This is a genomic window from Aminobacter sp. SR38 (genome assembly GCF_014843375.1).
Classification (GTDB): Bacteria; Pseudomonadota; Alphaproteobacteria; order Rhizobiales; family Rhizobiaceae; genus Aminobacter; species Aminobacter ciceronei.
The window spans coordinates 5,550,019-5,602,824 of sequence record NZ_CP062112.1; the positions used below are offsets into that span (position 1 = coordinate 5,550,019).

The 52,806-nt window shown below is 61.5% G+C and carries 66 protein-coding genes, 2 tRNA genes and 1 pseudogene (2 of these 69 cut by a window edge); 34 read left to right on the plus strand and 35 right to left on the minus strand.

Features of this window, described 5'->3' with window-relative positions; translation table 11 throughout:
- Window positions 1-29, plus strand: partial view of a DUF3126 family protein gene (locus IG197_RS27195; RefSeq protein ID WP_067961526.1) — the 3' end only. 175 nt of this gene lie to the left of the window's left edge; only the last 29 of its 204 coding nucleotides appear in the window; its start codon lies beyond the left edge, outside the window; the stop codon is at window positions 27-29.
- 45 nt (window positions 30-74) lie between these two features.
- On the opposite strand, the gene IG197_RS27200 is transcribed toward IG197_RS27195, so the two are convergent.
- Window positions 75-800, minus strand: a complete 726-nt coding sequence (locus IG197_RS27200) for a hypothetical protein (RefSeq protein ID WP_067961527.1) — start codon at window positions 798-800, stop codon at window positions 75-77.
- 208 nt (window positions 801-1,008) lie between these two features.
- Between IG197_RS27200 and IG197_RS27205 the strand changes: the two genes are divergently transcribed.
- Complete coding sequence (locus tag IG197_RS27205) at window positions 1,009-1,542, plus strand: gamma carbonic anhydrase family protein (RefSeq protein WP_067961529.1); 534 nt, start codon at window positions 1,009-1,011, stop codon at window positions 1,540-1,542.
- A gap of 376 nt (window positions 1,543-1,918) precedes the next feature.
- Here the strand turns inward: IG197_RS27205 and IG197_RS27210 are convergent, their stop codons facing one another.
- The 3 genes from IG197_RS27210 to IG197_RS27220 form a co-directional block, all read right to left on the minus strand.
- Window positions 1,919-2,524, minus strand: a complete 606-nt coding sequence (locus IG197_RS27210) for a transglutaminase-like cysteine peptidase (protein ID WP_192316022.1) — start codon at window positions 2,522-2,524, stop codon at window positions 1,919-1,921.
- Between the two features lie 694 nt (window positions 2,525-3,218).
- Window positions 3,219-3,836, minus strand: a complete 618-nt coding sequence (locus tag IG197_RS27215; protein ID WP_067961533.1) for a PilZ domain-containing protein — start codon at window positions 3,834-3,836, stop codon at window positions 3,219-3,221.
- A gap of 117 nt (window positions 3,837-3,953) precedes the next feature.
- The gene (locus IG197_RS27220; protein WP_192316024.1) at window positions 3,954-4,592 is read right to left on the minus strand and encodes a PAS domain-containing protein; all 639 of its coding nucleotides are present in this window, start codon (window positions 4,590-4,592) and stop codon (window positions 3,954-3,956) included.
- A 380-nt stretch (window positions 4,593-4,972) separates the two neighbouring features.
- Between IG197_RS27220 and IG197_RS27225 the strand changes: the two genes are divergently transcribed.
- A complete protein-coding gene (locus IG197_RS27225; protein ID WP_192316025.1) occupies window positions 4,973-5,704 on the plus strand; it encodes a rhomboid family intramembrane serine protease in 732 nt (243 codons plus the stop codon).
- A 102-nt stretch (window positions 5,705-5,806) separates the two neighbouring features.
- Window positions 5,807-6,238 (plus strand): CBS domain-containing protein, encoded by a 432-nt coding sequence (locus IG197_RS27230; protein WP_067961538.1) that lies wholly within the window; start codon window positions 5,807-5,809, stop codon window positions 6,236-6,238.
- A gap of 60 nt (window positions 6,239-6,298) precedes the next feature.
- Here the strand turns inward: IG197_RS27230 and IG197_RS27235 are convergent, their stop codons facing one another.
- A complete protein-coding gene (locus IG197_RS27235; RefSeq protein WP_067961539.1) occupies window positions 6,299-6,556 on the minus strand; it encodes a YjhX family toxin in 258 nt (85 codons plus the stop codon).
- 505 nt (window positions 6,557-7,061) lie between these two features.
- On the opposite strand from IG197_RS27235, the pseudogene IG197_RS27240 reads away from it, so the two are divergent.
- The 3 genes and pseudogenes from IG197_RS27240 to IG197_RS27250 all read left to right on the plus strand — a co-directional run.
- Window positions 7,062-7,373: pseudogene (locus tag IG197_RS27240) on the plus strand (sensor histidine kinase); the annotation flags it as partial.
- Between the two features lie 144 nt (window positions 7,374-7,517).
- Window positions 7,518-9,020 (plus strand): Asp-tRNA(Asn)/Glu-tRNA(Gln) amidotransferase subunit GatB, encoded by a 1,503-nt coding sequence (gatB, locus tag IG197_RS27245; protein ID WP_067966460.1) that lies wholly within the window; start codon window positions 7,518-7,520, stop codon window positions 9,018-9,020.
- A gap of 2 nt (window positions 9,021-9,022) precedes the next feature.
- Window positions 9,023-9,514: a GNAT family N-acetyltransferase gene (locus tag IG197_RS27250; protein ID WP_067961543.1), complete on the plus strand. Its 492-nt coding sequence runs from the start codon at window positions 9,023-9,025 to the stop codon at window positions 9,512-9,514.
- Between the two features lie 12 nt (window positions 9,515-9,526).
- Here IG197_RS27250 and panC read toward each other — a convergent pair whose 3' ends face one another.
- From panC to IG197_RS27265, 3 genes are all read right to left on the minus strand, one after another.
- Window positions 9,527-10,372, minus strand: coding sequence for a pantoate--beta-alanine ligase (gene panC, locus IG197_RS27255; RefSeq protein WP_192316027.1), 846 nt, complete (start codon window positions 10,370-10,372; stop codon window positions 9,527-9,529).
- On the minus strand, window positions 10,369-11,205 hold the full coding sequence (gene panB / locus IG197_RS27260) for a 3-methyl-2-oxobutanoate hydroxymethyltransferase (RefSeq protein ID WP_192316028.1): 837 nt from the start codon (window positions 11,203-11,205) through the stop codon (window positions 10,369-10,371). The genes panC and panB overlap by 4 nt, the downstream gene beginning before the upstream one ends.
- A 134-nt stretch (window positions 11,206-11,339) precedes the next feature.
- A complete protein-coding gene (locus tag IG197_RS27265) occupies window positions 11,340-11,822 on the minus strand; it encodes a hypothetical protein (protein WP_192316030.1) in 483 nt (160 codons plus the stop codon).
- A 157-nt stretch (window positions 11,823-11,979) separates the two neighbouring features.
- Between IG197_RS27265 and IG197_RS27270 the strand changes: the two genes are divergently transcribed.
- From IG197_RS27270 to IG197_RS27280, 3 genes are all read left to right on the plus strand, one after another.
- Window positions 11,980-12,378 (plus strand): NADH:ubiquinone oxidoreductase subunit NDUFA12, encoded by a 399-nt coding sequence (locus IG197_RS27270; RefSeq protein WP_067961550.1) that lies wholly within the window; start codon window positions 11,980-11,982, stop codon window positions 12,376-12,378.
- A 292-nt stretch (window positions 12,379-12,670) separates the two neighbouring features.
- Window positions 12,671-13,105: a DUF2155 domain-containing protein gene (locus IG197_RS27275; RefSeq protein WP_192320012.1), complete on the plus strand. Its 435-nt coding sequence runs from the start codon at window positions 12,671-12,673 to the stop codon at window positions 13,103-13,105.
- Window positions 13,106-13,174: 69 nt separating this feature from the next.
- A complete protein-coding gene (locus tag IG197_RS27280; protein WP_192316032.1) occupies window positions 13,175-13,549 on the plus strand; it encodes a hypothetical protein in 375 nt (124 codons plus the stop codon).
- Between the two features lie 7 nt (window positions 13,550-13,556).
- On the opposite strand, the gene aat is transcribed toward IG197_RS27280, so the two are convergent.
- The 6 genes from aat to IG197_RS27310 form a co-directional block, all read right to left on the minus strand.
- A complete protein-coding gene (gene aat, locus IG197_RS27285) occupies window positions 13,557-14,174 on the minus strand; it encodes a leucyl/phenylalanyl-tRNA--protein transferase (protein ID WP_067961555.1) in 618 nt (205 codons plus the stop codon).
- Between the two features lie 12 nt (window positions 14,175-14,186).
- Window positions 14,187-15,530 carry an acetyl-CoA carboxylase biotin carboxylase subunit gene (gene accC, locus IG197_RS27290; RefSeq protein WP_067961557.1) on the minus strand — a complete coding sequence of 448 codons (1,344 nt, stop codon included), beginning with the start codon at window positions 15,528-15,530 and terminating at the stop codon, window positions 14,187-14,189.
- Window positions 15,531-15,548: 18 nt separating this feature from the next.
- Window positions 15,549-16,016, minus strand: coding sequence for an acetyl-CoA carboxylase biotin carboxyl carrier protein (gene accB, locus IG197_RS27295; protein ID WP_192316034.1), 468 nt, complete (start codon window positions 16,014-16,016; stop codon window positions 15,549-15,551).
- A 29-nt stretch (window positions 16,017-16,045) separates the two neighbouring features.
- Complete coding sequence (aroQ, locus tag IG197_RS27300) at window positions 16,046-16,480, minus strand: type II 3-dehydroquinate dehydratase (RefSeq protein WP_182574102.1); 435 nt, start codon at window positions 16,478-16,480, stop codon at window positions 16,046-16,048.
- A gap of 131 nt (window positions 16,481-16,611) precedes the next feature.
- Window positions 16,612-17,406, minus strand: a complete 795-nt coding sequence (locus IG197_RS27305) for a DsbA family protein (protein WP_192316035.1) — start codon at window positions 17,404-17,406, stop codon at window positions 16,612-16,614.
- A gap of 156 nt (window positions 17,407-17,562) precedes the next feature.
- Entirely contained in the window at window positions 17,563-18,963 is a 1,401-nt protein-coding gene (locus tag IG197_RS27310; RefSeq protein WP_067961565.1) for a M48 family metalloprotease, read from the minus strand.
- 136 nt (window positions 18,964-19,099) lie between these two features.
- Between IG197_RS27310 and IG197_RS27315 the strand changes: the two genes are divergently transcribed.
- Window positions 19,100-20,248 carry a pyridoxal phosphate-dependent aminotransferase gene (locus IG197_RS27315; protein WP_192316037.1) on the plus strand — a complete coding sequence of 383 codons (1,149 nt, stop codon included), beginning with the start codon at window positions 19,100-19,102 and terminating at the stop codon, window positions 20,246-20,248.
- Between the two features lie 128 nt (window positions 20,249-20,376).
- Here the strand turns inward: IG197_RS27315 and IG197_RS27320 are convergent, their stop codons facing one another.
- From IG197_RS27320 to IG197_RS27335, 4 genes are all read right to left on the minus strand, one after another.
- A complete protein-coding gene (locus IG197_RS27320; RefSeq protein ID WP_192316039.1) occupies window positions 20,377-22,053 on the minus strand; it encodes a S8 family serine peptidase in 1,677 nt (558 codons plus the stop codon).
- 9 nt (window positions 22,054-22,062) lie between these two features.
- Window positions 22,063-23,028 (minus strand): phospholipid phosphatase, encoded by a 966-nt coding sequence (locus IG197_RS27325; RefSeq protein WP_246765262.1) that lies wholly within the window; start codon window positions 23,026-23,028, stop codon window positions 22,063-22,065.
- A 48-nt stretch (window positions 23,029-23,076) separates the two neighbouring features.
- Window positions 23,077-24,864, minus strand: coding sequence for an SARP family transcriptional regulator (locus tag IG197_RS27330; protein WP_210346888.1), 1,788 nt, complete (start codon window positions 24,862-24,864; stop codon window positions 23,077-23,079).
- Between the two features lie 386 nt (window positions 24,865-25,250).
- Window positions 25,251-25,445 (minus strand): hypothetical protein, encoded by a 195-nt coding sequence (locus tag IG197_RS27335; RefSeq protein WP_067961573.1) that lies wholly within the window; start codon window positions 25,443-25,445, stop codon window positions 25,251-25,253.
- Window positions 25,446-25,703: 258 nt separating this feature from the next.
- Here IG197_RS27335 and IG197_RS27340 point away from each other — a divergent pair, with 258 nt between their 5' ends.
- Complete coding sequence (locus IG197_RS27340) at window positions 25,704-26,636, plus strand: glutaminase (RefSeq protein WP_182574098.1); 933 nt, start codon at window positions 25,704-25,706, stop codon at window positions 26,634-26,636.
- Between the two features lie 39 nt (window positions 26,637-26,675).
- Here the strand turns inward: IG197_RS27340 and IG197_RS36105 are convergent, their stop codons facing one another.
- The 3 genes from IG197_RS36105 to IG197_RS27355 all read right to left on the minus strand — a co-directional run bounded on the left by IG197_RS36105 (window position 26,676) and on the right by IG197_RS27355 (window position 29,394).
- On the minus strand, window positions 26,676-27,350 hold the full coding sequence (locus tag IG197_RS36105; RefSeq protein WP_210346889.1) for a hypothetical protein: 675 nt from the start codon (window positions 27,348-27,350) through the stop codon (window positions 26,676-26,678).
- A gap of 248 nt (window positions 27,351-27,598) precedes the next feature.
- The gene (locus tag IG197_RS27350; RefSeq protein WP_210346890.1) at window positions 27,599-28,351 is read right to left on the minus strand and encodes a hypothetical protein; all 753 of its coding nucleotides are present in this window, start codon (window positions 28,349-28,351) and stop codon (window positions 27,599-27,601) included.
- 5 nt (window positions 28,352-28,356) lie between these two features.
- The gene (locus IG197_RS27355) at window positions 28,357-29,394 is read right to left on the minus strand and encodes a hypothetical protein (protein WP_192316045.1); all 1,038 of its coding nucleotides are present in this window, start codon (window positions 29,392-29,394) and stop codon (window positions 28,357-28,359) included.
- Between the two features lie 499 nt (window positions 29,395-29,893).
- Between IG197_RS27355 and IG197_RS27360 the strand changes: the two genes are divergently transcribed.
- From IG197_RS27360 to IG197_RS27405, 10 genes are all read left to right on the plus strand, one after another.
- Window positions 29,894-31,171: a site-specific integrase gene (locus IG197_RS27360; protein ID WP_192316047.1), complete on the plus strand. Its 1,278-nt coding sequence runs from the start codon at window positions 29,894-29,896 to the stop codon at window positions 31,169-31,171.
- Between the two features lie 197 nt (window positions 31,172-31,368).
- Window positions 31,369-31,551 (plus strand): AlpA family transcriptional regulator, encoded by a 183-nt coding sequence (locus IG197_RS27365; RefSeq protein WP_192316049.1) that lies wholly within the window; start codon window positions 31,369-31,371, stop codon window positions 31,549-31,551.
- Between the two features lie 2 nt (window positions 31,552-31,553).
- Complete coding sequence (locus tag IG197_RS27370) at window positions 31,554-31,739, plus strand: hypothetical protein (RefSeq protein WP_192316050.1); 186 nt, start codon at window positions 31,554-31,556, stop codon at window positions 31,737-31,739.
- Between the two features lie 130 nt (window positions 31,740-31,869).
- Window positions 31,870-32,223, plus strand: a complete 354-nt coding sequence (locus IG197_RS27375; RefSeq protein ID WP_192316052.1) for a hypothetical protein — start codon at window positions 31,870-31,872, stop codon at window positions 32,221-32,223.
- Window positions 32,220-34,391: a VapE domain-containing protein gene (locus IG197_RS27380; protein WP_192316054.1), complete on the plus strand. Its 2,172-nt coding sequence runs from the start codon at window positions 32,220-32,222 to the stop codon at window positions 34,389-34,391. The genes IG197_RS27375 and IG197_RS27380 overlap by 4 nt, the downstream gene beginning before the upstream one ends.
- A 593-nt stretch (window positions 34,392-34,984) precedes the next feature.
- Window positions 34,985-35,299 carry a hypothetical protein gene (locus tag IG197_RS27385; RefSeq protein WP_246765263.1) on the plus strand — a complete coding sequence of 105 codons (315 nt, stop codon included), beginning with the start codon at window positions 34,985-34,987 and terminating at the stop codon, window positions 35,297-35,299.
- Window positions 35,296-35,472, plus strand: coding sequence for a hypothetical protein (locus IG197_RS27390; RefSeq protein WP_192316056.1), 177 nt, complete (start codon window positions 35,296-35,298; stop codon window positions 35,470-35,472). Before IG197_RS27385 ends, IG197_RS27390 begins: the two co-directional genes overlap by 4 nt.
- Window positions 35,462-36,913, plus strand: coding sequence for a hypothetical protein (locus IG197_RS27395; RefSeq protein WP_192316058.1), 1,452 nt, complete (start codon window positions 35,462-35,464; stop codon window positions 36,911-36,913). Before IG197_RS27390 ends, IG197_RS27395 begins: the two co-directional genes overlap by 11 nt.
- Window positions 36,900-37,412 (plus strand): hypothetical protein, encoded by a 513-nt coding sequence (locus IG197_RS27400; RefSeq protein ID WP_192316059.1) that lies wholly within the window; start codon window positions 36,900-36,902, stop codon window positions 37,410-37,412. Before IG197_RS27395 ends, IG197_RS27400 begins: the two co-directional genes overlap by 14 nt.
- On the plus strand, window positions 37,409-37,957 hold the full coding sequence (locus IG197_RS27405; RefSeq protein ID WP_192316061.1) for a hypothetical protein: 549 nt from the start codon (window positions 37,409-37,411) through the stop codon (window positions 37,955-37,957). The genes IG197_RS27400 and IG197_RS27405 overlap by 4 nt, the downstream gene beginning before the upstream one ends.
- A 248-nt stretch (window positions 37,958-38,205) precedes the next feature.
- Here the strand turns inward: IG197_RS27405 and IG197_RS27410 are convergent, their stop codons facing one another.
- The 3 genes from IG197_RS27410 to IG197_RS27420 all read right to left on the minus strand — a co-directional run bounded on the left by IG197_RS27410 (window position 38,206) and on the right by IG197_RS27420 (window position 40,248).
- Window positions 38,206-39,009 carry a hypothetical protein gene (locus IG197_RS27410; RefSeq protein ID WP_192316063.1) on the minus strand — a complete coding sequence of 268 codons (804 nt, stop codon included), beginning with the start codon at window positions 39,007-39,009 and terminating at the stop codon, window positions 38,206-38,208.
- Between the two features lie 530 nt (window positions 39,010-39,539).
- Window positions 39,540-40,046 (minus strand): hypothetical protein, encoded by a 507-nt coding sequence (locus IG197_RS27415; protein ID WP_192316064.1) that lies wholly within the window; start codon window positions 40,044-40,046, stop codon window positions 39,540-39,542.
- A gap of 127 nt (window positions 40,047-40,173) precedes the next feature.
- Window positions 40,174-40,248, minus strand: a tRNA-Asn gene (locus tag IG197_RS27420).
- Between the two features lie 202 nt (window positions 40,249-40,450).
- Here IG197_RS27420 and IG197_RS27425 point away from each other — a divergent pair.
- Window positions 40,451-40,714: a hypothetical protein gene (locus IG197_RS27425; RefSeq protein WP_067961585.1), complete on the plus strand. Its 264-nt coding sequence runs from the start codon at window positions 40,451-40,453 to the stop codon at window positions 40,712-40,714.
- A 264-nt stretch (window positions 40,715-40,978) separates the two neighbouring features.
- Window positions 40,979-41,052, plus strand: a tRNA-Cys gene (locus tag IG197_RS27430).
- 32 nt (window positions 41,053-41,084) lie between these two features.
- Here the strand turns inward: IG197_RS27430 and IG197_RS27435 are convergent.
- Genes IG197_RS27435 through IG197_RS27460 form a run of 6 tightly spaced genes read right to left on the minus strand, consistent with a single transcriptional unit; the run spans window position 41,085 to window position 44,889 of the window.
- On the minus strand, window positions 41,085-42,275 hold the full coding sequence (locus tag IG197_RS27435) for a tyrosine-type recombinase/integrase (protein WP_192316066.1): 1,191 nt from the start codon (window positions 42,273-42,275) through the stop codon (window positions 41,085-41,087).
- Complete coding sequence (locus tag IG197_RS27440; RefSeq protein ID WP_192316068.1) at window positions 42,272-42,532, minus strand: AlpA family transcriptional regulator; 261 nt, start codon at window positions 42,530-42,532, stop codon at window positions 42,272-42,274. Before IG197_RS27440 ends, IG197_RS27435 begins: the two co-directional genes overlap by 4 nt.
- Window positions 42,529-43,206, minus strand: a complete 678-nt coding sequence (locus IG197_RS27445) for a hypothetical protein (RefSeq protein WP_192316070.1) — start codon at window positions 43,204-43,206, stop codon at window positions 42,529-42,531. Before IG197_RS27445 ends, IG197_RS27440 begins: the two co-directional genes overlap by 4 nt.
- Window positions 43,203-43,478 (minus strand): hypothetical protein, encoded by a 276-nt coding sequence (locus IG197_RS27450; protein ID WP_192316072.1) that lies wholly within the window; start codon window positions 43,476-43,478, stop codon window positions 43,203-43,205. Before IG197_RS27450 ends, IG197_RS27445 begins: the two co-directional genes overlap by 4 nt.
- A complete protein-coding gene (locus IG197_RS27455) occupies window positions 43,475-44,632 on the minus strand; it encodes a DUF5131 family protein (RefSeq protein ID WP_192316073.1) in 1,158 nt (385 codons plus the stop codon). The genes IG197_RS27450 and IG197_RS27455 overlap by 4 nt, the downstream gene beginning before the upstream one ends.
- 2 nt (window positions 44,633-44,634) lie before the next feature.
- A complete protein-coding gene (locus tag IG197_RS27460; RefSeq protein ID WP_192316075.1) occupies window positions 44,635-44,889 on the minus strand; it encodes a hypothetical protein in 255 nt (84 codons plus the stop codon).
- 50 nt (window positions 44,890-44,939) lie between these two features.
- Between IG197_RS27460 and IG197_RS27465 the strand changes: the two genes are divergently transcribed.
- The 3 genes from IG197_RS27465 to IG197_RS27475 are packed head-to-tail and all read left to right on the plus strand — an operon-like array spanning window position 44,940 to window position 47,385.
- Window positions 44,940-45,344, plus strand: coding sequence for a transposase (locus tag IG197_RS27465; RefSeq protein ID WP_192316076.1), 405 nt, complete (start codon window positions 44,940-44,942; stop codon window positions 45,342-45,344).
- Entirely contained in the window at window positions 45,341-45,685 is a 345-nt protein-coding gene (gene tnpB, locus IG197_RS27470) for an IS66 family insertion sequence element accessory protein TnpB (protein WP_192316078.1), read from the plus strand. The genes IG197_RS27465 and tnpB overlap by 4 nt, the downstream gene beginning before the upstream one ends.
- A gap of 47 nt (window positions 45,686-45,732) precedes the next feature.
- A complete protein-coding gene (locus IG197_RS27475) occupies window positions 45,733-47,385 on the plus strand; it encodes an IS66 family transposase (RefSeq protein WP_192316080.1) in 1,653 nt (550 codons plus the stop codon).
- On the opposite strand, the gene IG197_RS27480 is transcribed toward IG197_RS27475, so the two are convergent.
- Genes IG197_RS27480 through IG197_RS27495 form a run of 4 tightly spaced genes read right to left on the minus strand, consistent with a single transcriptional unit; the run spans window position 47,370 to window position 48,360 of the window.
- Window positions 47,370-47,603 carry a hypothetical protein gene (locus IG197_RS27480; RefSeq protein ID WP_192316082.1) on the minus strand — a complete coding sequence of 78 codons (234 nt, stop codon included), beginning with the start codon at window positions 47,601-47,603 and terminating at the stop codon, window positions 47,370-47,372. The genes IG197_RS27475 and IG197_RS27480 overlap by 16 nt on opposite strands.
- Window positions 47,596-47,877, minus strand: a complete 282-nt coding sequence (locus IG197_RS27485; protein ID WP_192316084.1) for a hypothetical protein — start codon at window positions 47,875-47,877, stop codon at window positions 47,596-47,598. The genes IG197_RS27480 and IG197_RS27485 overlap by 8 nt, the downstream gene beginning before the upstream one ends.
- A complete protein-coding gene (locus IG197_RS27490; protein ID WP_192316086.1) occupies window positions 47,874-48,122 on the minus strand; it encodes a hypothetical protein in 249 nt (82 codons plus the stop codon). Before IG197_RS27490 ends, IG197_RS27485 begins: the two co-directional genes overlap by 4 nt.
- A gap of 4 nt (window positions 48,123-48,126) precedes the next feature.
- A complete protein-coding gene (locus tag IG197_RS27495) occupies window positions 48,127-48,360 on the minus strand; it encodes a hypothetical protein (RefSeq protein WP_192316087.1) in 234 nt (77 codons plus the stop codon).
- A 199-nt stretch (window positions 48,361-48,559) separates the two neighbouring features.
- Here IG197_RS27495 and IG197_RS27500 point away from each other — a divergent pair, with 199 nt between their 5' ends.
- The gene (locus IG197_RS27500) at window positions 48,560-48,808 is read left to right on the plus strand and encodes a hypothetical protein (RefSeq protein WP_246765264.1); all 249 of its coding nucleotides are present in this window, start codon (window positions 48,560-48,562) and stop codon (window positions 48,806-48,808) included.
- Here the strand turns inward: IG197_RS27500 and IG197_RS27505 are convergent.
- Window positions 48,805-49,494, minus strand: coding sequence for a helix-turn-helix domain-containing protein (locus IG197_RS27505; RefSeq protein ID WP_246765265.1), 690 nt, complete (start codon window positions 49,492-49,494; stop codon window positions 48,805-48,807). The two genes, IG197_RS27500 and IG197_RS27505, sit on opposite strands and share 4 nt — an antisense overlap.
- A gap of 326 nt (window positions 49,495-49,820) precedes the next feature.
- Here IG197_RS27505 and IG197_RS27510 point away from each other — a divergent pair, with 326 nt between their 5' ends.
- The 6 genes in view from IG197_RS27510 to IG197_RS36345 are tightly spaced (at most 39 nt apart) and all read left to right on the plus strand, a layout consistent with a single transcriptional unit that may run on beyond the window.
- Entirely contained in the window at window positions 49,821-50,222 is a 402-nt protein-coding gene (locus IG197_RS27510) for a hypothetical protein (protein ID WP_192316091.1), read from the plus strand.
- Window positions 50,219-50,689 carry a hypothetical protein gene (locus tag IG197_RS27515; RefSeq protein ID WP_192316093.1) on the plus strand — a complete coding sequence of 157 codons (471 nt, stop codon included), beginning with the start codon at window positions 50,219-50,221 and terminating at the stop codon, window positions 50,687-50,689. The genes IG197_RS27510 and IG197_RS27515 overlap by 4 nt, the downstream gene beginning before the upstream one ends.
- A complete protein-coding gene (locus IG197_RS27520) occupies window positions 50,686-50,967 on the plus strand; it encodes a GcrA family cell cycle regulator (protein WP_192316095.1) in 282 nt (93 codons plus the stop codon). Before IG197_RS27515 ends, IG197_RS27520 begins: the two co-directional genes overlap by 4 nt.
- Window positions 50,964-51,317, plus strand: coding sequence for a hypothetical protein (locus IG197_RS27525; protein ID WP_192316097.1), 354 nt, complete (start codon window positions 50,964-50,966; stop codon window positions 51,315-51,317). The genes IG197_RS27520 and IG197_RS27525 overlap by 4 nt, the downstream gene beginning before the upstream one ends.
- Window positions 51,318-51,356: 39 nt before the next feature.
- Window positions 51,357-52,274 (plus strand): DUF2303 family protein, encoded by a 918-nt coding sequence (locus tag IG197_RS27530; protein WP_192316098.1) that lies wholly within the window; start codon window positions 51,357-51,359, stop codon window positions 52,272-52,274.
- On the plus strand, window positions 52,274-52,806 hold the 5' end (the start) of the coding sequence (locus IG197_RS36345) for an S-adenosylmethionine-binding domain-containing protein (protein ID WP_246765266.1). It continues 673 nt past the right edge of the window; the window shows 533 of its 1,206 coding nt (coding positions 1-533); its start codon is at window positions 52,274-52,276; the stop codon falls past the right edge of the window. The genes IG197_RS27530 and IG197_RS36345 overlap by 1 nt, the downstream gene beginning before the upstream one ends.

A 52,806-nucleotide genomic window follows, 5' to 3' on the forward strand; every position in this document is an offset into this window, starting at 1 on the left:
TGGCGATCCTCGACGTCGATCTGGGCTGACCAATCGCTCGGCCCCTGCGCCGCGCGGCGACGTTCGCGCGGCAGCTACTTCACGTGCAGCATGGCATTCGCCTTGGCGATCACCGCCCGGTCCAGCGCACGCCACTCTCCCAGAAGCTCCCTCGGAAATCTGTAGGTCAGGCTCAGATCCTTGCCGACGAAGACGTCGCGCTCGCAAGGCGCGAGCGATTCCTCAGCCTCCGTGCCGCTGAGGCAGCGAGCGACGAAGGGTGGTTCGCCGTTGCGCGCGGCAACCGCAAGCACCTCGTTGAGATAGCCTGAGTTCTCGGTGAAGCCGAACAGCGTCATGCCTTCGGGGCCCGGTACGCCTGGCTTGACGGTCAGTTCGCTGTAGATTGGCGCAAGACGGCCGCTCATGTCGCGGGTCATCATGCGCGGTTCTAGGCTGAGAAAGACGATGCGCTTGTGGCCGTCGAGATTGTTGAATGCCGGCCGTGCCGCCTCGCTGTAGCCGTCCATTTCGGGCCAGCGCAGATAGAGATCGAGGCGCCCGGCAATGCCGTCGCGGCGGGCCTTCTCGAAGCGGATCATGTTGGCGGGGGCTGAAATGACGTCGTTGCCGATGACGATTTCGCGCGGTGCGACCTCATCTGTGTAGCCGGCCATGGCGATGGTCTGGCCGAACCAGCGGCCGCCCAGACTGATCGCCACCGAAAGTATGGCGAGCACGGCAAAGCCGTAGAAGACCTTCATCATCAGCGCCGAATCGACGACGTCGAAACCGGAATTGTCGGCCGTCTCTTGCTTCATCTGATGTCTCCAGAGCGGCCACGGCTGGCATTTGCCTTCGCGTCATGCGCCTTGCCGGGCCGGTAACCCCAGCTCCCGTCCGTTCGGGAGCCCCATATCTGTTCGACATTGCGTGCGCATGGTTAATGGCGCGTTAAGGCCGTGTTGCGCGCTTGCCTTGTGGCCATGCGCTCCATAGGTTGCGCGCGCCAAAGAAAAGGAATTGACGATGCCGCTTTACGCAATCGACGGGGTTGAGCCGCAGTTCGAGGACCGCGCCACCAGCTGGATCGCGCCCGATGCGGCAGTGGTTGGCGATGTCAGGATCGGGCGCGACGTCGGCATCTGGTTCGGCACAGCCATCCGCGGCGACCGCGAGCCGATCACCATCGGCGCCCGCAGCAATGTCCAGGAACATACAGTAATGCACACCGATCCGGGCTTTCCGCTCACAATCGGCGAGGGCTGCACCATCGGCCACAGGGCTATCCTGCATGGCTGCACGGTCGGCGACAATTCGCTGATCGGCATGGGCGCGATCGTGCTCAATGGCGCCAGGATCGGCAGGAACTGCCTTGTCGGTGCCGGTGCACTGGTGACAGAAGGCAAGGAATTTCCCGACAACTCGCTGATTGTCGGCTCCCCCGCCAAGGTGATCCGCACACTCGATGACGCAGCCGCCGACCGGCTGCGCAAGTCCGCGGACGATTACGTCGCCAACCAGCGCCGGTTTTCCGGCGGGCTGAAGAAGCGCGAGGACTAGGCGAGACGGCCGACTCGCGAAGGCTGCGCCGCGCGGCGCAGCGACGCCAGGCTTCTGAACACAGCCGCTGCGTTTCGGCACTTTCGCAGCCAGGGAAACTCATCCCCGCGACCGCGGGCTTATCTTGAGCCTGACCACCTTGCCCGGCGGCATTTCGTTTGCACCCTGGCTTGCCTGAAAAGGCGGAGCCGGCCCGGGGATGGGCCGGCTCCTAGACCCGGTCGTTGGGGACGGGGAGGGTGGGGACGCGACCGGGTTTTCTCACCAGCGCATGCCCCCGAAAACCGGGGCCGATTTTCGGAAGGCCATGCACCGATTCAAAGGGCTGCGGCTGCCTTGGCGCGCCTCTCATGGGGTGCGCCCGGGGCTGCAGCGCTTAGCGAACCGACGCCACCGCGTCGGCGCGGCCGTCGTTGATCGCAATCCAGACGCCCGAGTTCCGCTCCGACTGGCGCTTGAGATACGTGTATTCGGTCTCGTCCCAAGCCAGGACCCTCGTGTCGAGGTTGTCGAGGATGTATTCGCCGAGGCTGGTTCGCACCGTCAGGACTGCATGGCCGTCGCCATTGGGCTGGCGCACGACGGTGATCAGCAGATTGCCGGCGGGGACGCCCAGCTCCATCAGCTTGCGGCGCTTTTCCAGAACATAGTCCTCGCAGTCGCCGGCGCCGTTGTCGGGATAGGACCAGACTTCTTCCTGGCCCCACATTTCCATGTCGGTGCGCGGCGCGACGTCGGTGTTGACCTTGTCGTTGATGGCAATCATCGCCTTCCACAGGCCGCGGGTCAGCTCGACCGGCTTGCTGTTTGCGGTCTTTTCATTGCACTCGATCGGCGAGCGCTTGCACAGCTCATAGTGGCCGACCGGCTGCGTGGTGCGGCCGTTGGTCTGCATGACTGCCGGTGTCGCCATGGCGGCGCTGACGGCGCCTGCCTGAATTGTCGTGGCCAGAAGCAGAAGCCATCCCCGACGCATGTTCATTTTGTTGTCTCCCCGTTTGAGGTGACAATGACAGGTCCGGATTTATTTGACGCAAAACTGCGAAGTAGATGTTGAGTAAAAACAAAGGAGAAATTGCGGAAACAAAGAATAGAATAATAATAAAACTTTCGGCAAATTTGATTACATTTTTATCGAATTTGGCATGACGAAGCTGCGTGCCGCCGGGATCGGGCAATCAGTTCCGAGTGGCGCGCCTGTTTCGCGGGCTTGAGTGGTAAGCCCGGTTTGTCCGGAGCTGCCTCTCCGCTTCGTCATCCCAGAGGCTTGCCCCGAGGATCCTTGCCGTCAGGGTGAGGAATGTGGGGCGGGTGGAAGAGCAGGCGTTTTGAACCGTTAGGGTCTCGGCGTCGCTGTGCTCCTGCTCCGCCCTGGGAAAGGGCGAGTGGTCGCGGGGTTGAATGGTGTTCGACTGCAGAGTGCGTCTCCGGTCGTCATCCTGGGAGGCTTGCCTCGAGGATTCATGCCGTGATGGGTGAGGAGCGTGATGCAGGGGAGGTGACGCCGGAGAGGCAGTCGCGGGCTTATCTGTGCTGGAATGAAACAGCAGTCGAGCCGCTGCCGTTGTTCTGGAACGCTACGCTTGTGCGCTTTCGGATGTGCCTGGGTCAAAATGCAAACAGCCTGACATTCGGTGGAAGGTCAGGCTGTGCCTTTTTATGAAAACTGGGCGCAGTCAGGTGCGCGGGCGGTTGAACTCGGTGTCGAGCGATTCCGGGCGCTGGATGACGGCGAATTCGATGGCGACGCCGTCTTCGAAGTGGCGGACGATCTGTCCGCGCATGGTACCGAGCGTGACCTGGACGCCGATCGCCGGCTTGACCTCGATCTCGATGGCAGCACCTGAAAGCGACAGGTCGATGATGCGGCAGGGATATTGCCGGCCATCCATGAGCTGCAGCGCACTGATCGGATTGCGCGGGGCGACGCGCTCGTGGCGGCGGTCTTCCGGCAGGTCGAGTTCGTGCTTGTTGGCAAGCCAGGTCAACTGGGCCGCCAGCTTGTCCTTCTTGCGCTCGGAGGCGATGACGGTCATGGCGAAGCCGTCCGATAGCGTGCGGGTGATGACGCCCTCGACGCGGCCGATATGGTCGATATAGGCAATGACTTTTTCGCCTGCGGCGCCTGAGCGGTCGGTGCGGAAGGCGACGTTGCCGGGCGACATGTCGACGACCTGGCCGGCATGCTCGGTTCGATCCTCGAGCATGAAGCGACCATAGATCTTCACGCGAACGCGCTGGAAGTTGCGTCGTTCCGCCCGTGACGGCGCGTAGTCAATCGCCGCTGGCCTCATGTTACCCTCATATCTGCAAACTCCCGCCGAACCGCATCGGGGAGCTATTGGGCGAAACTAGCGCCAAAGAGGTTAACAAAACGCCTAGCAGCGGGCCTCTGGGGTGGCCCGCTTGCGCTATTCTTCGCGTCCGCCTTCGAGAACGAACAGGTGGCGTATCCGGCGCGCGCCATCGAGCGGGCTCGGCTCGCCGGAAAGGGCGCTATCGCTCGGTGCGAGCGACGGCACGGTGACCGCCGGACGGTTCTTGAGGAACATCGGCTCCAGGTCCGGATCGACGACGCGCACGCTTTCGATGGAGGCGTCGGTGAGCGGATCGGAGCCGAGCCAGAACGGCCGGTCGACGCTCGACAGGACGCCCAGGCTGCGCGGGTTTTCGACGCCGCCATCGAGCGGCAGCAGAAGCATTTCGAAGCTCGTTGCGCGCAGGCTGGAGGTGAAGCCTTCGAAGTTGATCACCACCACGGACTTCTGCTGGAACACGCCATAGGCAAGGCGTGCCATCAGCCTTTGGTCCTTCTGACGCCACAGCGAGGGGAACGAAAAGCCCTTGAGCTCGCGGCCGAAAGTGGCGCACAGCCGGGTGCCGGCGAGGCGGAAGACCGCTTCGCCGCGGGTGTCGCGTTCGAGGATGAAAGTGTCTGCAAGCAGGGCCTTGATCTCGGCCGGCTCGACTTCCGTACGTTTAGGTGCGGGTCGGCCGTCGCGAAGGCGGTTCCAATATTGGAACAGTGCCAGCGATCCTTTCTGTTTCATATTGCTCCGCTCCGAGCGTTTCTGTGCCTGATGTGCCATCTCTGGACAGAATCGCTTCATTCTTGAGGACTACATGAGGCGCGGAGCAGGACGCGTGCCAGTCTTGGTAATAGTTGTTAACGGGTCGGGATCGTTAAGGTTAACAAAGGGTTTACGTTGCTGTGCCCAGGCTTACGTGGCACGTTCCATTCACTCCATGAAGTGGCCGCGCAGGCGCGGTCGGCAGCACTTCAGTCAAGAGTTACTTTTGGGGACGGGCAGGGGGGCTCGACCAGCCGTCCAGGGGCAACCCTGGGCGGCTTCTTTTTTGCGCTTTCGGCCGGCCTGCACTAGATGGAACGAGGCTGGCGCACGCCGGACCACAAACGAATCGGAAGTGCATGAGCGAACCAGCAAGACAGAACGACGCGCCTGAGATCATCGAGGCCGAGCCGCAGCGCCGCGAACCGGTGTTCAACCTGCCAGCCATCGTCATTGCGATCATCGGCGCCTGCGTGGCGATTCATCTGATCCGTGTCTATATCCTCAGCTCCGACCAGGATTTTGCCCTGGTGGTACGGGCGGCTTTCATTCCGATCCGCTATTCGGGCCAATACGATCTCGAGATCTGGGCTTTCACCAGCCCGCTGACCTATGCCTTCCTGCATGGCGGCTTCGCCCACCTGATCATCAACATGGTGTGGTTGGCAGCGTTCGGCTCGCCGCTTGCCAACCGACTCGGGGTCGCTCGGTTCTCGGCGTTCTTCGCCGTCACGACGCTTGCGGCGGTGGCGCTGCACTATGTGCTGCATTCGACTGATGCCTCGCCGCTCGTCGGCGCCTCGGGCGCGATTTCAGGCATGATGGGGGCTGCCGCGCGTTTCAGCTTCCAGGTCGACCGTTCGCAAGGCAAGCCGGCTTTTGCAGGCGCGCCGCTGCCGATCCGCGATGTCTTCCGCTCACGGACGGCAATGACCTTCTTGGGCGTGTGGATGGTCATCAACCTGGTCACCGGGATCGTCGGTTTCACCCCTGGCGTCGACAATCAGATCGCTTGGGAAGCCCATATAGGCGGCTTCCTGGCGGGCTTTCTGGGCATCAGGTTTTTCGACCGCAGGCGCGAGTTTGCCTGAGCGCGTTTTACTTGAAATGCGACCCAATGCAGCGCACGATGCAGTTGGCCCGGTGGGCCGGCATGGAGTGTTTTGACTGATCGACAGCAGCAGGAGGCCACGATGACTGTGAAGGCAATTCTCGAGAAGAAGGGCCACGACGTTTTTACCATTGGGCCCAATGTACAGCTGTCGGAAGCGGTTCGCATTCTTGCCGAACACCGTATCGGTGCCCTGGTCGTGACCAATGGCGACCGCAAGATCGTCGGCATCCTGTCCGAGCGCGACGTCGTCCGTATCATCGGCAAGGAAGGTGGTGCCGCCCTTGAAAAGGCGGTGCGCGACGTGATGACCCCCAAGGTCAAGATCTGCAACGAGAACCACACGGTCAACCAGGTCATGGAGATCATGACGGTCGGCCGATTCCGCCACCTGCCTGTCGAGCGCGACGGTTATCTCTACGGCATCGTGTCGATCGGCGACGTGGTCAAGCGCCGCATCGAGGATGTCGAGCGGGAGGCAGAGGAAATCAAGGCCTACATCGCCACCGCCTGAGCTCAGGAGCACGCAGGGCTTGCGCCGGCCAGGACTGATCCCGGCCGGCGATGCCGCCTTTTACCTGTTGTCGAGTTCGGAGCGGACGAGTTCGAGTCCGCGCCGTGTGATGCGATAGGGGCCGCCATCGGAAGAAGAAACAGCCTTCTTTCGCTTCAGTTTCCTGAAAAGGTCGAGATCGAAGCCCGGATAGCGCCAGCCATCGCGGGTGAGGCAGATGGCTGCCTCGATCTTGCTCTTGTCGTTCTTCTCGATTTCGATACGTCCGCCCTGGGCGAGCAGGTGGAGGATGCGCTGTTCCGTGCGCGAGATGTCCATTTTTGATGTCCTGGAAAACCTGACCGATGGGCCAAAGAAAAATGCCGCCGCCGCGAGAACTCACGGCACGGGGTTTCAGGTTTTCACGCCCCGCCTTCAGGAGAAGGCTGGGGCCTCAGCAGGACTCAGACGAATAGAACATCCACACTCCATAGGGATGGCCAGGATATAGCAACGAAGCAGGCGAAATGCCAGCCCACCGACCCCGCGCGGTCGGGTTGCTGGCTGGCGGATCTGTTGCCGCTGCCGGCATCGCTGCAACAAGACTTGACATTACTTCATACCGGCACGGGTTCCGAACTGGGATGACTGGTCGCGTCGGGTGCAACGCCCGGTGGGGCGGGGCGCCCATCTCAGGCCTTGGAGTGCGCATGTCCGCAAAGATAGATACTGCACCGGTTGCTTTCCGCATGTCGCTGGCGGTCATGGTCATCGGGATTCTCGCCCCGGATACGGCTTGGGCAGCAGATCGCGCCACAGCCAATGACGAACAAATCTCTGCGACAACAGCGTCAAGTTCGCGCCCAATGTCGAGGTGGTGCTGACCGCCACCGACGACGCGGTGCTGATCGAGGTCAGCGACAACGGCCCCGAAATCCCCGAAACGGTGCGGGCGCGTGTATTCGAACCCTTCTACAAGGTCGACGCCTCACGCGGCGCGTACGCCAGGCGCGGCTTCGGCCTGGGCTTGTCGATCGTCGCCGACATCGTGCACGGCCATGGCGGCAGGATAGCGCTCGACGACAACAGGCCGACCGGGCTTGTGGTCAAGGTCGACCTGCCAAGAGGCCTTGTCGCCGCCGAAGCGATGTCCTGAAGCGAGACGAGAACGCAAGCCGCAGCCTTGCCGCGCAGGCAGTGCTTGCCTCCATTGGCTGTTTGCACTAGCGAAGGCGCACACTAAACTATGCGTTTCGTACTTCTCGATCCGCATCTTCTCGATCCAATGACGCAGGCCGCCATGTCCCTCATCGATACCCGCACGCCCGACGCCAAGCGCTTCATTTCCGGTGCCACCGGTGACTGGGAGGTCATCATCGGCCTGGAGGTCCATGCCCAGGTCACTTCGGAAGCCAAGCTGTTCTCCGGTGCGTCGACCGCGTTCGGCGCCGAACCCAACGCCAATGTCAGCCTGGTCGACGCGGCAATGCCCGGCATGCTGCCCGTCATCAACGAGGAATGCGTCAAGCAGGCGATCCGCACCGGCCTCGGCCTCAAGGCCCAGATCAACCTGAAGTCGGTGTTCGACCGCAAGAACTACTTCTATCCCGATCTGCCGCAGGGCTATCAGATCTCACAGTTCAAGCAGCCGATCGTCGGCGAGGGCAAGATCACCATCTCCGTCGGCCCTGACCGCAAGGGCGAGTTCGAGGACATCGAGATTGGCATCGAGCGCCTGCATCTCGAACAGGACGCCGGCAAGTCGATCCACGACCAGCATCCGACAATGTCTTACGTCGACCTCAACCGTTCGGGCGTGGCGCTGATGGAGATCGTCTCCAAGCCGGACATGCGCTCGTCGGACGAGGCAAAGGCCTATGTCACCAAGCTGCGCACCATCGTGCGTTATCTCGGCACCTGCGACGGCAACATGGACGAGGGCTCGATGCGCGCCGACGTCAACGTTTCGGTGCGTCGTCCGGGTGGCGAGTTCGGTACGCGCTGCGAGATCAAGAACGTCAACTCGATCCGTTTCGTCGGCCAGGCTATCGAATATGAGGCACGTCGCCAGATCGCCATTCTCGAGGATGGCGGCAAGATCGACCAGGAAACCCGCCTGTTCGATCCGAACAAGGGCGAGACGCGTTCGATGCGCTCGAAGGAAGAGGCGCACGACTACCGCTATTTCCCCGATCCGGACCTTCTGCCGCTGGAATTCGACCAGGCCTATGTCGACGCGCTCGCCAAGGACCTCGTCGAGCTGCCCGACGACAAGAAGGATCGCCTGGTCACCTCGCTCGGCCTGTCGGTCTATGACGCCTCGATTCTGGTTTCCGAAAAGTCGATCGCCGACTATTTTGAGAAGGTGGCAAGCGGCCGCGACGGCAAGGCGGCCGCCAACTGGGTCATCAACGATCTGCTCGGCGCGCTCAACAAGGCCGGCAAGGATATCGAAAACGCACCTGTTTCTCCGGATCAGCTCGGTGCCATCATTGACCTGATCAAGGAAGGCACGATCTCCGGCAAGATCGCAAAGGACCTGTTCGAGATCGTCTGGAACGAGGGCGGCGACCCCAAGGAGCTGGTTGAGAGCCGCGGCATGAAGCAGGTGACCGACACCGGCGCCATCGAAAAGGCCGTCGACGACGTCATCGCCGCCAACCCCGACAAGGCCGACCAGGCCCGCGCCAAGCCGACAATGGCCGGCTGGTTCGTCGGCCAGGTGATGAAGGCGACCGGCGGCAAGGCCAATCCGCAGGCGGTCAACGACCTGGTCAAGGCCAAGCTCGGCATCGAGGAATAGCGATGTTCGTACGCACGGCGAGCGAGCGCGACCTTGAGACGATCAAGGCGCTGCTCGCCGACACGTGGCACGCGACCTACGACGCCATCTATGGCGTCGAGCGGGTCGATGAAATCACGGCAGAGTGGCATTCGCTGGCGTCGCTCAAGGCGCGGCTGACGCGGCCGAATTCCGAGTTTCTTGTTGCCGACGACGGCAAGACCATCGCCGGCATGGCCTTCGCGGCGGCATCCGGTGACGCCAAGACAGTCATGCTGCACCAACTTTATGTGCTGCCGCGCCACCAGCGGGCCGGCGTCGGTCGGCTGCTGCTCGACGAGATCGAACAGTGCTTTCCCGAGGCGCGCATGTTGCGGCTCGAAGTGGAAGAGGCAAATGCAGGCGCCATTGCCTTCTACGAAGCAAATGGTTTCGCCCATGCCGGTGCGACTGCCAATTGCGGCGCCGACCAGTCCGGCATTCCGGCGCTGATCTTCGAGAAGAAGCTGGGCTGATACAGGCCGGACTTAGCTGGCCGAAATCTCGACATTGTCGATGAGACGCGTCTTGCCGAGGCGGGCCGCAACCAGCACTCGACCGTCCGTGTCGCGTTGCCATGGCGCGAGCGTGTCGCTTTGGCGCGCGGCGACATAGTCGACGGCATCGAATCCGGCTTCCAGCACGTCCTGCCGCGCGGCGGCCATCGTCACGGCCTCGTCGGCACCGCCTTCAAGGGCTGACGCTGCCTTGCGCAGGATCTTGTTCAATTGGCGCGCGATTTCGAGTTCCTGGGCGCTGAGATAGGCGTTGCGTGACGACATGGCGAGGCCTTCGCCGTCGCGGATCGTCGGCGAGCCCACGATCTCCAGCGGCAGGTTCAGGTCCTGCACAAGCTTCTTTACCACGCAGAGCTGCTGGTAGTCCTTCTCGCCGAACACGGCGAGGTCGGGCTCCGACTGGATGAAGAGCTTGCCGACGACGGTGGCGACGCCGTCGAAGAAAGCCGGCCGGAAATCGGTTTCGAGCCCGGCCGACGGGCCACCGACCGAGATCGAGGTGGCAAAGCCTTGCGGGTAGACCTCCTCGACGCCGGGCGTGAAGGCGAGGTGGACGCCCGCCTTTTCCAGCCTGTTTAGGTCGAGCGCCAACTGGCGTGGATATTTGTCGAGGTCTTCGGTCGGCGCGAACTGGCGCGGATTGACGAAGATCGAGACGACGCAACGGTCGGCGCGCTCAAGGGCGGCACGCATCAGCGAGACATGGCCGTCATGCAGCGCGCCCATTGTCGGCACCAGCGCGACCTTCAGTCCTTCGGCACGCCATGCCCGCACCTGGGCGCGGAGGGCGGCGATGGTTTCGACGACAATGGTCATGCCTTGTCCTTGTTCAGCGAAAACAGGTGCTCGGGGCCGGGAAAGGCGCGGCTGCGGACGTCGCGAGCGTAGGACGCGGCGGCGTCAGCGACGACATCGCGCAAATGCGCGTATTCCTTGACGAATTTGGGCACCCGGTCGACGGTCAGGCCGATGGCGTCATCGATGACCAGCACTTGGCCGTCGCAAGCGGGGCTGGCGCCGATGCCGACGGTGGGAATAGTGATGCGCCGGGTGATCTCGGCCGCAACCGGTTCGACAGTGCCCTCGATGACGACCGAAAAGGCGCCCGCCGCCTCGACCGCCCTGGCATCGGCATAAAGCGCCTCGGCATTGGCCTCGGAGCGGCCCTTGATCTTGTAGCCGCCTTCCTTTTCGACCGACTGCGGCAACAGCCCGATATGGCCCATGACGGGAATGCCTGATGCGACGATGGCTGCGATCTGCGCGGCAATTGCCACGCCGCCTTCGAGCTTGACCGCATCGCAGCCGGTTTCGCGCATGATGCGGCCGGCGGAAGTGACAGCGTTTTCGACGCTGTCCTCGTAGCTGCCGGCGGGCATGTCGACGACGACGCAGGCGCGGGACGCGCCGCGCATCACCGCCTGGCCGTGGGAGACCATCATGTCCATCGTCGCGCCCAGCGTGTTGGGATGGCCATGCAGCACCATCGCAACGCTGTCACCGACGAGCAGCAGATCGACATGCGGGTCGAGCAGCCGGGCGATCGGATAGGTGTAAGCGGTGAGACAGACGATGGGCTCCTTGCCCTTGCGGGCCAGCAGAGCGGCGGGCGTGATGCGGCCGGCAGCCGCAGGCGCGTCGGAAGCCATGTCTTTTCCTCCCTCGACGTTTCCGGCCAAGGCCGGTCCGTGAGCCCTGTCAGGGCGAGAGTCCTTTAAGGACCGGCTAATTACTTTGCAAGTGCGAGATGAAAACGTGAGCAACTGCGAAATGGCATCGTCCATCAGGACGAGCGCGGCTCTGCCTCTTCCTGCGCAAGGCGCCTGATGTAGACGGCGAACGCGGGGTCTTCGCCTGGCAGGAGCTGGGGCAGGGCGTTGCGAAAATCCTCGCGCCGGCACCATTCGCGCATGAAATCCTCCCAGGATGCCCAGCGGCGGCGCTTGCGATCGGACATGCCGGGTTCGTAGGCGACGAGATAGGCACGTTCGAACAGGGCGATCAGGATGGCGAACATGGCGAGCAGCCGGTCCTTTTGTTCGGCCGTCAGGTCCTTCGTTGCGGTCTGCGATTGCAGGTAGAGGTCGGAATGGTCGAGCGAGAGCGTCAGGAAGTTCGTGTAGCCATCGGAGAGCATCTGGTAGATCTCCTCCTCCTCGTTGACCCGCGCCTTGCGCTGTTCGAAGACGAAGATGAAGATCGCCAGCGGCAGGCCGAAGATCGTCACCAGCATGCTCAGCATTTCGAGGATCTGCATGAAGGGCATGGATTGCGTCCATTCTGGTGCTCACCGTGAACAGTATGTGTTGATGGATCGTCTGCCAATCGTCGCAGGCACCAGGTTGCGGCGTCTAATCTCTTGCCTTCGCGCCGGCGTGACGCCATAAGCAGGAGACTTTCGACGCGCCTGCCGCGAGGATCCGATGAAGAAATTCCTTGTCCAGTTTTTCACCTGGTGGAACGGCCAGACCCTTGGCACGCGTTTCCACACCTGGCGCAAAGGCACCAAGGTGGGCCAGGACGAGTTCGGCAACGTCTACTATGAAGGCGGCAAGGATTCGGAAGGCCGCACGCGCCGCTGGGTGATCTACAACGGTTATGCCGAAGCCTCGATGATTCCGCCCGGCTGGCACGGCTGGATGCACCATCGTGTCGACGTGGCGCCGCCGAGCGACAACTACATTCCGCGTGACTGGCAGAAGCCGCATCAGCCGAATCTGACCGGCACCGGCGGCGCCTACCGCCCGAAGGGTTCGGTGCTGGGCAATACGCATCGCCCGCAGGTCACCGGCGACTACGACGCCTGGACGCCCGGCGCTTAAGACAGACAGCTTAACGGCGCGGACATTTGTCGCCACAATTGGCGGCTAACTCCTTGCCCATTGGCGTCAGGCGATTAGCCTTGGCGCGTGGGAATCAGCGAGTGGGACACACTCCGGGCGCAACGGCGGTAACGACTGAATGATTTTTCCTGGCCGGATTCCGTCGAGCGGACGATCGAAGGCGAAAACCCTGCTTGTGGCGGCAACGCTGTGCGCAGGGCTTGGCCAGGCAACGGCCCAGGACAGCATCGAGCGGCTGCCGCTCGATCAGCAGGTCGAGCAAGGTGACGATCTGCCTGCCATCGACGTCCCACCCTTGCCGGGTGAGGGGCAGCCTGCTCCTGCAGAGACACAGGCAGCACCCAAGGTCGCGGCCCCGCCGCAGCGGATCAAGAACGCGGTTGCCGAGTTTGCCGGCATCGACAAGATCACCGGCCGCATCATCACCTTCGACGTCTATGTCGACGAGACCGTGCAGTTCGGCGCGCTGCAGGTGACGCCGCGCGTCTGCTATTCCAGGCCCGAGAACGAAGAGCCGAAGACCGATTCCTTCGTCGAGGTCGACGAGATCACCCTCGACCGCAAGATCAGGCGCATCTTCACCGGCTGGATGTTTGCCGAAAGCCCGGGCCTCAACGCCGTCGAGCACGCCGTCTATGACGTCTGGCTGAAGGCCTGCAAGCAGAAGTCGGACGTTCCGGCTCCGGAAGCCGCCAAGACCAACTGAGCCTTTTTCGGAACCGCTTGGGGCCCCTGACGTTTGGCGTCGTGAGCAACGCCAGCGGAGGATCGTGCCGTGACCGTCAACCGTGACGAACTGCTTGAGCTCGAACGGGAATTCTGGACCGGGAACCAGGAGTTTTTTGCCGAAAACGCCGACAGGGAGTGCCTTGTCGCTTTTCCCGAGATGGCGGGCGTGATGAGCAATGCCGAGCTTGCCGCCACCGCGACCAAGCCGCGCCGCTGGCGCAATCTCGAGATGAAGGTGCAAGGAATCGTCGAACCGGGCAGCGACATCGTCATGCTGACATACGAGGCCAAGGCAATCCGTGAAGATGGCGAGCCGTACCAGGCGCTGGTGAGCACGGGCTACGTCCATCGCCTGCAGGGCTGGAAGATGATGTTCCACGCCCAGACGCCGATAGCGCAAGCGGCTCAGACGAAGAGCTAGCTTGCCCTCAGGGCGTGAAGGTGGCTTCGCCGAGGAGCGCCTTGGCGAGCAGCTTCTCGTATTTGTCGCGTGGCACGTCGACCGCACCGAAGCGCTTCAGGTGATCGGTTGTGAACTGCGTATCGAGCAGCAGGAAGCCGCGTTCTCTGAGCCGCTGCACCAGGTGGACGAGGCACACCTTGGACGCATCTGTCTCGCGTGAGAACATGCTTTCGCCGAAGAAGGCGCGGCCCAGGGAGACACCGTAGAGCCCGCCGACCAACTCGCCGTCGCGCCAGGCCTCGACGGAGTGGGCGTTGCCGATCCGGTGAAGGTGGGTGTAGGCCTCGCGGATCGGCGCGTTGATCCATGTCGACAGGCGGCCTGCGCGCCGTTCGGCGCAGGCGTCGATGACGCCTTCGAAGTCGCTGTCGAAGCGGATCTCGAAATGGCCCTGCCGGATCGTCTTGGCGAGGCTGTGCGGCACATGGAAGCCGTCGAAGGGGATGATGCCGCGTGTCTCGGGCCGGACCCAGAACACTTCCGGATCCGACGCGCTTTCTGCCATGGGAAACACGCCCGACGCATAGGCCTTCAGAAGAAGGTCCGTGGGTATGCCGTAGCCGGGCGCATAAGGTCGGGTCATGCGACCCTCATTCTACTCGCCTTTCGCGAGATGTTTTTCCAGCCAGTGGATGTCGTAGTCGCCATTTGCGATGTCGGGGTTACCGACAAGCTCACGGAACAGCGGCAACGTCGTCTTGATACCATCTACCACGAATTCATCGAGCGCGCGCCGGAGACGCATCATGCATTCGACGCGGTTGCGGCCGTGCACGATCAGCTTGCCGATCAGGCTGTCGTAGTATGGCGGGATCCGGTAGCCGGAATAGACGCCTGAATCGACACGGATGCCAAGGCCGCCCGGCGTGTGGAAATGCGTAATCGTGCCGGGCGAGGGCACGAAGGTGCGTGGATCCTCGGCGTTGATGCGGCACTCGATGGCATGGCCGTGGAAGCGGATGTCGTTCTGGGTGACCGACAGGCCGCCGCCCGAGGCGACGCGAATCTGCTCGTGCACGAGGTCGATGCCGGTGATCGCTTCGGTGATCGTGTGCTCGACCTGAAGGCGGGTGTTCATCTCGATGAAGTAGAACTCGCCGTTCTCGTAGAGGAACTCGATCGTACCGGCGCCGGAATAGCCGAGATTGGCCACCGCGTTGGCGCAGATGTCGCCGATGCGCGAGCGCTCTTCGCTGTTGAGGGCGGGCGAATTGGCCTCTTCCCAGACCTTTTGATGGCGGCGCTGCAAAGAACAATCGCGTTCGCCGAGATGGACGCCCTTGCCGGCGCCGTCGCCGAAAATCTGCACTTCGATGTGGCGCGGCTTCTGCAGGTACTTTTCGATGTAGACGGCGTCGTCGCCGAAGGCGGCACCGGCTTCCGAGCGCGCCGTGGCGAGCGCCATCTCGAGGTCGGCTTCGGTCAGCGCCACTTTCATGCCGCGGCCACCGCCGCCGGCGGATGCCTTGATGATGACGGGATAGCCGATCTCGGCGGCGACGCGCTTGGCTTCTTTCTCGTCGCTGACGGCACCTTCCGAGCCGGGCACGACCGGGATGCCGAGGCGCTTTGCGGTGCGCTTGGCTTCGATCTTGTCGCCCATGATGCGGATGTGGTCGCCCGAGGGACCGATGAAGGTGATGTTGTGCGCAGCCAGGATGTCAGCGAACTTGGCGTTCTCCGACAGGAAGCCATAGCCCGGATGCACGGCGTCGGCGCCTGTTATCTCGCAGGCCGCGACGATCTGATGGATGTTGAGATAGCTGTCGCGCGACGGCGGCGGTCCGATGCAGACGCTCTCGTCGGCGAGGCGCACATGCATGGCGTCGGCGTCGGCGGTGGAGTGCACGGCAACCGTCTGGATGCCGAGCTCCTTGGCCGCGCGCAGCACTCTGAGGGCGATTTCGCCGCGATTGGCGATCAGGATTTTCTGAAACATTGCGCGCAGCCTTCCGGCTTACTCGACGACGACGAGCGGCATGCCGTATTCGACAGGCTGCGCGTCTTCGATGAGGATCGCCTTGACCGTGCCGGAGCGCGGCGACGGAATCTGGTTCATCGTCTTCATCGCTTCGATGATCAGCAGCGTCTGGCCTTCCTTGACCACCGAGCCGATCTCGATGAACGGCTTGGCATCCGGCGACGGCGCGAGATAGGCGGTGCCGACCATCGGCGAGGGCACTGCGTTCTTCGAAGCGTCGACGGCAGCAGCGGGGGCAGCGGCGGCTGCGGCAACCGGTGCGGCTGCGACCGGGAGAGGTGCGGGCGCGGCATAGGCCTGGACGGCAGCTGCTGCCTGGCGCGACACGCGCACCTTGAGATCGCCGAGTTCGACTTCGATCTCGGTCAGGTTGGTATCGTTCAGGATCCCTGCGAGGTCGCGGACCAGCTGCTGATCAACACCATCGGTCTTCTTCGTCGCCATGTTCTAGCCTTTTCTCTTCCTGTTTCCGGTCAGAGCCGGGCGGCCAGCGCCTGCAGCGCCAGCGTGTATCCGAGCGGTCCGAAGCCGCAGATCATGCCCACGGCCACCGGTGCCACCATCGATTTGTGGCGGAACGGCTCGCGGGCGTGGATGTTGGAAAGGTGCACCTCGGCGACCGGCAAGGGCGAGACGGCACGAATGGCGTCCTGCAGCGCGATCGAGGTGTGGGTGTAGGCGCCTGCATTGAGCACGATGCCGACGGCTTTTTCGCCGGCCTCGTGGATCCAGTCGACCAGGACGCCCTCGTGGTTCGATTGGCGGAATTCGATCGCAAGGCCGAGCGAGGCGGCTGCCGCCTGGCAGTCGGCTTCGATGTCGGCCAGGGTCTTGCCGCCATAAATCCCGGGCTCGCGTTTGCCCAGCATGTTAAGGTTCGGACCGTTGAGGACGTAAACCGTTTTCAAATTAAAGACCTTTCCACCCGCCAGATCCTCTCTGGCGCGGCGGACCCTCTATAATCGGCATAAGCCGTCGCGGAAAGAGCGCAAGCGACTTCTTGCGCTGTCCACAACGGCTCGCGCTGAACAAAGCTTGCTCAGCAGGTGGAATTTGCCTGGCAGGCGGCTGCCGCGGCGATCTTTTCCGCCAGCACATCCTGGCCGAGTGCGCCGAAGACGACCTCGTTGCCGACCACATAGGACGGCGTGCCGCTGATCTGCAGCTTGTTGGCGAGATCGTAGGTGCGGTTGAAGGCTTCGCCGATCGTGGGGTCCTTCATCGCCTCGCGCAGCTTGGCCTCGTCGGCGCCGAGCTCGAGCGCCAGCTTGATGGCGCTGTCCTCGCCGGCGCGGCCTTCGCCGCCGAGCAGCTTGTCGTGGAACTCGCCGTACTTCTCGGGCATCAACTTGCGAAAGGCCATCGACACGACATGGGCCTTCTGAGAGTCTGGGCCGAGGATCGGGAACTCCTTGAGCACGAAGCGCAGGTCGGGGTTGGTCTTGACCAGCGCGTTCATGTCGGCCTGGGCGCGTTTGCAGTAGCCGCAATTGTAGTCGTAGAACTCGACGATAGTGATCTTGCCGTCGGGATTGCCGACGATGCCGTCGAACTTCGAGTTGAAGATTTCGTCCTTGCTCTCCTTGATCACGCTCAGGCTGGCGATGCGCTGCTCTTCCTTCTGCTTGGCTTCGAGAGCGCCCTGCATTTCGAGCAGCAGTTCAGGGTTGTTGAGCAGGTAGTCGCGCACGATCGTCTCGACCTGCTTCTTGTCGAGGGTCGTGGTAGCCGCTGTTTCCGCATGTGCGGCATTTGGCGAACCGGCAAGGCCGAAGGCCAGCATGGCGATGGCGACGGCGATGCCGGTCGTGCCGAGAAGAAGTGCTTTTTTCATGGTCCCTTGGTCTCCAGCCGTTTCGGCTTATGCATGCCTCCGAAAATCTGAAACGATTTTTGGCAAGGGTCATGCATCAGGTTTAAAGTTTTACAGCGTCCTTTGCGCGTCCGGATGACGCGCGGCGCTGTGTGTCGCTGTCCGCCGAAAGAAAGTTCACTTCTTTTTCTTGCTCGGCGCTTTGTAGTTGATGATGTCCTGCGCGCGGACCCAGCCCGGCGAGCCTGGCTTGAGCTTCTGCTGGGCTCGCATCGCAAAGATTTTCGCGTCCTGATAGGCGCCGCTGTAGTAGTGACCGTCGGCGGTGGCAAGGTCGGCGTCGGCGACGTCGCCGAGCATGCCGTAGGCTTGAGCGAGGTAGCGATAGCCCGAGGCGTTCTCGCGGTCGCGGTCGAGGCCCTTGCGGATTTCGACGACAGCCTTCTTCAGCGCGTCGGGCGTGCCCATGGCGAGATAGGTCTGGCCGAGTTGGATCGGCAGGATACCTGATTTCGCCGTGTCGAGCCGGACAGCGTTGGTATAGGCCTCGGCTGCGGCCGCGGGCTTGTTCGACTTCATCAGGATGTCGCCGCGCAGCTCGTGGAAGTAGGCGTTTTTCGGCTGCGACTTGATCAGCGCATCCGTCTTGCTCAGCGCCGAACGCAGGTCGCCGAACAGATAGGTCGACTGGGCGTCGCCATAGCGCGAGGCGAGACCGTCGGTGCCGCGCAGCAGTCGTGAAGTGGCGGCCTGCCCTTGGGTGTAGGCGGCGATCTTGACGCGCATCATGTCGTGCCGCTGCTGCAGCGCCTCGGAATCCTTCTTGTCGAAATAGGGGCTTTCGCGCGCCAGCGTCTCGAGATTGGCGATGCGCTCGCGCGGCATCGGGTGGCTGACCTGGTAGGGATCGACGCGCGCACCCGACAGCGACAGTGCGTTCTGGAAGCGCTGGAATGTCTTCAGCATGCCCTGCGCCGACTGGCCGGTGGCATTGAGATAGGTGATCGCCGAACGATCGGCGGTGACTTCTTCCGTGCGCTGGTAGCCGAGCAGGCTGCGCCGTGCCATTTCTGAACCGCCGGCGACGACGCCGGCGCCCGCAGCACCAAGGCCCTTTGCGTCACTCGCTGCACCTGCAACCATGGCACCGGCGCCAAGCAGGGCGGCGACGATCGCCATCGTCTGGGCACGCGCCAACTGGTCGCGCAGGCGCTCCTGGTGGCCGCCGGCGATGTGGCCGGCTTCATGGGCGATGACGCCGATGATCTCGTTCGGCGTCTCGGCCGTCATCAGTGCGCCGGTGTTGATGAACATGCGCCGGCCGGCAACGAAGGCGTTGAAGGCCGGGTCGTTGACGAGCACGATGTTGATGTTCGAATTGGCAAGCCCCGCCGCCTTGAGAATCGGCCGGGCATAGTCGCGCACCAGGGCCTCGATCTCGGCGTCCCGGACGATCGGAACACCCTGTGCATGGGCAGTTCCCATTGTGCCGAGAGCAAGCCCGGCCGACAGCGCAAGCGCAGTGACTGCGCGCGTTGATCTTGCGACGAAACGCGAAAGACTTGTGATGCTCTGCATAGCGGGAAACACTCGTAAACGAGCCGTCGGGCTGTGAAAAGGCTGGTTCAAGAAACTCATCAACTTGTGATCCCCATATCAATCAGGCATTTGTGCGGCACATTGCCTGGCGGGCGACAGTAGAAAGTGAACGAAAATGGCGGTTGCGATTTCACGGCGCGGCGAAGTCGAGCCCTTCCATGCGATGGACATTCTGGCCGAGGCCAACAGGCTCAGGGCGTTGGGCGCGCCGGTCATTTCGATGGCTGTCGGCCAACCCTCCGATCCGGCGCCGCAGCGGGTGCGTGACGCCGCGGCAGCCGCGCTCAAACTCGGCCGTATAGGCTACACCGACGCGCTCGGGCTTGCCGATCTGCGCAAGGCGATCTCGGCACATTATGCCGAGCATTACCGCATCGATGTGCCGGTTTCGCGAATCGCCGTCACCACCGGCTCGTCCGCGGCCTTCAATCTCGCATTCCTGGCAATGTTCGACGCCGGCGACCGGGTGGCGATCGCGGCGCCCGGCTATCCTGCCTATCGCAACATCATGGGCGCTCTCGGGCTCGACGTGGTCGAGATCGAGCTGGAGGGCGCTGCCCACCTCCATGCCGAGCACCTGCGCACAGCACATGCGCAGAAGCCGCTGAAAGGCGTCTTGTTTGCGAGCCCCGCCAACCCGACCGGTGCCGTCGTGCCGGCCGGCGACCTCAAGGCGCTTGTCGATACCGCGCGCGAACTCGGGATCGCGGTGATTTCGGACGAAATCTACCATAGGCTCGCCTATGGCGCGCCAGATGTGACCGCACTCACCTATGACAGTGACGTCACCGTCATCAACTCGTTCTCCAAATATTACTGCATGACCGGCTGGCGCATCGGCTGGATGGTGCTACCGGACCGGCTGGTGCGGCCAGTCGAGCGCATCGCGCAATCGCTTTACATCTCGGCGCCTGAGCTGTCGCAAGTGGCGGCCATCGAGGCGTTCAACGTCACCGACGAACTCGAAGTGATCAAGGCGCGCTACGCCTGGAACCGCGAACTGCTGGCCAAAAGACTGCCGGAACTGGGCTTCAGCTTCGCCGCACCCATGGACGGTGCGTTCTACGCCTTCTGCGACGTCTCGCGGCTGACCAATGACAGCATGGAATTCGCCAGCCGCATGCTGGCCGAAGCGCATGTCGCGGCCACGCCGGGCCGGGATTTTGACCCGCTCGCAGGGTACCGTTTCATGCGGTTTTCCTATGCGGGCAGCCATGACGACATGGTCGAGTCGATGGATCGCCTGGAACGCTGGCTGCGTTGAAAGCGCAACCGCCCCGTCGGCCGTACCGACGGGGCGGACAGGGGCAAAGGGGAGGATGGGCTTTGCCGCCTGAGCGCCGGAATGCCCATGCCCCCCAGCATGCATTCCGACATGAGTTACGCGATCGGTCAGGGCGCGAGTATTGCCGCGACCGCCTTGCCGGCATCGAGCAGGCCAGCGCCGAAGAAATACGTCTTGCCCTTCGCCGGTTCGTTGTCGGCGTTCATCGGATCCTGCGTCAGCGGCGTCGTGCCCGGCTTGACTGAAGCGTTCTGATCGCAGGCGGCAATGAGGTTGGCTTTGGATGTCAGGCCATCCAGTTTCGCCGCGGCGCCATGCTTTGCCTTGTGGGCACGGGCCGTGAGGGCAGCCACACCGGCCACGAGAGCCGCCGCACCGGAGGTCCCGCCGAACGTGGTGTAGTAACCGCCGCCGATGCCCTGGTTGTCGAGCGGCGGCAGGATCGACGAATAGGGGTCGGAGCCACCGGCATAACCGAAAGTGCCGGGCAGGTCGGTGGTCAGCAGCGAGAAATGGCTGTGCGGAATGACCTTGCCCTTGCCCGGATGGTAGTAGTGCTGGTCGACCATCGGGTTGGTCCGGTCGACGCGCAACTGGTGTCTGGTATAGATCTCGAAATCGTCCGACGGCGCGACGAGCGTCAGCTTGGCGCCATAGTTGCTGTAGCCGGAGCGGTAGCCATGCGGCGTCACGGCGCCGACGGCGATGATGCCGTTGTTGGCGGCGGCGAGATTAGCCGGGTAGATCAGCTGGCTCTCGCCGTCATTACCGGCCGCGCAGACCACGGGCACCTTGCGGCTGATGGCAACGATGAGCTTGGCGAGCGTGTTCCAGGCGATCTCGCGGTTGCCGGTCTTGCCGACCGCATGCGGCCTGATCTCGCTTGCCGGCGGCGTCGCCTCCTCAAGACGGGCGAACAGATCGGCACGCTCCCAGTTGGCACGGTCGTCGAGGTCCTGAGAGAGCTCCGGCTTGGCATTCAAAACGCTGCGCACCGGGTCGGGGATGCCGCGCGGCAACAGGATGACGTCGGCGCCATTGGCAAAGGCATAGAGGAACGCTGCGATGAACTGGTCGGGCTGCTGCTCGAAGCCGGTCCGGATCGAGATCAGCCGCGACAGCGGGTCGACGCCGAAATAAGGCAGCATGTTGCGGTTCGGGTTCGGCACGGCAGTGCCGTCGTCTGATATCAGCACATCGGGCAGGGCGATCGCCGGATTGGGCGCGACGGTTGCTGCCGGTTCGCCGACGACGAGGCCAGCAACAGCGGTGCCGTGGCTGCCAAAGGTCTCGTCACCCTCGATCAGCGTGTGCAGCACGCCTTCCGAAGCTGCGAGCTCGGCGATCAGGCTGCCGAGATAGGCGGTCTCCGGGCCCGTCAGGTTGAGCGTGCCCAGCCCTGCGGTGGAGATGCCGGCGAAGAAGGCGGCCTTGACCTCGGGGTCATAGGGGCTGGCGGCAGGGGCGGCGACATATTTGGCGCCATAGGGGTGGCTCACCAGGTCGATCGACCTCACCGCGTCCAGCCGGCTCTTGAGGTTGGGGTGGCTGCGGCTGACGCCGACGTCGATCAGCGCGACTGTCGCAGGAGCCGTCGCTGCCGGGAACGCCTCTGATATCGTATCCCAGACAGTGCCGTTGATTGTGGGCGAGGAGTAGTCGACCTCGCCACCCGGGGTCAGCGGCCCGAAGGTGGCATCGATCACGCCGAGTGCCGCAAGGTGCCAGAGGTAGTAGTAGGACTGAGGGTGCTGGAAGGAGAACTGTGTGTTGCCGTTTGCCATGATCGCCCCTCAGATCCATTCGCGCTGTGCGGCGAGATAGTTCGCCATGAAGGCGTCACGCAGATATGGCTGGAAGCGCTGTGCCAGCGCCCGGCCGCCATTGGTGTCGCTGGGATAGTGCAGGCCTGCCCATTCGCGGTTTTCCGCGACTTTGCGGGCAATGCGCGACAGCTCCTCCGTCGCCGGGTGCTCCGGCAGGATGGCGTTGAAGGCAAAGGCAATCGAGTGACACTGGAAAGAGTGGTTGCTCGGATAGGCCTGGTGCGCCGGGTTGGGCAGCATGAGCCGCAGGCGTGGCTCGACCTGGTTGGGTCGGGTGCGGTTGAATTTTGCCTTGTAGATCAGCCCGACATATTCGCAGGCCGTCAGGATCGACTGGAACAGGCCCTCGGTCTGGTCGAAGCCGCTGATGCCGTCGATGCCCAGCGGCTTGGTGAAGTCGGAGACGTCAAGCGTCGCCTCGCGCTCGATGTCCTCCTTGCGACGCGAGCGTTCGCGGTCACGGGCCTGGAGCGAAAGCATGACTGTCGTTTCGAGACGGGTGACGTCGGGGCCGGGCGGCAGCGGAATGTCGAGCTGCTCCCAGGTGAATTTGCGCGCTGCCGTGAACGCATGTGGCGAGGGCGACGTGTGCAGACGCCTGAGCTCGAAGGCCGGGATCAGGCTTGCCTGCGATCCAGTGCCTGATCCCGATTGAAGAGCGCTGCCCTTGTTCTTGTTTTTGTTCTTGTTTTTATTCTTGTTCTTGTTGAGCGAGGCCTTGTTGAGCACGCCGGCGCTCATGACGGCACTGGCGACTCCGGCCGACATCACCATCGCCTCGGCGCCGGAGGCGAGTGTGGTTTCCAACACGATCGGAGGCCGATCCGTGGCCGCGCAAGGCAGCACGTCGTCGCCGGCGATCTTGAAGCGGTACTGATCGAGAAAGTGCGAAAAGCCGCCCTCAGCAGGCGCGGAGCTGTCGTTGCCAGACACTGAATTCCCCATTGAATTGATCGAAATGTGCGGTGCTCGGCGCGTCCGTCATGTTTTTTTGACACCGGCCTTGATCAGACCGGAGATCAGATTGGCGCCGCCCTCGGTGCGCATGATTGGATAGCGGGCGTCGATCAGCGAGCTGATCGAGAAATTGGGTTCGACGACGTTCAGCCGGTCGAGCAGCGAGCGGGCGGCGCGGATGTCGCCGAGCTGGGCGTGGCTCGCCACGAGATAACGCAGCAGCGAATTGAAATCGGGCCGCTCGCGTAGCGCCTGCTCGCCGGCTTCGATGGCGACGCGATGATTGCCGGCGAGCGTGGCGTTGATCAGCCGCGAGGTGTCGAAATAGTAGCGATAGGGGCTGTAGGCTCCGAGATGACGCGCCCAGTTGGCGAGGCTGAGCCCTTTGTCCGGCTGGCCGGCATAGGCATGCAGCATCGAATAGAGGTCCCAGCCGAGCACCTGGGTCGGGTTGGCGCGGATGGCGCGCTCGAACAGGCCCGATGCGTAGTCGTACTCGCCGAACAGGAACGAATGCACATGGCCGACGAGCGCCAGGGTGACCGAATTGCTGGAATCGAGTTCCAGCGCCTTGCGGGCGTAATGCTGAGCCTGCTCGATGGCCACGGCAGAATCGGAGAAACGCTGGCCGACCTGGAAAGTCATCAGGAAGGCGAGCCAGGCATAGGCCTGCGACGACGGCCGCTGGGCGATGATGCGCCGGAGCGACGCCTCGGACATGACCAGGTCGTTGCGCGACAGCCGGAACATGGCGTTGACGGCGGCATAGAGGCTCTCGGCCTCGACGGCGTCGTCGGTCTGTTCGGAGCGCGCAATGAAATATTTGCGCAACTCGTCCATCGCCTCGTTGATGAGCTGGTGCGCCGCCGAGGTTTCGCCTGCCTCGATCGCGCGCCGTTCAAGCGTGGCGCCACCCATCCACAGCAGGCTGCGGTCGGCGGTGCGATGGACACTGACGCTGATATAGGCCTGGTGGGCCGAAAAGCGGTAGCGGACCTGAATCGCCAGCGCCACCGAATCGAACGCCGTTTCCGGCTCCTGCGTCGGCGACAGATCCGGCCGCGACAGGTCGGAGACGGTCAGTTCGCCGCCTTCGAGCAGCGACCGCACCAAGAGTTCGGAAAACATGTCGGGCAGCGATTCTGCCCCGAAGGCATCGCCTGAGATCGCCGGCGGCAGCAGCGCCACCGACCAGCCGGTCCGGCTCCCGGTCAGCGGCAGCGACTTGCGGTTGCCGCCGTCGGAGGAATTCGGTCCCGATTTCTGTCCCTGGGCCGGGATGAGGCCGTTGCTGCGCCTGTCCTTGGGGCTGACGTCGCGCTGGCCGAGCGCATTTTCGAGCCGGCCCTGCCAGACCTGCCGCTCGAGCATCAGCCATTCCTCGAATTCGGGGTCGCCGATGTCGAGGCCTTCGAGCAGCTCCGGCCAGGATTCGAGCTCGACTTCGCTGGGCACGGATTGGCGCGACGGGTCGAGCAACTGCAGCGCGTCGACCGACACACGGTTGAGGTCGAGCGAGATGGTGTGGTTGTCGGAAATGATGATGCTGTCGGCGATCGGGCCGAGCGATTTGCGGACGTCGACGAGGGCCTGTCTCAGGCTGGCTGCGGCCTGCTCCTCGCCGCGGTCGCTCCATAGCTTGTCGCGCAGCCAGATACGCGAGCGGGCACCGCGTGGAGCAAGTGCCAGCATGGCCACCAGCGCGCGCGACTTTTGCGCCTTGGGCGTGCACGACGCGCCGGCTGCGTCGGTGACGGCCAGCGCCCCGAACAGGTAGATATTGCAAAGCGTACTGGCGTCTTCACCAGCCATCGTGCGGACCTTCGCTGCAGGTCGTCCATGCCCCTGAAGAGCGTACCACAGGTCGAATCGCCTGTGGTCCTCGCAACTTGCATCGGGAGCATACAACGACATTCCGGCAAGTGCGCGTGCTTGTATGCTTCTGGCACCGGGCAAAACCTGCAGCATTCCAGCGTTCCTCACCACTCTTGCCGGAGCTGATTCCGGCCTGATTTCGGAAGGACGTTAGGGGAGGCGGGGTGATTGCGGCGTGAGTGAAACGTCAAAACAGCCGTGAAATGCAGATTTGACGGCCCATCAGATGGGGCCCATGTTCCTCACGCGCCAAGCGTTTCGGCAATCGCCTCGGTGACCGCGACGCGCAGATCGTGCGCCGTCGCGTCGCCAGTCGTGAAAGGTTAGCGTCCCGACGAGCCGTTGCTGCGGCGGGGGCCGGCGAGTTCCCTGCCAAGTGCCAGCGCTTCCTGCAGGTCGGTTGCGTATTTGGCCGTATCTTCGAGGCCGCCGAAATAATTGAGCCGGATGGTTTCACCACGCTTGCTCATGACCACGCCGATGCTCCGCAGGCTCTCACGCACATCAGAAAAACGCATATCGCAACGTCTCCGTTTGGTGGGTTGTACGAACATTAGAGGTTGCTTGTAACAGTGCCGTGTTGACGCAACGTGAGGGATACGTGAATCGCCGCTACGAAAGTTTCGCTTTCGGCACATCTTTCGACGATTCGGCGGCCGCCAGCCCACAAAGCGTCAGGGTTGCGCCGCTCTTAGATGACCAGGGGATGGGTGGCGTCGCGCGCGACTTGATGTAGAACGGCCTGCCGGTTCGAGCCGGTCGAAGCAGGAAGTGTCATGCCCAGCCTCCAGGATACGCTGAACGAGATCGTCGCCGAGATGGCAGCGCAGACGGAGCGCGGCGAGGTTGCCTCCTACATTCCAGAACTGGGCAAGGTCGATCCGGCCAAATTCGCCATCGCAGTGGTCAAGAACGACGGCGAAGTGGCGGCGGCGGGTGACGCCGACGAGCCGTTTTCGATCCAGAGCATATCGAAGGTGTTCACCCTGGCGCTGGCGCTTGGTCGCGTCGGCGACCAGCTGTGGAACCGCGTCGGGCGCGAACCTTCAGGCACGGCCTTCAATTCCATCGTCCAGCTCGAACTCGAACACGGCATTCCGCGCAATCCTTTCATCAATGCCGGGGCCATCGTCGTCTCCGACGTGCTGCTGTCGGGCCACCAGCCGCGCGAAGCGATCGGCGAGGTGCTGAGCTTCATGCGCACCGTGGCCGACGACGATTCCGTCATCATCGACCGCGACGTGGCCAATTCCGAGCGCGCCACCGGCTTCCGCAATTTCGCACTGGCCAACTATCTCAAGGGGTTCGGCAATCTGAACCACGCGCCCGAGATGACGCTGGGCGTCTATTTCCACCATTGCGCCGTCGCCATGAGCTGCCTGCAACTGGCCAATGCGGGGCGGTTCCTGGCCAATGCCGGGCGCATCGAGGAGACGGGTCACACGATCGTCTCGAGCGAGCGCGCCCGCCGCATCAACGCGCTGATGCTGACCTGCGGCCACTATGACGGTTCGGGCGAGTTTGCCTTCCGCGTCGGCATTCCCGGAAAAAGCGGCGTCGGCGGCGGCATCCTGGCGATCGTGCCTGGTGTGGCATCGATCGCCGTGTGGTCGCCGGGGCTCAATGCGCGCGGCAACTCGATGCTGGGCTCGATCGCGCTGGAACGGCTGACCAAAAGGATGAACTGGTCGATCTTCGCCTCGCGCTGAGGCATTCCGCGCTGGACGATGTTGCAGGCCGGCCCGGGCTCAGGCACCGCCGGTTTTGCGTTGCTCTGCCAGCCAGCTGTCATGCAGCCATTTTTCGCTCTGTCGGCGGCCTTTGAGGTTGGCCCAGACGATGTCGCGCTCGAACACCATCACCTCGCGGTCGGCGCCGACGATCACCCAGAACCAGCGGCCGTCGACAAGATTGCGCATTTTCACCTTCATGCCCGTCAACGTTGTGCTCTTGCCGTCAGCGCGGATCGTCTCGTCATGCGGAGCAATGAAGCTGACCTCGCGGCGTGACAGAAGGTCGGCGGCATGGTCGGACAGGAACCGCATGGCGATGTCATGCGCTTCGTCCTGGCGGGGCGGGGCGCCGTCGCGCAGCGCGAGATGCATGCGCACGAAGCCCTTGAGCCTGCCGGAGGTGGCGCCCACGGTGCTGAAATGCTCGCCGCCCAGGCCGGCATTGCGTTTGTCCGCACGTTCCATGGGGATGAGCACGGCGCCTTCGCCGTCGACCTCGATCTTGCCCTTTTCGACATTGACGTAGCCCGCTGGCACGGGAAGTGCCGCGAGGATGTCATGCGGCGAGGCGATGACGGGCGTTCCGGATGTTGGGCTGGTCGCTGTCATGGTTTCCGCGCTGGCAGGGGAGAGAAGCGTGAATTGCAGCAGGGCTGAGATCGCCATGCCGGTGAACCGGGAACAAGCCATGTGGGTGATCCTTTTATACAAAACGAAACGGTCCGTTTTGTATAAAAATAACTAAACGGGGCGTATCGTTTCGTCAAGGGAGTGGCTTGGGCTTGTCTGGCAGGCAGCACTGCTGCTGGTCGTTCGCGAATCTGTGCGAGGGCGAATGGCCGCGCGGGCGATTGTCCGGTGGCGTTGGCATTACCCGGAGAGCGGTCGTGTGGGCAGGGCAAAGCCGGGCCGGAAGCCGTCCCGGCAGGATCACCCCGTCACTGCAGGATCGCGTAGCGTGCGCCGGCATTGACCTTGATGACCGAGCTGCCGCGTTGCGGGGTCGAGGCGATTGTCACCGTCATGACGGCGCAATTCTTGTTCTGGGCGCGGATCTTGGCGCAGCCCTTGGCAACGGCGTCGTAATACCTCGTCCGTTGTGAAACCCAGCTGTCGGTCATGATCGACTTGTCGTCGCCGTCATTCAGGTTGAGCGGGATTTCGACGTAGTTGAGTTCGGGCGCCTTGGCGAGCTCGCCGAATGGCTCGCGCTGGACGAAGGTCAGGCGCATGCTGACCTGGTACAGATCTTCCGTCGGCCGAGCCGAAACCTTGTTGACCGCGCATTTGCTGGCGAAGGCCTTGACGATCAGGTCGCATTCGGCGCGCGCCAGGACGGGCAGGCGAGACGCGAGATACGCCTCGACGTCGTTGGCGTCGAAAGCATTCTGGTCGCCGCGCCGGATGTCCGTCAGCCGCATATGCATGTTGAGGGAAACAGTGCGCGTCTGCTCGAAGTCGTCGAAGTTGCGCAGCGCCACCAGACCCGGCGCGCCCTCGGGCACGACCTTGACGCCCTGGAAATCCGATGACCGTCGTTCAGCCGCCTTTTCCTGGCTGTCGCTCACCATGCCCATCATCTGCATGATGTAGGCTGCGGCGGCGACGTTGAAGATCAAGCTGCCGATGAGCGGCGCGCCGACCAACAGCAGCAGCACGACGACCACGATCTTGAGAAAACTGCCCTGCATGGCCGTCATTGCTTCCGATTGAGAGTTGTGAGGTCGCCTCCGGCGAGCTGTTGTGCCTTCTTGGTGACGAGATCGGAATGCTTCGAATCATAGTCGTCGCGGGAGGCGGCAACGAAGGCGTAGTCGGTGCGGGCGAGTTGCACGGTGGCGTCGGTGATGCCACGGTAAGGCAAGCGCTCTTCGAGTGATGCCGGCAGCGGCCCGACGATGGCGTGGTTCATCTGGTCGATGCCGATGGTGACCTCTTCGCTGGCCTTGCCGAAGCTGGCGCGAAACCAGCTGTCATATCTGTTGTAGATCGCATTGCGGCTGGCTACCGCCTCCTTGGAGATCTGGTCGCCGCCCTTGGCAGCCTCGACGACCCTCCAGAACGGTTGTGGGCGGCGGGATATCGATATCTTGCAATCCTTGGCGGCGTTGCCGGCCAGCACGGTGACCGGCGTGCCGGGCTCGAGATTGACGATACCGGCGTTGCGCGTGCCGATGATGGCAACGCGCGAGAGGCGGGCATTGGGCGATTTCTGGATGTTCCAGAGCGTGTCGAAGCCGCCGGCAAGCACCAGATAGACCGGCGCCGCCGTTTCGGTGACGATCACATTGACCACCCTCAGCCGATCGCCGGAGCGGTTCGAATTGACGCCTGGGTCCTTTCCATCATTCTGCCATTGCGAGACATAGGCTTGCGCCCGCTCCAGCACTTCCGCCTGCGACAGGGCGAAGACATCGGAAACCTGGTTGGTCTCGTTGGTGTGAATCTGGACGAGCTTGTCGCCGACGGACGGAAGCGGAAACTTGCAGCTTTGGGTCGTCTCGAGCCAGCCGATCTTGGCCGGGCGCTCGCCTTCGATGGGTGCATAGCCCGTGACGACCGATTTGAGCCAGCTGAGAGAATTGTCCTTGCCGACAATGACGTTCGAATCGACCTGATAGCCGAAGCGGTCCGTTCTCAGGGAATCGGCAGGATTACCTTGCGGTGGCGAATCGCTGTCCGAACATCCGGTCAGCAGCAGCGTTAGAATGCCCAGTGAGAGGAAACGTATCATCCTGCGCCCGACAAATGACCTTAAGATATGGTTGCATATCTAGAGTGGACATATTGCAGGTTGCTTAAGGCTGAATGCGCAATTCGTTGCGATGTCTGATTCCGACGAATCGCTTGAGCGGCGATGGTGTGAAAGGCCGATCAATACTGACATGGGCGCTGCCGGCGGCCGATATCAGGTGATCTGCGCTCTAAAGGCGTGACAGGCCTGCAAGGACAGTTTGCGCGGTAAGCGGACAATAACCGAAGACCCGCCAAGGCGAGGGCGGATCTGAAAACTTCAATGCTTTGACAATGAAGTGGCTCCCCGGGCCGGATTCGAACCAGCGACCAACCGGTTAACAGCCGGAATATGACCGATATCATAATGTCTCATGTTGTCACAAGCCGGTTGACATAGAGGCTAATTCAAAGGGTTTGGTTGCAATTCCCTGTCTCATGGGGCAACATACCTACACCCGAATTTTGTTGCCCCAACGTTGCCCCGGAGATAGCCGCACATGGCCCGCGAGACTTTCACAGATAAGCGTTTGAAGGCGCTCAGAGCCGCCGAAACTGGCAAACGCTACGATCTGCAAGACGCCATTGTGCCGGGCCTTGGCGTACGAGTAACAGACAAGGGTACTGTGACCTTCACGCTAACAACGCGCTTCCCCGGCTCTACCAATCCGACACGCCGCGCGCTTGGTGAATATGGGGCGCTGACCCTGGATCAAGCCCGCGACAAGGCCCGCGAGTGGATTGCCCTGATCAAGAAAGGCGTTGATCCGGCTAAAGCCGAACAAGAGACGCGAGACGCTGCAGAGCGTGCCACCAAGGCGAAGCGTGAGCGAGCTTTCGAAACGGTGCTGGCGGAGTTTATCAAGGCGAGAAAGCGCGACGGCGTGAAGAAATGGAAAGAGGACGAAGCCGATTTTCAGCGTGAGTGCTTGCCGCGCTGGAAGGGTAGGGCCGTCGAAGACATCACGATGTCCGACATTCTAGAAGTGCTGGAGGCAATCAACACGCGTGGCAAACAGCGCCAATCGCTCAATATCGGCCAGAAGATCGGTACATTTTTCAGCTATTGCGTAGACGTCGAGTTGCTCGACACGTCGCCATATCGCCCCAAGCGCGTTTCAAAGGTCATTGGTACGAAGCAGATTCGCGAGCGGGTGCTGACCCCTGTGGAGATCGCGGCATTCTGGAAAGCTACCGACAAGTTGCATGCCGCGATGCGCGATGCTTACCGCATGTTGTTGCTGACTGGCGCACGGTTGAACGAAGCATGCAAACTACAATGGACCGAAGTCGATTTCGAGCGTGAGCGCATCGTGCTGGAAGCGGACCGGACGAAACAGGGACGGGCGCATGTAATCCCGATGACAACGATGGTTCGGGAGCTTCTGGAGGGTCACAAGAGCAATTTGCGCCCCGTGTTCATATCGCCGCTGAAAAATGCCGTGACCATTAACGCCAAAGACAAGGCGGCGCTCGATAAAGGCATGCTGGCAGCGCTGCGCGAAAACGATCCAGCCGCATCGCTGCCCGATTGGGTCAATCACGATCTGCGGCGCACCGTGCAAACGAACATGGGTGATCTGGAAATAACCGACGACGTGATTCACGCTGTGGTCGGGCACAAAACCGACCGGCTCACTCAGACCTATAACAAATCGGAACGGCTCACCGAAAAGCGCGCCGCGCTGGAAGCATGGGAGCGCCGGTTGCGTGAGATCGTCGGCCTGCCGCCGCTGCATGTCGGTGACAACGTTGTGCCGTTGAAAGCGACGGCCTAGCCACTCACATTTACCATCATTTCGACCCCCGCCCGGATTTCGCTGCGGCGGGCTTTTCATTGGTTGTACGATGTCAACTGTGACAGACTGTCGCATACATAGTTAGCGCTTGGCAGCCGCGTAATTTGGTTTGTAGTACTAAATGCACGCGGGAAAGCCGCAGTGAGACACAACATGTAGGCAGCAAGGAGCAGAGAATGACACTGATTCAAATGAAAGAACTTAAAAGCCGAAAGGGCGTTCCTTACGCACGCGGCCACGTCTATCGATTGATCAAGGCGGGCGAATTTCCGAAGCCTTTGAAGCTGTCGGCAAACCGCGTCGCTTTTTTGGAAACCGATATCGACAAGTGGATTCAGTCGAAGCAAGTGGCGGCATAACGATGGCGCTTGTGAGGCTGACCACGCGCACAGGTGCCGAAATCCTGATCAATTCGACACAGTTGCGCATTGTGGAAACATCCGGTGCCGACACGAGGCGCATTCATCTCGATCCCGGCATGTCCCCCGTGGATGTTGTAGAAACATTCGACACCATTCTAGCCAAGACGAATATCACGCAGCCGTAACGGCTCGAACTCAGCACTAAAGTTTCAGTTTCGCCGCACAGAATAAGGAACCCCACCATGTGCAACAAAAAGAAGGCCGGGATTTTGGCCCGGCCTGTGAAATCAAACCCAATTAAGAAAAGGAAGCCAATTGAATACCCTTACGCATACCCGAAGTCAATATAAAACCGTTCGTTTTGATAGGCGAACGTTGTTCGCTACTGCCGGTTCGATTCTAGATGATTATTTGAACGATCCCTATCACCCGCTTCGTAGCGTAGCGTTACATGTTTCAAATTCGAACATTAAGATAGATGGCCGCGCCGTCACTGGCGACGAATTAGCCCGCGTACTGGTGCGTTCCAGTTACTACCTTTTTGATCCCGCCTCTGATGCTTCGCTAGCTCCAGATTTTGCGTTTGTCATTGCGCGTCTGTTTGAGAAGCATGCAAATCTGCCGAATAACCTTGCTGCGGCCCGTATCGCGCGGGGTGCTGCGCGATGAGCTATCAGTTCCAATTCCCCTCTGTCGATCCGCTCGCGTCCCTCCCGCCGCGATTCATCACGTACCGCACCCAGCCGCGCGAAGGCGGTAAGTTGGACAAGATTCCGCTCGACAAGTTTGGCAACCCGTCCGACTGCAACGATCCCGAAAATTGGACGACGTATGCCGATGTGAAGGCCACAGGAAGACCCATCGGCTTCGTGTTTGCCGGCGACGGAATTGTTGCGCTCGACCCCGATTCCTGCCGTGACCCTGCGACCGGTGCTTGGCATCCTGACGCAATCAACCTGTTCGCTTTGTTCCCCGGCGCGCTGACGGAAATCTCGCTTAGCGGCACGGGCGGCCACATCTTCGGCAAGATCGATAACCCCGACGAATATGCTGCAAAGGGTAGTGTCGCGTTTGGCGGCCTAACCCGTGTCGATTGGTTCAACCGCACCGGGTTCATCGCCTTTAGCGAGTTTTCGAAGCAGGGTAGCCCCCTTGTGAACATCACAGGGGCGTTCGCTTCAGTCGTTCAGCAATCCGATGCGCCCGGCAAAGCGTTGGACCTGCCTGTGACGGACGACCCACGGTGGACACTCGGGCATCTCTCGACCGCTGAAATCGTGGAAAAGATGCTTGCCAGCAACAACAGCCTCAAAGTGACATTCGGTGATGCCGCTTCGATCTCCGATCTGTGGAGCGCTGACGCAGCAGCACTCGCCAAGCACTTCCCGCATGAGGAGCCCTGCAAGCCCTATGATCGCAGTGTAGCCCACATGTCGCTAATGGGACGCCTAGCGTTTTGGTTTGGCCGGAACCCGGCGCGCATGGCCGAAGCGTTCGGAATGTCGAAACTTGCCAAAGACGGAAAATGGCAGCGACAAGCGTATCGGACTGCAACGCTGCGCAACGCGTTGCGCAGCCCAGGCCCGGTTTACGATAAGCCCATGTCGCAAATCGCCCAGGCATCGAGCGGCGGCGATTGGCGCTCGCTTATTGGTGACGACAATCGCGAAGCGCGCGGAACTATCCGCGCCAACCACGCGAACACGTTGACGGCTTTCCGCAATGATCCGCGTTTGAAAGAGACGCTCGCCTACGACGAAATGGCAACATCCGTGATGTTGATGGGATGGTTGCCTATGGATCGAAATGCGGGAACTGATCGCGCGATCAGACCAATAAACGATGCCGATATTTCGCACATTCTTGAATATCTCCAATTGACGGGAATGCCGAAACTGAGTGCCGACACCGTCCACCGTGCCGCTGAACAATTCGCCCGCGAGCGTTCATACCATCCGGTGCGCGACTGGCTCAGCGGACTGCAATGGGACGGAAACCCTCGGCTCGATTCGTGGCTGACGGATTATCTCGGTGCTGAAGCATCGACCTATACGTCTACCGTTGGGCGCATGTGGCTGATCAGTGCAGTGGCGCGGGTAATGCGGCCCGGCTGCAAGGTTGATAGCATGTTGATCTTGGAGGGCTCCCAGGGTCTTCGGAAATCGACTGTTCCGGCAACGCTCGCTGGCCCGTGGTATTCTGATGGGCTCCCAAACGTCCAGCACGGGGGCAAAGACCTTTCTCAGCATCTTGCAGGAAAGTGGATTATCGAACTGGCGGAAATGGCCGCTACGTCGAAAGCCGAAGCCGAAACCCTGAAATCGTTCATCACCCGGCAAGTTGAACGATACCGCCGTCCGTTTGCGCGCTGCGAAAGCGAAGAACCACGGCAATGTGTGTTTATTGGCACAACTAACCAAGCTGCATATCTGCGCGACGAAACCGGAGCGCGCCGCTTCTGGCCTGTCGGAATCACACGATGCGATATCGAAGCGCTGGAACGTGATCGAGAGCAACTGTTTGCCGAAGCGGTTACGCTCTTTAGTCGTGGCGAAAAGTGGTGGCCGGACTCCGCAGCCGAACGATTGATCGCTGAGCAGACGGAAGAGCGATTCGACGCCGACCCATGGGAGGACCAAATTCGCGAGTACGTCCGCGACAAGTCCGGTGTTTTGGTTGGCCATATTGCCGAAGAACTTGGCATCCCTAGAGCATCGCTACATCAAGGCGTTGTGAAGCGGATTCTTGCAATCCTTGTCGGGCGCCTCAAATGGCGAAAAGGAAAGCGAAACGCGCACGGGCAACCGTACGTCCGCACAGCCGAAAGTCCTGCATAATTACGATCACAACCCCCGTTACTTAACGGGGGTTTTTCGTTGCGGTAATTACGTAATTTCTATGCAGCAAAATGCTACATGCTCAGCAAAAATGCTACATGCCGCAATCCTTTGAAAACATTGATTAAATGTAGCTAGTGTAGCAAATGTAGAAGATAGTCATTAATTCCGAAAAGCGATATTACAGGACGGATATGTAACCCTGTGAAATTCTCGGGCAATTAATAGAAAAATGCTGCATTCGCTACATTTGCTGCATTTGCTACATTCCCTGTGGCATTCTCGGTTTGTCGTTTCATATTTCGCGATTGCTTCGTGGTTTGGCAGGCTTTTGGGCCACTACGCAAATAAAGCGAGTTAGCAACTTTTTCTGCCTCTGTGACCATCCGGCACAAAACCGGTTGTTCGATATTAGTTAAACCTATGCAACAGTAACATTTTCAACGATATTGGCCTCTATGTTCAACGTCCGGGGCAACTTTCGGGCAACAAATGAGGTGAAAAGTATGTATGTATTCCCTGCCGTTTCTGCGGCAGATACTCCGACGAAACCAGTGCAACAGCCTCGTGATCGACGCGGTAAGGCTTCGCTGTTGACCCTGGCCGATCTCGACGGACGCACCAATGCCGCCAAACAGGCCGTAGCGCTGCGTCAGGCTATTCTCGAAGACCTCGGCGGCGCGGATAACCTTTCGGCAATCAAGCTCGCGCTCGTGGACGCTGTGGCGGTTTCGACAGCTGTAATCGAAGATGGGATGGCGAGGTGGCTGCGTGGTGAACAGGTCGATCTCGGCCCCATCACCACGCTGAGCAATTCCCGTCGAAGGGATGCGCAGCTGCTCGGGCTGGATCGTGTCATGCGGGACGCAACCGACCTCGACTCTTACCTCAAGGGCGGCGCGCGATGATTGAGCTTGTGATGAGCCTCCGGGCTGCTTTGGATCGTGCGCCGATCCCCGAAGCTGACGCGCTGTTGCGTGACGCTGCTAGCGTGCTGCTGACCAGCGGTGATGAAACGGAGGCTAAGCGCCTTATCGAAATGGCGCAGCGTATCATCGAGCGGGACGCGTATGCTCGCTAAGCGCACGACGATCCGCGAAGCCCTAAACGATCCCAAGTTGCTCGGAAACGCGCTCCCCGGCTATTCGTGGCGTGCGTGGCGCATTCTCTTGATCGCTGCGATGGGGGAGGCGCTAAGCGACGAGGAGCGCGCTATTTTCACCGCGTTCACCGGGCGTGATTGTGAGCCGGGGGCTCAGGTTGACGAATTTTGGGGCATTGCGGGACGCCGAAGCGGCAAGACGAGAGCGGCAGGCACTCTTGCGGCCTACGTGGCAACGCTTTGCAATCATGAGTACCTAGCATCCGGGGAACGCGCATCGATACCGATCATGGCGGCATCACAGGTGCAGGCAAATAAGGCCTTCCAAGCGGTCCTGGGCGTGCTCGAAGATTCTCCAGTGCTTACCAAGCAAATCGAGTCCAGCAATAGCGAAACGATACGCCTGCGAAGCCGGGTAGATATCGAGGTGCGCCCGGCGAACTATCGCACCATTCGCGGCATCACGTCGCCATTGGCTATCGGTGACGAAGTGGCCTTTTGGTCCACTGACGAAGGCGCTGCAAATTCCGATGCCGATATCCTCAACGCTGTCCGTCCCGCGCTCGCAACGTCTGGCGGCTTGCTATGGGTGATCAGCTCCCCATGGGCTAAGCGCGGCGAACTCTACGAAACATTCAAGGCGAGTTACGGCGCGGAAGGTGATCCGGCCATTTTGGTGGCAAAGGGTGCATCGCGCGAATTCAACGAAACACTGCCTCAGAAGGTCGTGGCCCGCGCCTTTGCTCGTGACAGTGTTCGCGCCGCTTCGGAATACGCAGGTGAGTTTGCCGATGGCGTCACGAACTTGCTTGATCGTGTCGTTGTGGAAGCTGCCACAGATCGCGGCGTCATCGAGCGTCCGCCCGAGTTGGGAATCCGTTACGTTGCCTTTGCTGATCCGGCTGGTGGCTCCGGCCAGGACTCGTTCACCCTTGCCATAGCCCATGTCGAACATGATCGCGCCATTATCGATGTGGTGGCCGAACGCCGCCCGAAATTCTCGCCAGATGCGGTAATTGCCGATGACTTCGCACCACTGCTAGGCCGCTACGGCATCACGTCGATTACCACAGATAGATATGCGGCGGAGTTCAACAGGGACGCTTGGCGGCGTGCCGGTATCGACCCCAAACCGTCCAGTTTGACCGCCTCCGAACTGTTTGCATCCCTCGTGCCGACGATAAACAGCGGACAAGTAAGGCTTACCGAAAACGCGCGTCTAACACAGCAATTGTGTGGTTTGGAGCGCTATGCTTCTGGTGGTGGTCGGGAAAAAATCGGCCATCCACGCGGAAAGCATGATGACATCGCAAATAGCGTTGCTGGCGCTGTGTATCTAGCATTACGCAAACCAATTCAGCGTTTCGCTCTTGCTGGTGTCAAAGTTCTGATGGACGAACGAAGTTTTGAATATTTTTAAAAATAATTGTTCACAACAACATAAAACTATTGCTAATCGATTTGTCATGGCAAACGCAAAAGACAAATTGACTGCGGAACTTGAGAAAATAGACGCTTTCCACGCTGAAAAGCGGAGAGAGATTGAATCCAAGCTTGCCGTTGAGCAGGAAAAGCTTGACGCCGAGCGTGCTGCTGAGGATGAAGCGCGGAAAGCCGCTCGGCTTGACGAGGCACGTGCATATGCACGTGAGTTCCTGAAGGCCAGCGCCGACGCCGACGCCGCAGCGAAGGCCCTTTTCGATGCATTGCGCCGCCGTAGAGAGCTTTCACGGCTGGTGCGAGATAGGGCAGGCGCAGAATGGGTTGGCGGAAATATTGCCGAACATCGCGCCTCCGTTAGTTCGTGCCTGAACAATCATGGCATCGGCGCATATGCCGACATCGCTCGTGGCGGACCGGCTACGCGTGGCTTTCTGCAACTCGATGCGTCGTTCGTAAATCGGCTGGTATCGCAATGACCGTGAAGAAACGTCACCGGGTCAAAGATTTGAAACTGCACGAAATCAGCTTCGTGACAGAACCGGCCCAACGGCACGCCCTTGCCACGATCATGAAGGCTGATGCGCCTTTGTCCGCTGAAGATGATGGCGGGGCTTTTCTCGCCCTCGTGAAATCAATTGTCGCCGCAACTTCCGTAACGCCTATCGAGAAAGGAAAAACCTCTGTGAACAATCACGAAACCGCTATCAACAAGCTTGCCTCCGAGCGCGGCATTACGCGCGATAAGGCTGTGTCTGAGTACTTGGCCTCAAACCCTTCCGCATATGACGAATTGAACGCTGCTTCATTCAACGTATCAAAGTCGGTCGATACGGCCTTCCGAACTACTATTCCAGTTGAGCGGACGGATGCGTTGCGCAGGATGCGTGACCTTGTCGAAAGCCGAATGTCTTCATTTGGTGAGGATGAAACGACCGCGTTTCGCAAGGCCAGCGCAACCGCTGAGTTTGCACGACTTTACGGCATCGCGGAAAGCCATCCCGCCAGTGTCGCTTATCGGTAGTAAGCCGTCGTATCGCACCGCCTAACCATGGGAGTTTCAGAAGCCGGTGCGCTGCGGCGAGATAGAGCGGCGGCGTGTACTTTTCCTCGTCCAGCCGTCCGCAGCGCCCCGCTACTCTGCATAGCGGGGCGCGCCATTTCAGAGGGCGCATAAGGCAGTGGGCCTCTGCCAGGGTCAGGCGCAATCGCTCACGAACTGCGCGTAACGGCTTATGACTTGGTGAGTATATGGTGCGCGCTGAGGGTCAACTATTTTGGAGATTCAGGGCGGTCTAAGTCTTGGCCGCCTCTAGCTATCTCCGCCTGCATGCGACGGATGAAATCATCTGTCGGTTGGTCTGTCGATTCGATCCAGTCTGCAGGATAGAACTTGAATTTCACGATGAAAATGAGACCAAGCAGAAGCGCCCATATCACCAGTGCGAAGGCTGCTGCCGCGATAAAGATTGCGACAATCCGGCCGTCCGAATTGATCACGTTGCAAAAGGTCCATGTCACCATGAACGCCGGATAAAGCAGCAAGAACGCTGAAACGCCCATTACCAGCAAGCTTAGGCCTATGAACGCTACCGAATGGCCTTTTCCTGATTTCTCGCCGAAGCGCCGAGGTACAAGCGCTTCGGCCCACAAGTTGTGAGCCATCTTGTCGACCAACATCAACTGAATGCTCTGAATGTTGATGTTGGAACCGAGGGCTGAGAATATGCGATAAATGATTTGCTCATCGATCATTGCGAATGTGGTGTTCAATAGGGCGCCCGCTGTCAGGAATGCGATAACAGGGGCCAAATCCTGCGTTATTTGCAGAGTTAGCCCGCTATAACTCACGCTCCCTGAAATCAGATCGAAGAACGCTAACAATGTAGCTAGGATCATCGTCTGCCCTGCGGCTTTTCCCACTCTCGCGACAACCTCTAACCGGCGCGCGCATATACCGTTGAGGAATTCCTCTCGATAGAAGCGTTCGTTAAACTCACGGTGTAGAAAGGACTCGAAGGTGAGGGCGGTCCTGTGTAGCAGCGTCATCTTTCGGTACGGTTGCTTGTCACCCATCTAAATCCCCCGTTGCGCCTTGCGCCATTTAGATTCGTAATCTTCGCATGCGTGCATCTGAAATCAACAAAACGCCGAGCGGAGCTGTCCCCAAATGAAAGAGGCGGCCCTTGCGCGCCGCCTCAGTTGTCAACAGTAGGTCACCAAGAAGGCGACGGTTGCCAGAAAACGAGCACTCAGCCGTATTCTGAAACCCTTCCCAAATAGGACAATGATGTCCATGGGTAGCTTTCCTTTTCGGGAAAGCCGGGCGCGCACCGGCAAATTAGGGTGACGCGGATCGATACGCGATGAAATGACTCCGCTTCCGTCGAAGCAGGTGCTTCCTCCAACCTTTTGGTTGGGTGTAATCTGTGATTGCTGGCACGGCTTGTTTGCGGCACGCTTGGTCGGCAGCGGGGCGGCTAGGGGCTAGCGGCCTAATTGCGGACTGCGGCGGCAAGTGTCTTGCCAGTTCGAATCGAAATATACGCAACGCTGACGTCGGGTGCAACCATCGGGTGAATGTTTCACCTTTTCGGGCTGTGCGATCACAGTGCCATTTGCCGGAACTCTTCGATATCCACCACCCATACGTCGCCGCGATAGCTGGTGCCTGCCGAGTCATCTGCAACCGGGAAAATTTTCACTTTGCCGGTGTGCCCAGCCCGACTGAGGGACCCCGCAATATCAGCATACGACATGTGAAGGCGTGCTGATTCCCCATCAGACAGTTTGGCGGGGAGGCGGGTATCGTCCATCCCAGTGAGGTTGTCCAAAGATGTTGCGACTAGCCGCGCCTTGTTCGGCAGCTCAAAAGCCAGCGTGGTGATTGTCACGGGGCGATGGCCGACGTTGATACCTTCGATTCTCGCGAACGGCGCGCCGAGCTGTCCGTTTGTGTAGGTCAGCATCGTGGTACCTGCCTTGACCAGTACCTTTCGGCGATCACGATCCTTGGCCTGACGCCAATTGAAGGTGGACAGCAATGCGCCATAAGCGGCGATACCGAAAAGAAGGATGTCCTTCACAATCGTGAAAAGTGGAAGCTCGCCCATTTTGTCCCCGCTGCGTAGCGGAGCAACATAGGCAGAGTCGGCAGATGTCGGAAAGGGAGGGGGCTTTTCCACGGGCAACAAACCGTGAGGCTTTGTTGCCCCAAATGTTGCCCTGCTTTTGGAAAGGTGGCTCCCCGGGCCGGATTCGAACCAGCGACCAACCGGTTAACAGCCGGTTGCTCTACCACTGAGCTACCGGGGAACAGCGCTCTGGTGTGAACGAGGCGGCGTATAGCAACGGGAATTCGATTTGCAAAGCGGTAATCGAACCTTTTTGCGAGTTTTTCCCAGACAGCTTTCTGGTAATCACCCCGGGACGGCCTCATATGTCCGCTTTACCAAGCCTCTTGCCGGCTTGGCGCGTCATTCGGGCGCACAGGCTTCATCGAGCAAATGCAGGGATAATGACCAGCGCCAGCCCCCAGCAGCCACCCAGACGCAAGATTTCGATCTTCGGCCGCGAATTCGCCATGCCGCGTTCGCGCGGGGTGCGCATCGGCATCGGCGTCGCCCTCTGCTTCTTTGGCCTGCTGGGCTTCCTGCCGGTGCTTGGCTTCTGGATGATTCCGCTCGGACTTCTGGTCCTGTCGCACGAATTCCATGTCGTCCGCCGCGTACGCCGCAGGCTGATCATCTGGTGGGAGCGGCGCAAGCGGCCAGCGAACTAGCGCAAGCGACGCCAGGGAATCGCCCGACATCGCCCTTGCACCGCCCGGGCACGCTGCGAAGGCGTTGGCCGAGCCGCGTCTGGAGGGAAAACAAGGGCGTTGCTGCGATTCTTGCTGCTGCGGTGCATGATCAAATCCTTTGCTGAGCCTTTCCTAGGTCCTTTGCCGTGGCGGCAGCCAAAACCCACGGAGAAAGAGTCGTCTCCCGCTTGACGGCGGAATCCTGGCAACCTATTGGAGCGCTGTAGACGCCCGAAGCGGCGAGGCCTCGTGGCGGAGTGGTTACGCAGAGGACTGCAAATCCTTGCACCCCGGTTCGATTCCGGGCGAGGCCTCCATTCTGCCACACCTTGGCAGTTAAGCCGCTGAATTACTTGGCAGATTTCTTTGCCGAAGCGTCCGGAATCGCCACCCCCTGATCTGGGTGTGGCAACATGTTCCCGATTTCGCCCCAGTCGATGCGCGAAATGGCCTGCCTGGCGAGCTTCGCCTGCTGCTTTCTGGCCGTGTAAATCTTCGACGTTTTGCCGTCTTTCCAGCCGAACAGCCCGTCGAGCATCGAATCGGTGGCCTCGCTTTCGGCCAGCGACGTGGCGAGGCCCTTGCGCACCGTGTGCGCCGTGCAGTGGGGCAGGTGGGCCTGGCTGAACCAATCCGATACCCTGTTGCCCAGGCCCTTGATGGTGAAGGGCTTGCCGTATTCGGTCATCAGGTAGTTCATGCCCTTGACCGGGTGGAGCGCCAGCACGGCCTCGAGCGTGGGATGAATGGGGATTTCCAGCGTTACCGGCGTGCGGTTGCGATTCTTGAACAGCTTCAGCATGAAGCGATCGCCGCGGCGGTGTTGCGGGCCGATGGCTGCGAGGTCCGACACGCGCAGGCCGGTGTACATCATGATGACGATTGCCAGCACTGCCTTTGATTCGGGGCCATGGTGGCGAATGTACTGTTCGATCTCGTTGTCGCGGATGGTGTGATGGCCATCCGTCTTCTTGCGGTAGGGCTCTACCAGGCGTGCGAGATTTTGCCGCACGATCCTTTCCGGCTTGCCGTCCTTGCCCGGACGGGTGGTTTCGAACACCTGGCGCAGGATCTTCAGGCGCTCGTCGGCGGCGAAGGGGGTATCGCTCTTGCGGTTGCGCAGGATCTCCATGTTGGCCACGTCGAGGGCGGCAATCGGCATGGAGGCGAAAATCTTGCTTCCACCGCGCTTGATCGGCTCCAGGAGCATCGAATCGATAATCGCCTTGCGCTTGGCACGGGTGGTGTCGTCGAGCCGCAGGAATGCGTCTGACCTCTGATAGGCGACGCAGAGCGCGCGGAAGGTTCCCGGTATAGGTTTGCCCAAAAGGTTCTCAACGGGCTCTGGCGGCCGGCTCTGGCCGCTTTCGTGAGCATTCCGGGCCTTCCAGTAGTCTTGGGAGAACTTCTCGCTGTTGGGATCGTCCGGAAGGCGGGCGAGGCGCTTGCCGTCGACGCGGAAATAGAAGCGCATCGTGCCGTGGCGCGACTTGTTCTTTTCGATGAACGGAAGGTCGATGTTGCTCACTTCGTCGCTCACTCGTCGGCCCTCCACTCGTTGGAGGCCGCAACTTCATCGTCGCTCTGGCCGTCAGTAGGCCACTCGGCCATAGCGGCGTCAATCTCGGCGGTGCGCCAGATCCTGCGGGTACCCCAGACGCGCGGGCGTGGAAGCGCGCCTTCCTCGACCATCTTGCGGACCGTCGTAGGGCTGACTCCCAACGACATCGCCAGATCGTCACAACTGAGGCCGAGCCGAGGCACGCTCCGTTCAATCGTGGCGAGGGCTGGTTTCATCGCGCAGCCTCGTCGATGTTGCGCTGCTCGACAGTGAAGGTGACGGCCACCACCCATGGGTTTGCGTCCCAGCCGTAGCCACGCTCGGCGTTGAGGCTGTCCCATAGCCGATGATACCAAGCCACTGGGGATACTCGCGTCCACGGGTTCACGGCGACCATGTGCGGGTTGCTCCCGTCCTCGGTGCCGTCGCGGTGGCTTGCGTCTAAGGGCGCGCCTTCAGCAATCGCATCTGCTTCGCTGATCTCCTGCAAGCGGAGAACGCGGATTTCGGTCACGGTGAGGGTGATGCGTGACGCCCAGCGCGGCATATGCATGGCTTGGCGAAGGCGACCAACTGTTTTGTTGAGTTTCCAATCGGCATCAGATTCGTAGATGATTGTTTCCTCGCCGCCCATGTCGGACGGGGGCAGGTCGTCATAGGCGCGGCTTTCGGTGCGCCAGGCTTCGCGAACCCAAAGCCTGTCGCCGAGGACGTACGGTAGGCGCGCAGCGTCAAAACCTTCTGCAACGCGATGTTCCTGGACCCAGTCCGGCCCAGAAACCTCCGGAAGATGCCAGGCATCAAGATCGGAATGAGGTTGCTTTCGCAGCACCCGCCGCGTCTGCGTTTTGCGGCCCTCGAGCAGGGCGCGCACCATCGGGGCGGAAAAGAGGATGGGGCGGTCGGTCACATGAGCCTCCCTTGCGGCTGGGGCTTGAAGCGGCAGGCCGGGCAGGTGTGGGTGTAGGGCTGGCGTTCCTTACCGGCTATGCGCGGCGCTGCGCCGAACAGGTCGGAGGTGTCGCGAGGGTTCCCCTCCGGCTTGACCTGGCTGATGCGCCAGCCCTTGGCCTTGGCCTCGGCGATCATGATGCGGAAATCGGCATCGGCGTAGGTTTCGGGGAAGCTGGTGGGGCAGCTATCGCAGACGATCTGCTGCCGGCCTTCGTGGCGCTCGATCATGGTCGCATCTCCGGCATGGCGTTGTGCTCGACGCCGTACAGCAGGCGCCCGGCGGCCTTCTTGCCGATGCTATACATCGTCATGCCGTTGAGGCCGGCTTCGAACATGCGTCGGCTATCGTGGCGGGCCTGTCGCGACCAGGCGTCGAGTTCGAACCGCTCGCCGTCAGTGTGAAGGACGCACTTGTCTACCTTGCAACGTCGGATTGCTTCCGGATATCGAGCGGGCGCGGGGTCATAGCAGGCGTCAGTCTGGTCCTCGCTCATGAAGCAGATAGGGGCCCATTCGCCCCATTGCTTGAAGAAGAAGGCGGTGCCGGCGGCGTCGCATTGGTCGTGCAGCGATCGAACCCATTCCGGATGCATTGGTCGAGCGCCCCGGCCGCTCTCACCGCCAACGATGATCCAGTCGAGTTTGTTGGTGTCGCCGATCGGGCTAGTGCCCAGATCAAACAGTTGGCCAACGAGCGCATCCTGATAGGCGCTGACGCCTGCATACACAGGATGTTCGACAAGGATGCGCCTGAAATCGATCCTGCCGAGCAGCGGCTCGGCGCTGGCAAAATGAACCGCTGCCGGCGTGGCGAGCAGATCAGGAATACGCAGGTCGGCGCGCTGCTGGTCCTCGACCGAGGTGCCTAGCCAGATGTTGGAGAGCGGCCACGCTGCGTTTGCCACCCAGTCATGGGCATTGTCGCCGTCTGCCATCATGCGGCCGGCAGCGTTCGCGATGCTGAAGCGCCGTGCGCCGTCGCAAGTGAAGCCGTTGACGTAGTCCCGCATCCGCCTGCTACGCTTGGTCAGCACCTGAAAGGTGTGCTGCGGTGCCAGCGCCATGACGGCGAATACGCGGTCGATCCAGTGGTCGGGCACGTTCTCGGCGAAAAGGTCGCCATGGGCGCAGACGAAGATCCGGCGCGGCGCTTTCCAGCGCAACGGCTGGTCGAGCCATTGTTCGTTGAGGCGCACCTCGCCGGTCCAGACCGGGCCGGCCTTGCTGTCGCGTGTCAGGCCGGCGCGGCTTGGAATGTGCTTCAGCCGCGTGCCGGCGAGCTTCATGGCGTAGCAGTTGGTGCAGCCGGGCGAGACGACGGAACAGCCGGTGATCGGGTTCCATGTCGCGTCGGTCCACTCGATCAGGGAATGGTCAGCCATGGCTAGTATCCCCGTGCCGGGTTGTCGCAATAGCCGCTGCGGTCGTAGTGCTTGTTGAAGCGCCACCAGCCCTGTCTGCTGGCATCAACGACCTTGCGAAGCTGGCCTTCGAGGAGTTCCAGTTCGCCCGGGATGACATTGCAGAAAGCCGGTATCTGTATCGCCGGCCCCCATGCGAAACAGTCGAGCCCTTGAGCCTTTTCGACACCGCCGACCTCGACCATCAGATACTCGGGGTGCTGATCGTCCGTAAGCATCCGACGGCCGCCGCATTGAGGGCGTGATGTGAATCTGTCGTTTTGTCCTTATGGACAGGCATAAGGACAGTTTTGGGACACCGGTGAGCCGGCTGGCGATCATCGAGACGGGGCGGCGCCGGCGCTTCACCGACGAGGCGAAGCTCCAAATTCTTGAAGAAGGCTTTTCTGGCGATGGTCGCCAGGTCTCCGCGACGGCGGTGAAGCACGGGGTTTCCCGCTCGCAACTGTACCGCTGGCGTCAGTTGGCGCAGGCCGGCAAGCTGGGCAGCATTCGGATCGAGGGCTTCGTGCCGGCGTTGATCACGCCGGACGTGCCGGCTCCATCGAATCCGGTAGTGGGCAGCGGCCGCATGGAGGTGCTGAGCGCAAACGGCCGGCGTGTGATCGTCGACCGTGACGTTGACGTCGATGCGCTGCTGCGGATTATGCGCGGGCTGGAGACGCTGCGATGATCCCGATCCCGACGGGCGTTCGGGTGTGGCTGGCGACGGGCCATACGGACATGCGATGCGGGTTCCCGTCTCTGGCGCTGCGGGTGCAAGAGGTCTTGAAGCATGACCCGCTGGGCGGCCATCTGTTCTGCTTCAGGGGCAAACGCGGCGATCTGATAAAATTGATTTGGCATGATGGCCAGGGGGCCTGCCTGTTCACGAAAAAATTGGAACGAGGAAGGTTTATCTGGCCTTCCACCGAAGGTGGTGCGGTGGCGATCTCGCCGGCGCAGCTTTCCTATTTGCTCTCCGGAATTGATTGGCGAAACCCGCAGGAAACCTGGCGCCCGACACGGGTTTGACGGCATTTATGCATTGAGATTATTGGGAAATCTGATTCAATGTCGGCATGACGTTGCCGCCGCTTTCCCTGCCATCGGACCTTGCCGGCGCCCATGCTGCGCTGCTGGCCGAACGCGCCGCACGGCTCCAGGCCGAGGCGGAAGCGGCCAATGTGAAGGCGCGGCTGTCGAGCACCGAGGCGCTGATTGCGCATTTGCAGTTGCTGATCGGCAGGCTGGAGCGGGAAAAGCATGGGCCGAGCCGCGAACGGACGGCGCGCCTGATCGACCAGTTGGAATTGCAGCTCGAAGAGCTCGTGGCGTCGGCCGCCGAGGACGAACTGGCGGCCGAAGAGGCCGCGGCCAAAACGCAGTCCGTGCGCGCCTTCGCCCGCAAGCGGCCGGTGCGCAAGCCGTGGCCCGAGGACGTCGAGCGCGAACGCATCGTCATCGACGCGCCGACGGCATGTGCCTGCTGTGGCGGCTCGCGGCTGTCGAAGCTGGGCGAGGACGTGACGGAAACGCTGGAGGAGATCCCGCGCCGCTTCAAGGTGATCGAGACGGTGCGCGAGAAGTTCACCTGCCGCGATTGTGAGGCGATCAGCCAGGCTCCCGCGCCGTTCCATGCCACGCCGCGTGGCTTCATCGGCCCTCAACTGCTGGCGACGATCGTGTTCGACAAGTTCGGGCAGCACATCCCGCTGAACCGCCAGAGCACGCGCTTCAAGTGCGAGGGCATCGACCTGTCGACCCAGACGCTGGCCGATCAGGTCGGCCACGTCACCTTCGCCCTCAAGCCGCTCTTCGACCTGATCGAGGCACATGTGTTCCAGGCCGAGCGGCTTCACGGCGACGATACGACGATCCCGATCCTGGCCAAGGGCCAATGCACGACCGGGCGAATATGGGTTTACGTGCGTGACGATCAGCCGTTCGCAGGGCCTGCACCGCCGGCTGCGGTCTTCTACGCCTCCAGCGATCGGCGTGGTGAGCACCCGCAAAGGCATCTGGCTGACTTCAGCGGTATCCTTCAGGCTGATTGCTACAACGGCTTCAATCCGCTGTTCGACCGGACGAAGAAGCAGATGCCGGCGACGCCCGCCTTCTGCTTCGCTCATGCACGCCGGAAGTTCTTCGAACTGGCTGATGTCGCCCGCAACGCCCGGCGCGGCAAAGGAGCCAAGCCGATCTCGCCGGTGGCCCTTGAAGCCGTGAAGCGCATCGACGCGCTGTTTGCCATCGAACGCGAGATCAACGGCCTGAGCGCGGCCGAGCGGTTCGCCGTCCGGCAGGAAAGAGCCAAGCCGCTGCTGGGCGAGATGGAAAAATGGCTGCGCGCCGACCGGGCCAGCCTCTCGCGCTCGTCGCCGGTGGCCGGGCCGATCGACTACATGCTGTCGCGCTGGGCCGACTTTGCCCGCTATGCGGACGATGGCAGAATCTGCATGACGAACAATGCCGCGGAAAGAGCGCTGCGCGGTGTCGCTTGCGGAAGAAAGGCATGGCTCTTCGCCGGTTCCGACCGCGGCGCGGACCGCACGGCCGGCATGCTCACCCTCATCATGACCGCACGGCTGAATGACGTGGACCCCAAGGCCTGGCTCGCCGATGTCCTTGCCCGCATCGCGGACCTGCCGGCCTCCCGCCTTCCGGAATTGCTGCCATGGGAATGGAAGCACCGTCGCCAGGAAGAAAACTCGCCTCATCAGCAGGCCGCCTGAACCCGCACTCCTGCATCGTAGCTCAGTTCAACATCACGCGCGCGTCTCTCGCCCGCGTGGCTGCTCGGATGCTTACGATCGTCCAGCGCGTTTTCGAACACCTGGACCGGTTCCCAGTCGTCGGACGGGGTGAGTTCTGCGGCGTCGCGAGTGCCTGCGACGGCCTTGCGCCACTGAGCCCAGTAGTAGCCGGGCTTGGTCGGGGTGAGGTCAGCCATGGGCGCTTGCCTCCACCGGATTGATGGCGGCGCGAAGCTGGGCCTTGTAGGTCTGGGCGAAGGTCAGTGCTGCCACATAGAGCGGCTGCATCAGCGCCTCGGTGTCGCGTTGCTGTGGCCTCATGAACAGCGACAGCTTGGCGAACGTGCCGACGCTGTCTTCCGCGTTGCTCTCGCCCAGAAACTGTTCCAGCGTCGGTGCGACGCTGATGAGCACCATCGCGGCCATGGAAATGGCCGCGTTTGCCTCTTCGAGCTTTTCGAGGTCGGTCATAGCAACCTCACGATGTGCCAGATCAGCACCGCGCCGAGGCTGACAGCCATGCTGCCGATCAGGATCGTCTCGCACAACCCGAACATGGGCGGCGCTTCGAATGGCTGCGGCTCTTCCGCATAGTCGCGCGGCGCGCTGTCGGCTTGGTCGGCGATCAGCCTGGCGTAGCGGCGCGAAAGCAGCAGCTCGCGCGGTTCGGGGGCCTGCGTGCGCCGCAGGCGGGCGATTGCATCGCGGGCGCCCATGGTGTCAGCCCGCGCGGCCGGAGGCGTTGGCGATGTCGGCGGCGGCTTCGGAATAGGTCGAGATCTCGACGCTGGTGAAGCCGGCCTGAACCAGGGCTTCCCGATCGACGATGCGGCCATTCGACGAAAGCTCGAGCATGGACTGCGCCATGCGGCTGACGGTCGAGGCTTGGGCCGAGGGCTTGGGGAAACCGCGCGTCGGGATCGGGGCGGCGAACTTCTGCTGGATCGTGATCATGGCATTGCTCCTCTGGTTGGGAGCCGGAGAAATACCGCGATAAAAATACCGCGTCAATGCGGTGTGCGATATTTATACCGCTAACGGTTCGCTTACCGCAGCGGAAGGGTTTTCAACAACCGAATCATTCGTACTTGTTTTGTTCTCTTGGCTGAGCAATGCTTAAAGGCGTTCCCGGAGAGTTTAGGGGAGGGGCAGATTGCTGACATACTTCGTTGTTCAAAGTTTTCAGGCGGGGAAAAAGGGTAACCTGTTCGCTGACGAACCTATGGCGGTTTCCGACCTGCGGCACGCTGAGCGCCTTGCCGAACGACTGTCTTCCACCAAGGCCGGCGTGCTCGCCTTCAGTCGCACCGGAGATCCGACAACCGGCGAGTATCAGGATGCGGTTGTGATCGTGGCTTACGGGCAGGTGCCAATTGAGCTCGCAGGTCGAAGCGCTGCCTAGCGGGCGTTGTACTTGCCAACGACGCGATGGCAGACCGTCCAATCGGCGCGGCTTTCCTTGAAGACGCGTTCCGGCCGATACTGCTCCAGCGTCCATTCGCGGTCATTGACGCCGACAAGGCGCTTTATGATCGCTTCCTCTTCGCCCTGGTGAAACTGGGGCGTGTGGTACAACACAACGTCTGTATCCCTTGCAGGCGGTAGGTTTGGATTCACTAGTGCCGTATCGCCAGGCCAATATGCCGGGACCATCGAATCGCCCGTCAAGAGAAGGCCGTAGCCGCCCTTCACATCCTGAAGGACCGCCGGCATCTTGAGATAGTCGATCGGATCGAACGTGACGATGTGGTGGCCGTCGCCGCCGCGTGCAGCTGCGTAAACCGGCAGCTTCTTGTCATTGCTGACCAGTTGTTCGCCCGGAATGATAACGGGGCTAAATCCCTTTGTGCGCTCCCGGCGGTCGCTGTTCTCAATCTCGGCTGGCTCGCCCCGCAGGAGCCAAGCTTCCGACGTGCCCAGCACGATCGCGAGCTTTTCAAGTGTGTCGCCGCGCGGTGATGTCGACTTGCCGGTAAGAATGTTGCGGATGAATCCATCGCTAAGCCCCGCTTCTAGCGAGGCGCCGCGCGCGCTCTTTCCTAGCTCGGAAAGCCGCTGCTGAATGCGGGTAGCGAGGTCTGAAGACATGATGCGGTAATCTAACCGCGTCGCGAGCGATATCACAGCGGTAAGTTTATCGTTGACAATGCGGTAAACATATCGCATTCGTGCGAAATGACGCTCAAAGACAAGCTCCTTTTGGTCTCTTCGACCTTCGCCGAGGCGCGCGGCCTTTCGGCCTCGCGTGTCTCCACGCTCGCTTTTGGTGACGGGAAGATAATCGATCGGCTTCGTGTTGGAAGTGATCTGACCACAGGCCGGTTTGAGAGCGGCATGGAATGGTTCTCTCGGAATTGGCCAGCCGACACCGAGTGGCCACGCGCCGTGGAGCGTCCACGAGAAGAGGCCCGGCCATGAAGCGGCGCGCCTCTCAACAATTCCTGGCCATGCAAGGCGATCGCCTGCTTGGCCGCAGTTTCCTGCCGGTTGTCCCCGTGAAGGCAGGATTGAAGGCCGCGCCGGAGGTTCCTCCTCCCGCCTTCGGCGCGGCCGACCTTTCCGACAATGTGCGCATGATCGTGCGCCTCGTTTCCGAGGCCGAGCAGATCCCGGACGGGGAGGTCATTTCCCGTGCGGTCTGTCACTACGCCGAATGCCATGTCGGTATCCCCGGTTTGCTGGGCGACTTTGACCGCCCGGCGGCCAGGCGTCACGCAAATAGCCAATCGGCTGATTTGCAGCTTGTCGATGGCTGCCTCGTCGACCTTCCCGACTTTTCCCGTTCCGCCAATCGCTTCGGAGTGTCCGCCCGATGAGCCGTCCCTCGTCCGACAAGCAGCGTGCCAGCCTCAAGATGGCGTTTGCCCGCGCGGTCGAAACGCTCGGAGGCGGCAAGATCGTTTCCAGCTTCACCCGCGTGAACGCGGCGATGATTTCGCTGTATGCCGCGCCGCACGAAGATCAGCGCCAGGCTGGGCTCGATGTCGCCTTCGATATCGACAAGGCCCATGCCGACGCCGGCGCTGAGCCGCCGATCCTTTCGACCTATGCCACGCTCCTGGGCTACTCGCTCGCCGCCTTGGAGCCCAGCAGCGACGCCAGCGGCGTGACGCTGTCCGACATGGCGCGCCTCGATCGCGAGGCGTTCGAGGCGCGCGCCACGATCTACGACAGCCTGGCCGACGGGCAGTTTACCCCCGCTGAAAAGCGCAAGGCGCTGAAGGAACTGGCCGACCTCGAGGCGGTGATCGCCGCGATCAAGGCGAAGGTCGAAGCGGCATGAGCGGTGTCGACCCCAGGACCTATGACCGCGCAAGCCGGCACCTGCCACTCGATGCGCTGAGCCATCGTGATTGCCGCTGGCCGGTGAACGATCCGGAGCGGGGCGGCACGATCCTGTTTTGCGGCGAGGCCGTGGCCGGCGGCAGGTCCTATTGCCCGCATCACGGGCGCCGCGCCGTGGGCATCGGCACCGAAGGCGAGCGGACGGCGCATCGCTCGCTGTTGAAAGCGCCATTTTCAACCGTGCAACCCCCTGAAACCGAAAGGACATACCCATGAGCCGCGTGCTGCGCTCGTTCCGTGAAATGCTCGGCCTGCTGTCGCGCGGGGATTTCTCCCGCAAGCTCGACGAGGAAATGAACGCCGCTATCGACGCGCTGGAGACTATGCCCGGCGACAAGGGCAAGGCGGTGATGACCGTCACTGTCACGTTCAACTATGAACTCGGACGCATCGACATCGACCCAGCGGTCAAGGTCAAGCTGCCCGACACGGCGCGCTTCATGAAGACGCCGTTCTGGATCGCCGACGGCGCGCTGTCGGTCGAGCACCCCAACCAGATCAACATGTTCCCGCCCGCGGCTTCCAACCGCTTCGAGCGCGACGACGACGAAGCCGCGAACGGCTGATTTCGACCACTCAATTTTCAACGCTGAAAGGAAACGGCCATGGCCGAACAGCAGAGACTGGACTCGCATGCCATCGAACTCGTAACCGCCCTCGCTACCGAAGGCACCGCGGCGCAGATCATCAACATCACGCCTTCCGGCCTCGGTGCCGGCTTGCCATCTTCGCTGCCGGTCGCCTTCGACCGCAAGGCGCAGGCCTTTAGGTCGGTGAAGACGCTGATCGAAGAATTCCGCTCCGCCCCGGATCGCCGGAAGGGCACTGCCACGGCCGACACGCTAGCCAGCTTCATCGGCCTGGTGAACCGCCACAAGGACGAAAATTCGGCGCTGTTCGGCAAGACCAGCTGGCCGGAACCGAAACTGACCGCAGTGCTCGACTACGACAAGGAAGGCCTTGCGGCTCGCAACCGCAGCCATCGCGTCGTCTATGCCTTTCCGCTCACCGAAGAGTTCAAGGCCTGGGTCAATGGCAGCGCCAAGCCGATGGATCAGGAAGTCTTTGCCGCGTTCATTGAAGAACATGCGGCGGAACTTGCCGCGCCGCTGGACGGCGAACGCTCGACCTATGAACCACTGTTCAAGGAAACAATGGCGACGCCGTCAGAGGTGCTGTCGCTTTCGCGCCACCTCGAGGTGTTCGTGTCGGCGAAGGCCAAGCAGGGCATCCGCCTGCAGACTGGCGAACGCACGGTCGAGTTCACCGAAGAGCACCAGAACGCCAAGGGTGAGAAGGTCGTCATCCCCGGTATCTTCATGGTGTCGGTGCCGGCCTTCGTCGACGGCGACCCGGTGCGTATTCCGGCGCGGCTGCGCTACCGGATCTCGGGCGGCGACATCAAGTGGTTCTATCAGCTCTATCGCTGGGAATTCTTCCTGCGCGAGCAGGTGGGCCATGACCTGAAGCAGGCCGCGACCGAGACCGGCTTGCCGTCCTTCGAAGGATCGCCGGAGGCCTGATGCGCGCTCCGGCCCCCGCCACCACTGGTTATGCTTCGCTGCCTGCGCTTGTGCGCCAGGCAGCGAATGCGCTTGCGTCCGCCGAAACGGCGGCGCAGGTGCTGGACGCTCGCGACCAGGCCGGTGTTGCATATGATGTTGCCAAACGATCCGCCCGGATTCACCGGGCGCGCCGGGCGCATGACGATGTCATTGCCGCCGTGCATCGCGCCCAGGCAGATGCGCTGGAAATCGAAGCCGGCGCGAAGCGACGGCTCGCCGATGAATATGACAGCGCGCAGGATCGCGGCGAGGTCGGCAAGCGCGGCCAGCGCACCGACATCGTTCCCGTAGAGAACAAGGTCGCGACCGCCGAAGAGATCGGCCTGTCGCGCAAACAGGTTTTCGAGGCGCGCCAGATTCGCGACGCGATCCAGAGCGATCCGACTGTCGTCGCGCGCGTGCTTTCCGAAATGCTGGTCGAGGGTACAGAGCCGACGCGGGCCGCGCTGAAGCGCGCAATTGCGCCGGCCGCCAGCGTCATGCGTCACGA

Coding starts and splice junctions, on each gene's coding strand:
- IG197_RS27490 (WP_192316086.1), bottom strand. CDS start 48,122: ATGGGCGCCCGCGATGCAATCGCCCGCCTGCGGCGCACGCAGGCCCCC.
- IG197_RS27340 (WP_182574098.1), top strand. CDS start 25,704: ATGCCCAGCCTCCAGGATACGCTGAACGAGATCGTCGCCGAGATGGCA.
- IG197_RS27415 (WP_192316064.1), bottom strand. CDS start 40,046: ATGGGCGAGCTTCCACTTTTCACGATTGTGAAGGACATCCTTCTTTTC.
- IG197_RS27360 (WP_192316047.1), top strand. CDS start 29,894: ATGGCCCGCGAGACTTTCACAGATAAGCGTTTGAAGGCGCTCAGAGCC.
- IG197_RS27455 (WP_192316073.1), bottom strand. CDS start 44,632: ATGGCTGACCATTCCCTGATCGAGTGGACCGACGCGACATGGAACCCG.
- IG197_RS27425 (WP_067961585.1), top strand. CDS start 40,451: ATGACCAGCGCCAGCCCCCAGCAGCCACCCAGACGCAAGATTTCGATC.
- IG197_RS27405 (WP_192316061.1), top strand. CDS start 37,409: ATGACCGTGAAGAAACGTCACCGGGTCAAAGATTTGAAACTGCACGAA.
- IG197_RS27315 (WP_192316037.1), top strand. CDS start 19,100: ATGGCGGTTGCGATTTCACGGCGCGGCGAAGTCGAGCCCTTCCATGCG.
- IG197_RS27205 (WP_067961529.1), top strand. CDS start 1,009: ATGCCGCTTTACGCAATCGACGGGGTTGAGCCGCAGTTCGAGGACCGC.
- IG197_RS27480 (WP_192316082.1), bottom strand. CDS start 47,603: ATGGCTGACCTCACCCCGACCAAGCCCGGCTACTACTGGGCTCAGTGG.
- IG197_RS27520 (WP_192316095.1), top strand. CDS start 50,686: ATGAGCGGTGTCGACCCCAGGACCTATGACCGCGCAAGCCGGCACCTG.
- accC (WP_067961557.1), bottom strand. CDS start 15,530: ATGTTTCAGAAAATCCTGATCGCCAATCGCGGCGAAATCGCCCTCAGA.
- panB (WP_192316028.1), bottom strand. CDS start 11,205: ATGGCTTCCGACGCGCCTGCGGCTGCCGGCCGCATCACGCCCGCCGCT.
- IG197_RS27310 (WP_067961565.1), bottom strand. CDS start 18,963: ATGCAGAGCATCACAAGTCTTTCGCGTTTCGTCGCAAGATCAACGCGC.
- IG197_RS27485 (WP_192316084.1), bottom strand. CDS start 47,877: ATGACCGACCTCGAAAAGCTCGAAGAGGCAAACGCGGCCATTTCCATG.
- IG197_RS27395 (WP_192316058.1), top strand. CDS start 35,462: ATGCTCGCTAAGCGCACGACGATCCGCGAAGCCCTAAACGATCCCAAG.
- IG197_RS27475 (WP_192316080.1), top strand. CDS start 45,733: ATGACGTTGCCGCCGCTTTCCCTGCCATCGGACCTTGCCGGCGCCCAT.
- IG197_RS27450 (WP_192316072.1), bottom strand. CDS start 43,478: ATGATCGAGCGCCACGAAGGCCGGCAGCAGATCGTCTGCGATAGCTGC.
- IG197_RS27335 (WP_067961573.1), bottom strand. CDS start 25,445: ATGCGTTTTTCTGATGTGCGTGAGAGCCTGCGGAGCATCGGCGTGGTC.
- IG197_RS27270 (WP_067961550.1), top strand. CDS start 11,980: ATGAAGAAATTCCTTGTCCAGTTTTTCACCTGGTGGAACGGCCAGACC.
- IG197_RS27305 (WP_192316035.1), bottom strand. CDS start 17,406: ATGAAAAAAGCACTTCTTCTCGGCACGACCGGCATCGCCGTCGCCATC.
- tnpB (WP_192316078.1), top strand. CDS start 45,341: ATGATCCCGATCCCGACGGGCGTTCGGGTGTGGCTGGCGACGGGCCAT.
- IG197_RS27530 (WP_192316098.1), top strand. CDS start 51,357: ATGGCCGAACAGCAGAGACTGGACTCGCATGCCATCGAACTCGTAACC.
- IG197_RS27410 (WP_192316063.1), bottom strand. CDS start 39,009: ATGGGTGACAAGCAACCGTACCGAAAGATGACGCTGCTACACAGGACC.
- aat (WP_067961555.1), bottom strand. CDS start 14,174: ATGACCCGACCTTATGCGCCCGGCTACGGCATACCCACGGACCTTCTT.
- IG197_RS27350 (WP_210346890.1), bottom strand. CDS start 28,351: ATGCAGGGCAGTTTTCTCAAGATCGTGGTCGTCGTGCTGCTGCTGTTG.
- IG197_RS27220 (WP_192316024.1), bottom strand. CDS start 4,592: ATGAAACAGAAAGGATCGCTGGCACTGTTCCAATATTGGAACCGCCTT.
- IG197_RS27525 (WP_192316097.1), top strand. CDS start 50,964: ATGAGCCGCGTGCTGCGCTCGTTCCGTGAAATGCTCGGCCTGCTGTCG.
- IG197_RS27365 (WP_192316049.1), top strand. CDS start 31,369: ATGACACTGATTCAAATGAAAGAACTTAAAAGCCGAAAGGGCGTTCCT.
- IG197_RS27210 (WP_192316022.1), bottom strand. CDS start 2,524: ATGAACATGCGTCGGGGATGGCTTCTGCTTCTGGCCACGACAATTCAG.
- IG197_RS27235 (WP_067961539.1), bottom strand. CDS start 6,556: ATGGACATCTCGCGCACGGAACAGCGCATCCTCCACCTGCTCGCCCAG.
- IG197_RS27440 (WP_192316068.1), bottom strand. CDS start 42,532: ATGAAACCAGCCCTCGCCACGATTGAACGGAGCGTGCCTCGGCTCGGC.
- accB (WP_192316034.1), bottom strand. CDS start 16,016: ATGGCGACGAAGAAGACCGATGGTGTTGATCAGCAGCTGGTCCGCGAC.
- IG197_RS27230 (WP_067961538.1), top strand. CDS start 5,807: ATGACTGTGAAGGCAATTCTCGAGAAGAAGGGCCACGACGTTTTTACC.
- IG197_RS27330 (WP_210346888.1), bottom strand. CDS start 24,864: ATGGCTGGTGAAGACGCCAGTACGCTTTGCAATATCTACCTGTTCGGG.
- IG197_RS27370 (WP_192316050.1), top strand. CDS start 31,554: ATGGCGCTTGTGAGGCTGACCACGCGCACAGGTGCCGAAATCCTGATC.
- panC (WP_192316027.1), bottom strand. CDS start 10,372: ATGACCATTGTCGTCGAAACCATCGCCGCCCTCCGCGCCCAGGTGCGG.
- IG197_RS27215 (WP_067961533.1), bottom strand. CDS start 3,836: ATGAGGCCAGCGGCGATTGACTACGCGCCGTCACGGGCGGAACGACGC.
- IG197_RS27505 (WP_246765265.1), bottom strand. CDS start 49,494: ATGTCTTCAGACCTCGCTACCCGCATTCAGCAGCGGCTTTCCGAGCTA.
- IG197_RS27465 (WP_192316076.1), top strand. CDS start 44,940: ATGGACAGGCATAAGGACAGTTTTGGGACACCGGTGAGCCGGCTGGCG.
- gatB (WP_067966460.1), top strand. CDS start 7,518: ATGTCCCTCATCGATACCCGCACGCCCGACGCCAAGCGCTTCATTTCC.
- IG197_RS27225 (WP_192316025.1), top strand. CDS start 4,973: ATGAGCGAACCAGCAAGACAGAACGACGCGCCTGAGATCATCGAGGCC.
- IG197_RS27510 (WP_192316091.1), top strand. CDS start 49,821: ATGAAGCGGCGCGCCTCTCAACAATTCCTGGCCATGCAAGGCGATCGC.
- IG197_RS36105 (WP_210346889.1), bottom strand. CDS start 27,350: ATGGCTTGTTCCCGGTTCACCGGCATGGCGATCTCAGCCCTGCTGCAA.
- IG197_RS27515 (WP_192316093.1), top strand. CDS start 50,219: ATGAGCCGTCCCTCGTCCGACAAGCAGCGTGCCAGCCTCAAGATGGCG.
- IG197_RS27200 (WP_067961527.1), bottom strand. CDS start 800: ATGAAGCAAGAGACGGCCGACAATTCCGGTTTCGACGTCGTCGATTCG.
- IG197_RS27390 (WP_192316056.1), top strand. CDS start 35,296: ATGATTGAGCTTGTGATGAGCCTCCGGGCTGCTTTGGATCGTGCGCCG.
- IG197_RS27355 (WP_192316045.1), bottom strand. CDS start 29,394: ATGATACGTTTCCTCTCACTGGGCATTCTAACGCTGCTGCTGACCGGA.
- IG197_RS27380 (WP_192316054.1), top strand. CDS start 32,220: ATGAGCTATCAGTTCCAATTCCCCTCTGTCGATCCGCTCGCGTCCCTC.
- IG197_RS27460 (WP_192316075.1), bottom strand. CDS start 44,889: ATGCTTACGGACGATCAGCACCCCGAGTATCTGATGGTCGAGGTCGGC.
- IG197_RS27495 (WP_192316087.1), bottom strand. CDS start 48,360: ATGATCACGATCCAGCAGAAGTTCGCCGCCCCGATCCCGACGCGCGGT.
- IG197_RS27320 (WP_192316039.1), bottom strand. CDS start 22,053: ATGGCAAACGGCAACACACAGTTCTCCTTCCAGCACCCTCAGTCCTAC.
- IG197_RS27265 (WP_192316030.1), bottom strand. CDS start 11,822: ATGCCCTTCATGCAGATCCTCGAAATGCTGAGCATGCTGGTGACGATC.
- IG197_RS27250 (WP_067961543.1), top strand. CDS start 9,023: ATGTTCGTACGCACGGCGAGCGAGCGCGACCTTGAGACGATCAAGGCG.